Annotated in this window: 36 protein-coding genes (1 of these 36 only partly in view); 11 read left to right on the forward strand and 25 right to left on the reverse strand. The window is 72.6% G+C overall.

Annotated features, from left to right (window positions below):
* Both ACIPWA_RS12875 and ACIPWA_RS12880 read right to left on the reverse strand, forming a co-directional pair.
* Nucleotides 1-149, reverse strand: the beginning of a protein-coding gene (locus tag ACIPWA_RS12875; protein WP_068627365.1) for a sugar ABC transporter substrate-binding protein. Its footprint begins 1,159 nt before the window's first position; only the first 149 of its 1,308 coding nucleotides appear in the window; the start codon lies at nucleotides 147-149; the stop codon falls past the left edge of the window.
* A 350-nt stretch (nucleotides 150-499) separates the two neighbouring features.
* Complete coding sequence (locus tag ACIPWA_RS12880) at nucleotides 500-1,549, reverse strand: lipoate--protein ligase family protein (RefSeq protein WP_068627384.1); 1,050 nt, start codon at nucleotides 1,547-1,549, stop codon at nucleotides 500-502.
* Between the two features lie 211 nt (nucleotides 1,550-1,760).
* Between ACIPWA_RS12880 and ACIPWA_RS12885 the strand changes: the two genes are divergently transcribed.
* The 3 genes from ACIPWA_RS12885 to ACIPWA_RS12895 are packed head-to-tail and all read left to right on the forward strand — an operon-like array spanning nucleotide 1,761 to nucleotide 6,729.
* Nucleotides 1,761-2,939, forward strand: a complete 1,179-nt coding sequence (locus ACIPWA_RS12885; protein ID WP_400290672.1) for an N-acetylglucosamine kinase — start codon at nucleotides 1,761-1,763, stop codon at nucleotides 2,937-2,939.
* Complete coding sequence (locus tag ACIPWA_RS12890) at nucleotides 2,936-3,823, forward strand: MurR/RpiR family transcriptional regulator (RefSeq protein ID WP_068627361.1); 888 nt, start codon at nucleotides 2,936-2,938, stop codon at nucleotides 3,821-3,823. The genes ACIPWA_RS12885 and ACIPWA_RS12890 overlap by 4 nt, the downstream gene beginning before the upstream one ends.
* Nucleotides 3,820-6,729 carry an FAD-binding and (Fe-S)-binding domain-containing protein gene (locus ACIPWA_RS12895; RefSeq protein WP_400290675.1) on the forward strand — a complete coding sequence of 970 codons (2,910 nt, stop codon included), beginning with the start codon at nucleotides 3,820-3,822 and terminating at the stop codon, nucleotides 6,727-6,729. The genes ACIPWA_RS12890 and ACIPWA_RS12895 overlap by 4 nt, the downstream gene beginning before the upstream one ends.
* A 99-nt stretch (nucleotides 6,730-6,828) precedes the next feature.
* On the opposite strand, the gene cimA is transcribed toward ACIPWA_RS12895, so the two are convergent.
* A complete protein-coding gene (gene cimA / locus ACIPWA_RS12900; RefSeq protein ID WP_068627357.1) occupies nucleotides 6,829-8,493 on the reverse strand; it encodes a citramalate synthase in 1,665 nt (554 codons plus the stop codon).
* A 385-nt stretch (nucleotides 8,494-8,878) separates the two neighbouring features.
* On the opposite strand from cimA, the gene ACIPWA_RS12905 reads away from it, so the two are divergent.
* Nucleotides 8,879-9,457, forward strand: coding sequence for a hypothetical protein (locus ACIPWA_RS12905; RefSeq protein ID WP_068707316.1), 579 nt, complete (start codon nucleotides 8,879-8,881; stop codon nucleotides 9,455-9,457).
* Between the two features lie 80 nt (nucleotides 9,458-9,537).
* Here ACIPWA_RS12905 and ACIPWA_RS12910 read toward each other — a convergent pair whose 3' ends face one another.
* A complete protein-coding gene (locus tag ACIPWA_RS12910; RefSeq protein ID WP_056654480.1) occupies nucleotides 9,538-10,668 on the reverse strand; it encodes a branched-chain amino acid aminotransferase in 1,131 nt (376 codons plus the stop codon).
* A 204-nt stretch (nucleotides 10,669-10,872) separates the two neighbouring features.
* On the reverse strand, nucleotides 10,873-11,916 hold the full coding sequence (locus ACIPWA_RS12915) for a 3-isopropylmalate dehydrogenase (RefSeq protein WP_056654478.1): 1,044 nt from the start codon (nucleotides 11,914-11,916) through the stop codon (nucleotides 10,873-10,875).
* A 278-nt stretch (nucleotides 11,917-12,194) separates the two neighbouring features.
* On the opposite strand from ACIPWA_RS12915, the gene ACIPWA_RS12920 reads away from it, so the two are divergent.
* The gene (locus tag ACIPWA_RS12920; RefSeq protein ID WP_400290679.1) at nucleotides 12,195-13,457 is read left to right on the forward strand and encodes an ROK family transcriptional regulator; all 1,263 of its coding nucleotides are present in this window, start codon (nucleotides 12,195-12,197) and stop codon (nucleotides 13,455-13,457) included.
* A 132-nt stretch (nucleotides 13,458-13,589) separates the two neighbouring features.
* Here the strand turns inward: ACIPWA_RS12920 and ACIPWA_RS12925 are convergent, their stop codons facing one another.
* The 6 genes from ACIPWA_RS12925 to ACIPWA_RS12950 form a co-directional block, all read right to left on the reverse strand.
* Nucleotides 13,590-14,435: a PIG-L deacetylase family protein gene (locus tag ACIPWA_RS12925; protein WP_068627090.1), complete on the reverse strand. Its 846-nt coding sequence runs from the start codon at nucleotides 14,433-14,435 to the stop codon at nucleotides 13,590-13,592.
* Nucleotides 14,432-14,980, reverse strand: coding sequence for an ASCH domain-containing protein (locus ACIPWA_RS12930; protein ID WP_068627088.1), 549 nt, complete (start codon nucleotides 14,978-14,980; stop codon nucleotides 14,432-14,434). The genes ACIPWA_RS12925 and ACIPWA_RS12930 overlap by 4 nt, the downstream gene beginning before the upstream one ends.
* 419 nt (nucleotides 14,981-15,399) lie before the next feature.
* Nucleotides 15,400-16,428 carry a ketol-acid reductoisomerase gene (gene ilvC, locus ACIPWA_RS12935; RefSeq protein ID WP_056654464.1) on the reverse strand — a complete coding sequence of 343 codons (1,029 nt, stop codon included), beginning with the start codon at nucleotides 16,426-16,428 and terminating at the stop codon, nucleotides 15,400-15,402.
* 91 nt (nucleotides 16,429-16,519) lie between these two features.
* Nucleotides 16,520-17,044 (reverse strand): acetolactate synthase small subunit, encoded by a 525-nt coding sequence (gene ilvN / locus ACIPWA_RS12940; protein ID WP_056654462.1) that lies wholly within the window; start codon nucleotides 17,042-17,044, stop codon nucleotides 16,520-16,522.
* A gap of 20 nt (nucleotides 17,045-17,064) precedes the next feature.
* Nucleotides 17,065-18,984, reverse strand: a complete 1,920-nt coding sequence (locus tag ACIPWA_RS12945; RefSeq protein ID WP_056654460.1) for an acetolactate synthase large subunit — start codon at nucleotides 18,982-18,984, stop codon at nucleotides 17,065-17,067.
* Nucleotides 18,985-19,424: 440 nt separating this feature from the next.
* Nucleotides 19,425-21,242, reverse strand: coding sequence for an alpha-glucosidase (locus tag ACIPWA_RS12950; protein ID WP_400290683.1), 1,818 nt, complete (start codon nucleotides 21,240-21,242; stop codon nucleotides 19,425-19,427).
* A gap of 131 nt (nucleotides 21,243-21,373) precedes the next feature.
* Here ACIPWA_RS12950 and ACIPWA_RS12955 point away from each other — a divergent pair, with 131 nt between their 5' ends.
* Entirely contained in the window at nucleotides 21,374-21,838 is a 465-nt protein-coding gene (locus tag ACIPWA_RS12955) for a GatB/YqeY domain-containing protein (protein WP_400290685.1), read from the forward strand.
* On the opposite strand, the gene ACIPWA_RS12960 is transcribed toward ACIPWA_RS12955, so the two are convergent.
* Nucleotides 21,817-22,971, reverse strand: coding sequence for an alpha/beta hydrolase family protein (locus tag ACIPWA_RS12960; protein ID WP_400290687.1), 1,155 nt, complete (start codon nucleotides 22,969-22,971; stop codon nucleotides 21,817-21,819). The two genes, ACIPWA_RS12955 and ACIPWA_RS12960, sit on opposite strands and share 22 nt — an antisense overlap.
* Nucleotides 22,972-23,094: 123 nt before the next feature.
* Between ACIPWA_RS12960 and ACIPWA_RS12965 the strand changes: the two genes are divergently transcribed.
* On the forward strand, nucleotides 23,095-23,694 hold the full coding sequence (locus ACIPWA_RS12965; RefSeq protein WP_056654450.1) for a TetR/AcrR family transcriptional regulator: 600 nt from the start codon (nucleotides 23,095-23,097) through the stop codon (nucleotides 23,692-23,694).
* A gap of 114 nt (nucleotides 23,695-23,808) precedes the next feature.
* Here the strand turns inward: ACIPWA_RS12965 and ACIPWA_RS12970 are convergent, their stop codons facing one another.
* From ACIPWA_RS12970 to ACIPWA_RS12990, 5 genes are read right to left on the reverse strand one after another with little or no spacing between them, the layout of a single operon-like run.
* Nucleotides 23,809-24,762, reverse strand: coding sequence for an NAD-dependent epimerase/dehydratase family protein (locus ACIPWA_RS12970; protein ID WP_400290690.1), 954 nt, complete (start codon nucleotides 24,760-24,762; stop codon nucleotides 23,809-23,811).
* Nucleotides 24,759-26,690, reverse strand: a complete 1,932-nt coding sequence (locus ACIPWA_RS12975; RefSeq protein ID WP_400290692.1) for a class I adenylate-forming enzyme family protein — start codon at nucleotides 26,688-26,690, stop codon at nucleotides 24,759-24,761. The genes ACIPWA_RS12970 and ACIPWA_RS12975 overlap by 4 nt, the downstream gene beginning before the upstream one ends.
* Complete coding sequence (locus tag ACIPWA_RS12980; RefSeq protein WP_400290694.1) at nucleotides 26,687-27,931, reverse strand: cytochrome P450; 1,245 nt, start codon at nucleotides 27,929-27,931, stop codon at nucleotides 26,687-26,689. Before ACIPWA_RS12980 ends, ACIPWA_RS12975 begins: the two co-directional genes overlap by 4 nt.
* Before the next feature lie 35 nt (nucleotides 27,932-27,966).
* Nucleotides 27,967-28,776, reverse strand: a complete 810-nt coding sequence (locus tag ACIPWA_RS12985; protein WP_400290696.1) for a glycosyltransferase family 2 protein — start codon at nucleotides 28,774-28,776, stop codon at nucleotides 27,967-27,969.
* A complete protein-coding gene (locus ACIPWA_RS12990) occupies nucleotides 28,773-29,924 on the reverse strand; it encodes a 3-oxoacyl-ACP synthase III family protein (protein WP_400290698.1) in 1,152 nt (383 codons plus the stop codon). The genes ACIPWA_RS12985 and ACIPWA_RS12990 overlap by 4 nt, the downstream gene beginning before the upstream one ends.
* Nucleotides 29,925-30,022: 98 nt before the next feature.
* Here ACIPWA_RS12990 and ACIPWA_RS12995 point away from each other — a divergent pair, with 98 nt between their 5' ends.
* Entirely contained in the window at nucleotides 30,023-31,291 is a 1,269-nt protein-coding gene (locus tag ACIPWA_RS12995) for a cytochrome P450 (protein WP_068627075.1), read from the forward strand.
* A 91-nt stretch (nucleotides 31,292-31,382) separates the two neighbouring features.
* Here ACIPWA_RS12995 and ACIPWA_RS13000 read toward each other — a convergent pair whose 3' ends face one another.
* Both ACIPWA_RS13000 and ilvD (ACIPWA_RS13005) read right to left on the reverse strand, forming a co-directional pair.
* A complete protein-coding gene (locus ACIPWA_RS13000; RefSeq protein ID WP_056765385.1) occupies nucleotides 31,383-32,045 on the reverse strand; it encodes a VOC family protein in 663 nt (220 codons plus the stop codon).
* 181 nt (nucleotides 32,046-32,226) lie between these two features.
* Nucleotides 32,227-33,927 (reverse strand): dihydroxy-acid dehydratase, encoded by a 1,701-nt coding sequence (gene ilvD, locus ACIPWA_RS13005; RefSeq protein WP_400290701.1) that lies wholly within the window; start codon nucleotides 33,925-33,927, stop codon nucleotides 32,227-32,229.
* An 85-nt stretch (nucleotides 33,928-34,012) separates the two neighbouring features.
* On the opposite strand from ilvD (ACIPWA_RS13005), the gene ACIPWA_RS13010 reads away from it, so the two are divergent.
* A complete protein-coding gene (locus tag ACIPWA_RS13010; RefSeq protein ID WP_400290703.1) occupies nucleotides 34,013-34,618 on the forward strand; it encodes a hypothetical protein in 606 nt (201 codons plus the stop codon).
* 72 nt (nucleotides 34,619-34,690) lie between these two features.
* On the opposite strand, the gene ilvD (ACIPWA_RS13015) is transcribed toward ACIPWA_RS13010, so the two are convergent.
* Nucleotides 34,691-36,553, reverse strand: coding sequence for a dihydroxy-acid dehydratase (gene ilvD / locus ACIPWA_RS13015; RefSeq protein WP_068627069.1), 1,863 nt, complete (start codon nucleotides 36,551-36,553; stop codon nucleotides 34,691-34,693).
* Between the two features lie 381 nt (nucleotides 36,554-36,934).
* Between ilvD (ACIPWA_RS13015) and ACIPWA_RS13020 the strand changes: the two genes are divergently transcribed.
* The gene (locus ACIPWA_RS13020) at nucleotides 36,935-37,516 is read left to right on the forward strand and encodes a DoxX family protein (RefSeq protein WP_400290705.1); all 582 of its coding nucleotides are present in this window, start codon (nucleotides 36,935-36,937) and stop codon (nucleotides 37,514-37,516) included.
* A gap of 144 nt (nucleotides 37,517-37,660) precedes the next feature.
* Here the strand turns inward: ACIPWA_RS13020 and ACIPWA_RS13025 are convergent, their stop codons facing one another.
* A complete protein-coding gene (locus tag ACIPWA_RS13025) occupies nucleotides 37,661-39,223 on the reverse strand; it encodes a peptide MFS transporter (RefSeq protein ID WP_082609150.1) in 1,563 nt (520 codons plus the stop codon).
* An 86-nt stretch (nucleotides 39,224-39,309) separates the two neighbouring features.
* Here ACIPWA_RS13025 and ACIPWA_RS13030 point away from each other — a divergent pair, with 86 nt between their 5' ends.
* Nucleotides 39,310-40,698 carry a cryptochrome/photolyase family protein gene (locus tag ACIPWA_RS13030; RefSeq protein WP_400290708.1) on the forward strand — a complete coding sequence of 463 codons (1,389 nt, stop codon included), beginning with the start codon at nucleotides 39,310-39,312 and terminating at the stop codon, nucleotides 40,696-40,698.
* 87 nt (nucleotides 40,699-40,785) lie between these two features.
* Here ACIPWA_RS13030 and ACIPWA_RS13035 read toward each other — a convergent pair whose 3' ends face one another.
* From ACIPWA_RS13035 to gatC, 4 genes are read right to left on the reverse strand one after another with little or no spacing between them, the layout of a single operon-like run.
* Entirely contained in the window at nucleotides 40,786-41,358 is a 573-nt protein-coding gene (locus tag ACIPWA_RS13035) for a GNAT family N-acetyltransferase (RefSeq protein ID WP_400290710.1), read from the reverse strand.
* A gap of 32 nt (nucleotides 41,359-41,390) precedes the next feature.
* A complete protein-coding gene (gatB, locus tag ACIPWA_RS13040; protein ID WP_400290712.1) occupies nucleotides 41,391-42,899 on the reverse strand; it encodes an Asp-tRNA(Asn)/Glu-tRNA(Gln) amidotransferase subunit GatB in 1,509 nt (502 codons plus the stop codon).
* Nucleotides 42,896-44,413, reverse strand: coding sequence for an Asp-tRNA(Asn)/Glu-tRNA(Gln) amidotransferase subunit GatA (gatA, locus tag ACIPWA_RS13045; RefSeq protein ID WP_068627060.1), 1,518 nt, complete (start codon nucleotides 44,411-44,413; stop codon nucleotides 42,896-42,898). The genes gatB and gatA overlap by 4 nt, the downstream gene beginning before the upstream one ends.
* The gene (gatC, locus tag ACIPWA_RS13050; RefSeq protein WP_030152198.1) at nucleotides 44,413-44,709 is read right to left on the reverse strand and encodes an Asp-tRNA(Asn)/Glu-tRNA(Gln) amidotransferase subunit GatC; all 297 of its coding nucleotides are present in this window, start codon (nucleotides 44,707-44,709) and stop codon (nucleotides 44,413-44,415) included. Before gatC ends, gatA begins: the two co-directional genes overlap by 1 nt.
* Nucleotides 44,710-45,217: the final 508 nt, after the last annotated feature.

The raw sequence follows: 45,217 nt of genomic DNA on the forward strand, positions 1-45,217 counted from the left end.
ATCCAGACCGTGAGGGTCTCGCCGGAGTGGTCGGCGGCGGCTGCGTCCCCCGTGCTCTCGCCGCTGCTGCTGTCCCCGCCGCCACACGCGGTGAGGCCGAGCGCCAGGAGGAGTGTGCCCGTGACGGCCACCGTGCTGCGTCGCTGCATGCCGTGACTTCCTTTCTGGTCGGCTGCCGCGTCGCGGCCAGCCGTTCGTCCCTGCGGACCTGATCGTTCGTGGGGCACCGGATCCTCGGGCCCCTTCGACTCTGAAACAAACTTACATCAGGTTGGGTGTTCGTGAAGATTACCGCCACAACGGGGCAGAGGGAAGCCGGTCGCGAAGTTGTGACACGTTCTTAACCTGGGCGTCGCACGGGGGCACGCGGGGGCACACCGCGCCCCGGGTAACCACACGGGCGCGCAGCGCACGGGCTCGCGCCGCAGCGCACACACGGCAGCCAGGCAGGCGGGAGCCGCCGGGCCGCCCGGCAGGCCGCCGCCCAGCCCCTACCGCGTCACGGCACGCGCGCGGTCCACTCCGGGGTCCCGAACTTGGTGCGCACGAGCTCCTCGGCCTGCGCCCGCTCGTCGGGCGTGACGCCACCCTCGACCGTGCGGTACCGCGAGCGGAAGTGGGCCTTGAACGCCTCGATGACGTCCTCGCGCGCCATGCCGGTCTGCGATCGCAGGGGGTCGACGCGCTTGTTGGCGCTCTTGGTGCCCTTGTCGCTCATCTTCTCGCGGCCGATGCGCAGGACCTCGAGCATCTTGTCGGCGTCGATGTCGTAGGCCATGGTCACGTGGTGCAGCACCGCTCCCCCGCGCAGCCGCTTCTGCGCGGCCCCCGCGATCTTCCCGGCCGGCGACGCGATGTCGTTGAGCGGCTTGTAGGTCGCCTCGACACCGACGTCGGCGAGCGCCCCCAGCACCCAGTCGTCGAGGAACGCGTAGGACCGCTCGAAGCTCAGCCCCTCGACGAGCGAGGCGGGGACGGTGAGCGAGTAGGTGATGGTGTTGCCCGGCTCGACGAACATGGCCCCGCCGCCCGAGATGCGCCGGACCACGGTGATGCCGTGCTTGTCGGCCCCTGCGGGGTCGACCTCGTTCCGGAGCGACTGGAACGAGCCGATGATGACGGCCGGCGCGCCCCATTCCCAGATGCGCAGCGTGGGGCGGCGTCGCCCTGCGTCGAGCTCCTCGGTCAGCACCTGGTCGAGCGCGAGGTGCATCGCGGGCTGCTCGGGCCCTTCGTGGATGATCTCGAAGACGTGGTCGTCCCACCCGGTCGCGTGGCCGAGCGCGCGGCGCACCGCGATCGCCACGGCCTCGGGAGAGAACCCGACCATGGTGATGTCGTCCGTCAGGACGGACTCGACGGCCCGGGTCAGGTCGGCGACGGTCGAGGTCTCGGGCAGCCCCGTCAGGGCCGCGTTGATGTCCTCGAGGGCGTCGTCGGGCTCGAGGAAGAAGTCGCCGCTCAGCGCGACGCGTGACAGCCTCCCGTCGTCCGTCTCGACGTCGACCGCCACGAGCTTGCCACCGGGAACCTTGTACTCGCCTCTCATGGTGACCACGGTACGTCGCGCGACGCACGCCCTGCCCCACCGCGGGCCCCCGCGACCACCCAGCACCCGTGACGTGAACCACAAGGAGGAGTAGCCTCCAAGCAGCACCGCACCGCGGGCCCGAGGCGCGCTCGGCACGGAGTTCCCCGACACGTGTGGAAGTTTTCTCCGTAGTCTCGTCCTGTTCTGAAATTTCATGCCAGAATGAGGCGTGACCTGGACGCCGGACGTCGACCCCGCCCGCACCGAGAGCCGCGCGCACCCCCTCGCGGCGCCCTCGGGACCTCCGCGCTGGCTCGTCGCGATCGACGTGGGCGGCAGCGGCAGCAGGCTCGTCGCGACCACCGTGCCGTCCGGCGCCCGGCCGGACGCCGCCCACCCCCCGGTCGCCCCCGGCGACGCGCCGCACCGCACCGAGCTCACGGGGCGCAGCGTCGCGATCGGCCCGGACGGCAGCGACGTCGCCGACGTGGTGCGCGACCTGTGCGCGTCGTTCGTCGCGGCCACGACCGGGTCCCACGACGCACCCCCGGTCGTCGCCGCGGCCGCGGTCGGCGCGACGGGCCTCGCCACGCTCGTCCCGGACCCCGCCACGGTGCACACCGCGCTCCGCACGACCCTCGCGGCGGACCGCACGGCCGTCGCGGCCGACGCCCTGACGGCCCACCTGGGCGCCCTGGGCGGGCGCGCGGGGGCCGTGGTCGCGGTCGGCACGGGTGCGATCGCGCTCGGCACCGACCTCCGCCGCGTCTGGCGACGCACCGACGGCTGGGGGCACCTCCTGGGCGACCTCGGGTCGGCCTCGTGGATCGGCGCCCACGGGCTGCGGGCCGCCCTCGCGGCCCACGACGGCCGCGCGACGGGTGGCTCGCGGCCGCTCCTCGCCGCGGCGCAGGCGCGGTTCGGCCCCGTCCCGACCTGGCCCGTCCAGCTCTACACACGCCCCGACCGAGCGCAGGTGCTCGGTTCCTTCACGCCCGACGTCGCCGCTGCCGCCGCGGCGGGCGACCCCGCGAGCGTCCAGATCCTCACCGAGGCGGGCCGCCACCTGGCCGAGACGCTCGCCGCTGCGCTCGTCCCCGGCCTGCCGCCGCTCGCCGCGGCCACGGGCGGGGTCCTCGCGGCCGGCCCGTCCCTGACGGGCGCCCTCGCGCGCCGGTTCGCGGCCCTGCGCCCCGACGCCGAGCTCGTCCCGTCCGCGGGCACCCCGCTCGACGGCGCGCTCCACCTCGCCAGGCTGCTCACCGAGGGCACCGCGACGGGCGGCGCGGCCGCTTCCACCGCACCCGCCGCTCCCCTCGTCGCCCACGCTCCGTGGCTGAGCCTCGGCGACGAACCCCCTGTTCCCGCACCGTCCACGACCACCCCGATCACAGGAGATCCGACATGACAGGTGACGGACTCGTCCGCATCCGACAGGCGCTGCCGACGCTCCGCCCCGCCGAGGCCCGGATCGCCGAGGCGGTCCTCGCGGACCCGACCGCCGTCGTCGGGTCGACGATCAACGAGCTCGCCGCGCGCGCGGGCGCCTCGCAGGCGACCGTCGTGCGGTTCTGCCGGGCGATCGGCTACGCGGGCTACCCGGAGTTCCGGATCGACCTCGCCCAGGCGACGTCGCGTCGCGAGATGGAGATGGAGCGCTCGAACGTCGCGCACGGCGAGATCAACGAGACGGACACGGCCGAGGACGTCGTCGCGAAGATCGCGTTCCACGAGGCCCGGACCATCGAGGAGACCGCGCGCATGCTCGACCTCGCGGCGCTCGAGCAGGTCGCCGCGGCCGTCGCGGCGGCGCCGCGGATCGACGTGTTCGGCGTCGGGTCGAGCGGGCTGACGGCGCAGGACCTCGCCCAGAAGCTCCAGCGCATCGGGCTCGTGTGCTTCGCGTCCCCCGACCCGCACCTCCAGCTCCAGTCGGCCGCGCTGCTCGGCCCGGGCGCGGTCGCGATCGGGATCTCGCACAGCGGCCAGACGGTCGAGACCAACCACGCGCTCGGCATCGCGCACCGGCGCGGGGCGACGAGCGTGGCGATCACCAACTTCCCCGAGTCGCCCCTCGCGCAGGAGGCAGACGTCGTGCTGGGCACCACGGCACGCGAGACGCAGTTCCGCTCGGGCGCGCTGTCGAGCCGCATCGCGCAGCTCGCGGTCGTCGACTTCCTCTTCGTCCGCGTCGCCCAGCGCCTGTACGACCAGACGAGCGCCAACCTCAAGGCCACCTACGACGCGGTCCAGCCCCACCGGCTGGACGGAGAGCGCAAGGCACGAGCATGACGACCGTCTCCGCCGCCACGACGAGGGCCCTCGAGATCCGCACGGACCTGCTGACGCGCGTCGCCCAGGCCCACGACGCGTCGCACTACCTGCTGCGGCCCGAGGCGGTCGCGCGCGCGCAGGACGTGCCCGACGTCGTCGCCGCCTTCGCCGAGGCCCGTCGCCGCGGGCTCCCGGTCACGTTCCGCTCGGGCGGGACGAGCCTGTCGGGCCAGGCGTCGGGCGCGGGCCTGCTCGTCGACACGCGCACGCGCTTCACGCGCGTCGAGGTGCTCGACGACGACGGCGCACGCGTGCGCTGCCAGCCGGGCGTGACGCTGCGCTCGGTCAACGGGAGGCTCCTGCGCCACGGGCGACGCCTGGGCCCCGACCCCGCGAGCGAGATCGCGTGCACGATCGGTGGCGTCGTCGCGAACAACTCCTCGGGCATGGCGTGCGGCACGGTCGACACCGCGTACCGCACGATCGAGTCGATGACGCTCGTCCTGCCGAGCGGCACCGTGCTCGACACGGGTGCGCCGGACGCCGACGAGCGGCTGCGTGCGCTCGAGCCCGCGCTGCACCGCGGCCTGGCCGGGCTCCGCGACCGGGTCCGGGCGAGCGCGGCCATGCGCGCGACCATCGCGCACCAGTACTCGATGAAGAACACCATGGGCTACGGCGTCAACGCCTTCGTGGACCACGAGTCGCCCGTCAAGATCCTCGAGCACCTGGTGGTGGGGTCCGAGGGGACGCTGGCGTTCGTGGCCGACGTGACGTTCCGGACCGTCCCGCTGCTCCCCGCGGCCTCGACCACGCTCCTGGTCTTCGACGCGCTCGAGCAGGCGACCGAGGCGCTCGCGACCGTCACGGACTCGGGCGCACGGGCGATCGAGCTGCTCGACGCCGCGTCGTTGCGCGTCGCGGCGGCCGACCCGCTCGCCGACGCGTCCATGCGGGCCTTCGCGACCGCGACGACCCAGACGGCGCTGCTCGTCGAGTACCAGGCCACGAGCGCCGCGGGGCTCGAACCGTTCGAGGAGGCCGCTCGGGCCGTCGTCGGCTCGCTCGACCTCGCGACGCCCGCCGGGCTGACGCGCGACCCCGCTGCCCGCGGGCGGCTGTGGCGCGTCCGCAAGGGCCTGTACACCGCGGTCGCGGGAGCCCGCGCCCCGGGCAGCACGGCACTGCTCGAGGACCTGGTCGTCCCGGTCCCCGACCTCACCGCGACGGTCCGCGACCTGGGTGGGCTCTTCGCGCAGCACGGCTACGACGACGCCGTGACGTTCGGGCACGCCAAGGACGGCAACCTGCACTTCATGATCACCCCGCGCCTGTCCGACGACGGTGAGCTCGACCGCTTTGCGGCCTTCACCGAGGACATGGTGGGCCTGGTACTCGGCCGCGGCGGCTCGCTCAAGGCCGAGCACGGCACGGGCCGCATCATGGCACCCTTCGTCCGGCGGCAGTTCGGCGACGACCTGTATGCCGTGATGCGCGAGGTCAAGGCCCTGTGCGACCCCGAGGGCATCCTCAACCCCGGCGTGCTCCTCACCGACGACGACGAGGCGCACCTGCAGCACCTCAAGCTCGTGCCGCCCGTGGGGACGGCCGCGGCGGGAGACCTCGCGGCCGTCGTGGACCGGTGCGTCGAATGCGGGTACTGCGAGCCCGCGTGCCCGTCGCGGACCGTCACGACGACTCCCCGGCAGCGCATCGCTCTCCTGCGCGAGATGGTCACGGCCGCCCCGGGCGAGCTCCGCGAGCTCGAGCGCGCGTACGAGTACTCCGCGGTCGACACGTGCGCGGTCGACTCGCTGTGCGTGACCGCGTGCCCGGTCGGGATCGACACGGGCAAGGTCATGAAGGTCCGGCGCGCGCAGCGCCACGGGGCCGTGGTCCAGCGCGCCGGGCGCGTGGCCGCCGACCACTGGGGTGGCGCGGTCACAGGCCTGCGCGGCGCGCTCGGCGTGGTCGACCTGGTGCCCACGCCCCTGGTCACGGCCGCCTCGAAGGTGGGGCGCGCGGTGCTGGGCGACGACGTCGTGCCGCTCGTGGGCACCGACCTGCCGGGCCCTGGGCAACGCCGGGTCTCCCCCGGCGACCGTCCGGCGCACGGACCGGCGAGCGTCGGCGTCGAGGCAGCTGCCGGTGCGAGCGTCGTCTTCTTCCAGTCGTGCATGGGCTCGCTCTTCTCGCCCGCGGAGGCCTCGCCCAGCCCGGGCGGCGTCGGGCCGGCGTTCCTCGCGCTCTGCGAGCGCGCCGGGATCTCGGTCGCGATCCCCGAGGGAGTCGGGGGCCTGTGCTGCGGCACGCCCTGGGTCTCCAAGGGCCTGACCGACGGGGCCACGGCGATGGCCGAGCGGACCTTCGACGCGCTCTGGGCGGCCACGGACGGCGGCCGCCTGCCCGTGGTCTCGGACGCGTCGAGCTGCACGCACGGCCTCGAGGGGATCGGCGCGCACCTCTCGGGCGACGCCCGCGAGCGGTTCGAGCGGCTGCGCGTCCTGGACGCCGTGACGTTCGTGCGGCACGACGTGCTGCCCGCGCTCGAGGCGACCGGGCTCGACCCTCGGACGACGGGCAGCACGCTGGCCTCGCTCGTGCTGCACCCCACGTGCTCGTCGATCCACCTGGGGGTCGTCGGCGACCTCGAGGCCGTCGCGCGCGCGGTGGCCGACGACGTCGTGCTCCCGCTCGACGCGGGGTGCTGCGGCTTCGCGGGCGACCGCGGGATGCTCCACCCCGAGCTGACGGCCGCGGCGACGCGTGCCGAGGCCACCGAGGTCGCGGCCCACGCTCGCGAGCACGGCCGTGCGGACGCGTACGCGTCGAGCAACCGGACGTGCGAGATGGGTCTGAGCCGGGCGACGGGCGAGGACTACGTGCACGTCGTCGAGCTGCTCGAGGCCGCGACCCGCGCCTGACCGTCGCACCCCGACGTGCGAGAGGGAGCGTGACCCGGAGGTCACGCTCCCTCTGACACATGATCGCGTGCGCCCGGAGTCAGGGCGCGGGCTGCTGGTTCAGCGCGGCTGCACGTCCGCGTGGATCAGCCCGTAGATCGCGGAGTCCGTCAGCGCCTCCCAGGCCGCCTCGATGAGGTTCGGTCCGACGCCCACCGTCGACCAGGAGGTCGCCCCGTCGGTCATCTCGATGAGGACGCGCGTGATGGCGTCCGTGCCCTGCTCGGTGTCGAGGATGCGGACCTTGAAGTCGATCAGCTCGAACGCCTCGATCTCCGGGTACACGCGTCGCAGGGCGAGCCGTAGCGCGTGGTCGAGCGCGTTCACGGGTCCGTTGCCCTCGCCCGTCTTGACGATGCGCTTGCCGCCGGCATGCAGCTTGACGGTCGCCTCCGCCGTCGCCTCGGTGCCGCGCCCCCCGGCCCGCTCGACGATCGTGCGCCAGCTCTCGACCCGGAAGAACTGAGGCCGCTCGCCCGCGATCTCCTCGCGCAGGAGCAGCTCGAACGAGGCGTCGGCCGCGTCGTACGTGTACCCGCGGGCCTCGGCCTCCTTGACCCGGTGCGTCACGCGCGAGAGGACGTCGCCCTGGTCCGACAGGTCGAAGCCCATCTCACGGCCCTTGAGCTCGATCGAGGCGCGGCCCGCCATGTCCGAGATGAGCATGCGCATGTCGTTGCCGACGAGCGTGGGCTCGATGTGCTGGTAGAGGTCCGGGTCGACCTTGATGGCCGAGGCGTGCAGCCCGGCCTTGTGCGCGAACGCGCTCGCCCCGACGTACGGCTGGCGCGCGTACGGGGAGATGTTGGTGATCTCGCTGATCGCGTGCGCGATGCGCGTGGTCTCCTGCAGTCCGCCGTCGACGAGAAGCGTGCGCCCGTGCTTGAGCTCGAGGTTCGCGACGACCGTGATGAGGTCCGCGTTCCCGGTGCGCTCGCCGTAGCCGTTGACCGTCCCCTGGACGTGCGCGGCGCCCGCGGCCACGGCCGCGAGCGAGTTCGCGACCGCGCAGCCCGAGTCGTTGTGCGCGTGCATACCGAGGAGGGGGTCGCCCGCCTGGGCGAAGAGCCCGTCCGGGATCCCGACGGCGTCGCGCAGCTCCGTGACGATCTCGCCGACCCACTCGGGCAGCATGCCGCCGTTGGTGTCGCACAGCGCCACGACCTCCGCACCGGCCGCGAACGCCGCCTCGACCGCAGCGCGCGAGTAGGCCGGGTCGAACCGGTAGCCGTCGAAGAAGTGCTCGGCGTCCAGTACCACGCGGCGCCCCTCGGCCACGAGGAACGCGACCGTGTCGGTGATCATGGCGAGGTTCTCGGCGCCCGTGGTCCGCAGCGCCCGCTCGGCGTGGCGGATGTCGGACTTCGCGACGAGCGTCACGACGGGCGCCTGCGACGCGACGAGGGCGAGGACCTGCTGGTCGTCCGCGGCCCTGATCCCGGCCTTGCGCGTGGCGCCGAACGCGGCCAGGACCGCGTTCTTGAGCGTGAGCTCCTTGGCCGCGCGCGAGAAGAAGTCGGTGTCCTTGGGGATGGCCCCGGGCCAGCCGCCCTCGATGAACCCCACGCCCAGCTCGTCGAGCAGGGGGGCGATCGCCAGCTTGTCGGCGACCGAGAGGTTCATGCCCTCCTGCTGCGCGCCGTCGCGCAGTGTCGTGTCGTAGACGTGGAACGTCGAGGGTGCGCTCGCTGTGGCAGGAGCTACGGGGTTCACCTGGGAAGTCATCGTGCCGCTCTCTGGGGAGAATCTCGGGGTCCAGCGGTGCCGCCTGGGCGAGACCACTCTAGGTGGATCAGGGCGGGACGCTTCCGCGCGCCGCCGGTCCTCGTCGTTCCCACGCGCTGGGCGGTCGCTCTCGTGAAGCTCGTGCCCGGCGCTTCGAAGCCCGACGGGGGTGATGTCAGGCAACAAAAAAACCCCCCGAGGGTGCGGGAGGTTTGCGCGTCCGGTGTGGTGGCCGGGCGCGCTACTCGATAATGAGGTGGGAGACGAGGTGTGTCACAGAACACATGCTGCCACAGCAGCCGCGAGGATGGAACGGTGTCCACGGACTGAGCACCCCGACCAGTGAGCGCCCGGAACGGCAGCCTGCAACGACAGGAGACGCAACATGAGCGACCCGAACTTCCCGCCCCGCCCGAACGTCCCGCAGCCCGGCTCCCCCGGCCATCCCCAGGGCGTGCCGCCGGCGATCCCGCCCGTGGTGCCGCCCGACCCGCGCGCCGACTTCCCCCCGCCGCACGAGCCGGTCAACCCCGCCGACCCGCGTCTCGCGGTCGAGGTGGGCCGCTTCTGGGCCGGTGCAGCCGCCACGGCCCTGGTCGCCGCTCTCATCGGCCTCGTGGCGGTCATCATCCTCGAGCGCATCTTCTCGTTCACGCTCGTGCCGCCACCGGACATCTTCACGACCGGCTCGCACCAGGCGGCGTTCGCGATCGACGGGGCGATCCTGGCACTGCTCGCGGCGGGCCTGCTGCACCTGCTGATCCTCACGACGCCCCGGCCGCGGGCGTTCTTCGGCTGGATCATGGCCCTCGTGATCGTCGTCATCACGGCGCTGCCGTTCGCCTGGACGTCGGACACCACGTCCGCCGCGCTTTCCGGGCTCGTGAACCTGCTGATCGGGGTCGCGGTCTGGTCGCTGCTCGCGGGGGTCGCGGGCAGGACGATCGTGCGCCGGGCGGTCTGAGCCCCCGCCAGACGCAGAGTGCGGGCAGCGTCGCCGATCGGCGACGCTGCCCGCACTCTGCGGTACCGCAGTGGTGAACCTCAGGCCAGGCGCGTCATCCAACCGTGACGGTCGGCCGCACGGCCGTTCTGGATGTCCGTGAGCTCGCCACGGATCGCGAGCGTGAGCTCACCCGCGCCGCCGTCGGCGATCGTGTGGTCGAAGTTCGACCCGCCCAGGCGACCGATCGGGGTGACGACCGCCGCGGTGCCGCACGCGAACACCTCGGTCACGGCCCCCGACCGGATGTCGGCGAGGAGCTCCTCGAGCGGGATGCGACGCTCGTTCACGTCGTGCCCGCGGTCGGTGAGGAGCTGGATGATCGACGAGCGCGTCACGCCCTCGAGGATCGAGCCCGTGAGCTCGGGCGTCTCGACCGAGCCGTCCGCCTTGACGACGAACACGTTCATGCCGCCGAGCTCCTCGAGGAAGGTGTTCGTCGACGAGTCGAGGAAGCAGACCTGCTCGAAGCCCTTCTCCTGTGCGAGCGTCTGCGGCAGGAGGCTCGAGGCGTAGTTGCCGCCGCACTTGGCGTCTCCCGTGCCTCCCGCGCCGGCGCGGCTGTACTCGCGGTCGACCCAGATCGAGACGGGCTTGACGCCCCCCGAGAAGTACGGGCCCACGGGCGAGGCGATCACGAGGTACTCGGCCTCGAGCGAGGCGCGCACGCCCAGGAACGACTCCGAGGCGTACATGAACGGACGCAGGTAGAGGCTCGCCTCCTCGCCGTCCGGCACCCACTCGATGTCGGTGCGCACGAGCGCGGTGATCGAGCCGATGAAGTCGTCGACCGAGAGCGCCGGGAGCGCGAGACGGTGGGCGGAGCGGGCGAAGCGGGCTGCGTTGGCCTCGGGACGGAAGGTCCACACGGACCCGTCCTGGTGCCGGTACGCCTTGAGACCCTCGAAGATCTCCTGGGCGTAGTGCAGGACCGCGGTGGCAGGGTCGAGCTGGAGCGGACCGTACTTCTCGATGCGGCGGTCGATCCAGCCGTCGGTCGCGTTCCAGCTGATCCGGGCCATGTGGTCCGAGAACACGGTGCCGAACTTCGGGGCGGCGATCGCTGCGGCCCTCGCCTCGGGAGAGGTGGGGGTGTCCGAGGGGCGGATGTCGAAGAGCGCGACGAGGTCCTCGGCCGAGGAAGCGGGCTGCGCTGTGAGGGGGGAAGTCATGTCATGGGCCTTTCACCTGGCGACCCGGGTGGGTTCCTCGCCTAGTTTTCCATGACGGAGCGCCTCGTGGCGCCCGCAGGGCGGGCGAGAACTCCCGGGTCTTCGAAGAGGACGTGGGAGCGGTGAGGACGGCAGAGGGTGTGCGCCGCCGCCCGACCCCCACATGGGGGACGAACGGCGGCGCGACGGCGTGTCGGGGACCGATCAGCCGGCGACGCGGGCAGCGAGCTCGCGCCCCACCTCGGCCGTCGACCGTACTCGGCTCCCCCGCTCGGCGAGGTCCGCGGCGACCGCGGCCTCGACGCGCTGCGACTGCTCGGTCAGGCCGAGGTGGTCGAGCAGCATCGCGACGGACAGGACCGTGGCGGTGGGGTCCGCCTTGCCCTGGCCCGCGATGTCGGGGGCCGAGCCGTGCACCGGCTCGAACATGGAGGGGGCCGTGCGGTCCGGGTTGATGTTGGCCGAGGCTGCGAGGCCGATGCCGCCGGTGATCGCGGCGGCCTGGTCCGTCAGGATGTCGCCGAACAGGTTGTCGGTGACGATGACGTCGAATCGCGACGGGTTCGTCGTGAGGAAGATCGTGGCGGCGTCCACGTGCAGGTAGTCCGTGGTGACGTCCGGGAACTCGGCGTTGACGGCCTCGACCGTGCGACGCCACAGGTGACCGGCGTGGACCAGGACGTTGTGCTTGTGCACGAGCGTCAGGTGCTTGCGGGGGCGTGCCTGGGCGCGGGCGAAAGCGTCGCGCACGACGCGCTCGACGCCGAACGCGGTGTTCACGGAGACCTCGGTCGCGATCTCGTGCGGCGTGCCGACGCGCAGTGCGCCGCCGTTGCCGACGTACGGGCCCTCGGTGCCCTCGCGGACGACGACGAAGTCGATCTCGCCCGGGTCCGCCAGCGGGGACTTCACACCGGGGTACAGCTTGCCCGGGCGGAGGTTGACGTAGTGGTCCAGCGCGAAGCGCAGCTTGAGCAGCAGGCCGCGCTCGAGGACGCCCGACGGCACCGTGGGGTCGCCGATCGCGCCCAGGAGGATCGCGTCGTGGGTGCGGATCGCCGCGAGGTCCTCGTCGGTGAGGGTCTCGCCGGTCGCGTGCCAGCGGCGCGCACCCAGGTCGAAGGGGGTCGTGGAGACCTTGACGTCGGAGCCCGTGAGAGCCGCCTCGAGGACCGCGAGGCCCTGCTCGACGACCTCGATGCCGATGCCGTCTCCGGCCACCACTGCCAGTTCGATGTTGCGCGTCATGCGATGAACGCTACGCCCGGGCGCCAGTCCTCGGGACGCCCATCTCACGCCTCGAACGCTCCGAACCGCGCGATCCGCGGACTTCCGCGCCTCGCAGCAAGGCGGCGCGCCTGGACGCGCTCTCCTCGACGAGCGCCGAGGCCCTGCGGCTCGACGATGGTGTACAAGAGGTCCGCACGGGGCCTCGCAGCCGCCCCCACGTCTCAACTTGCACAAATCGCCAGAGTAGGTAACTCTTAGGAAACTTTCCTAAGACGCCGGCAGAGAGGCCGAAAGACGTGTCCCGCACGCACATCCCGGGGACACCGGGACTGCTCCGCACGATCAACGACCGCGCGGCGCTCGAGCTCCTGCTCGACACCGGCCCCATGACGCGGTCCCAGATCGGCGACCTCACCGGCGTCTCCCGCCCTACATCCTCCCAGATCGTCGCCCGCCTCGAGGCCGCTGGGCTGATCGAGGCGACGGGAGCGGTCCAGGGCGCGCGGGGTCCGCAGGCCGTCATGTACGCCGCCCGCACGGACGTCGTCGTCGGCCTGGCTCTCGACGTCCTCCCGACCGGCGTGCGGGCGAGCGTCGTCGATGCCCGCGGGAACGTCCTCGGCTCCGCCGACGTCCCCACGTCCGCGGAGCGCACCGCGGTCCGCGACGTCCGCGCCGCGTGGGACGCGGCCTGTGCGGACGCGGGCGTGCCGGTCGAGCGCGTCGGCACGATCGTCGCCGGGGTCCAGGCCGCGGCCGACCCGGTCAGCGGCGACCTCTGGCTCGTGGGCGACCTGCCGGGGTGGCCCCTGCTCGGCGTCCGCACCCTCCTCGAGGAGGAGTTCGGCGTCCCCGTCCGGATCGAGAACGACGTCAACCTCGCCACGATCGCCGAGCGCGACGCGGGCCGCCGCACCGAGAAGAGCTTCTCGTTGCTGTGGCTCGGTGGGGGCATCGGCCTCGGCACGCTGATCGACGGATCGCTCCACCACGGCGCGACCGGGGCTGCGGGCGAGCTCGGCTACCTGCCGGTCCCCGTGACGGTCCGCGAGTACGACGACCACTCGATGAACCTGCAGGACCTCGTGGGCGGTCGCCGCTTCGAGGAGCTCGCCGCACGGTACGGCGTGCCGGGCACGACGTACGCCGAGGTCCTCGCGGCCATGGCCGCCGAGCCCGACAGCCCCGCGGTCGTGGCGCTCGTCGAGGACTTCGGACGGCGCGTGGCCGCCGTGGTGCAGCCGGTCGTCGCGGTCGTCGAGCCGCACCTGCTGGTGCTCGGCGGCCCCACGTGCATCGCGGGTGGGCAGCGGCTCGCGGACGCGACGCGCAGCCACCTTCTCGACACCGAGCAGGGCGTGGCGCCCATCGCTCCGACGCTGGTGCCGGTCGCCCCCGTGCTGCGCGGGGCCGAGGCCGTCGTCGCGGCCGACGTCCGCTCCCTCCTGCTCGACCGGGTCTCGCTGCACCTCGCGGACCACGGCGCACCGCCCGTCACGTCTTCGGCGGTCCGTCCCAGCACGACGACCGGCGCCCTCGCGCCCTCGCACTCGGGGTAGTTCCTCTCACCTGCCCCGACGGGTGGTGGTCGCGGCCTGGGACGGCGACCACCACCCACCCTCACGCAGCCGTCGCCGTCCTGGCCCGACGGCGGAGCGCACCTCGCGCCGTCCGGTCGCCGCGGTCTCGGCTCACCCCAGCAGTGCGCGCACCTCGGCGGCCGTGGTCGCCCGCCCGTAGTCGGCGAGCTGGAACGACTCGGCGTACTCCCCCACGGGGTCGAGGCCCGCTGCGGCGACCGCCGCGCGCACCTCGGGCTGGGTGCACAGGTACGGCGCCCAGTGCTCGAGCACGAACTCCCGCTGCCCCACGGGGTCGCTCGCGGGCGGCACCTGGTCGAGCAGCCCGCGCTGCCAGGGCGCGAACTCCAGGAACTGCGAGGCGTGAGCCAGGCAGGCCCGCAGCTTGGCCTCGATCGTGCTGCTCACGTCCACCACCACGTCGTGCCGGTGGTGCGCGAGCGCGTCGTGGTCCGGCATGAGCAGGCACACGGGTGGGGTCTCCAGCGCAGGGACGCGCGGCACGACGTTCGCCAGCCCGACGACCGAGACCGCCTCGCGCACGAGGCGTCCGGCCGCGCGGTTGTCGAGGTGGCCGGGGCACTCGTCGTGGAACGTGACGACCAGGTCCGCCTGCCAGCGGCGGATCCTGGCGACGACCTCACGACGGAGCGCGATGCTCGGCACGAGCTCGCCGTCGTGCTCGTCGAGGATCTCGTACTCCTGCACGCCGAGCTCGCGCGCCGCGGCGAACGCCTCGGCCGCTCGCCGTCGCGCGAGGGCCTTGCGCGGAGTCGACCAGTGCCCGGCGTCGCCGTTCGTCAGCGACAGGAACTTCACGCCGTGGCCGGCCAGGGCGAGTCGTGCGGCGATGCCACCTGCGTACTCGTCGGGCTCGTCAGGGTGCGCCGCGACGACCAGGACACGCAGGCGGTCTGCGAACAGGCTCGGGACCGCATGCGGTTCGACCGGGGTCATCGCGGACGCGGGAACCGGAGCTCGAAGCGCTCGCAGACCACGGGCATGTCCTCGCGGAACTCGTGGCCGACCAGGACCCTCGTGAAGTAGTCGCGATGTCCGGCACGCCATGCCTCGAGCGACCGGTCGTCCTCGCCCTCGGCCGCCGCGAAGTCCGCGTCGACCTGGTCGAACGGCACGATCTCGACGGACGTGGTGCGGATCAGCGCACGTGGGTGGCCGTCGCCGTCCAGGATGATGGACAGCTCACCGACGGCCGGGACCGGTGTCTCCTCGTCGTACTCCCAGTGCGAGGACGAGGTCGCGGTCTTCTCGCCCGAGAGCACCGCGTGGAGCAGCCCGTCGGCGAGCTCCGGGTTGTCGCCGAACGACCACGCGGGGGGCGGCACGGTCGCGGAGACCCCGAACCCGGTCACCACGCCCACCTTGCCCTCGCCGGCGCGCACCCGCGCGGTCTCCCAGAACTCCAGGAGCTCTGCTGCTCGCGGGTCCTCGCTCGTGCCGGCGCTCGTGCCGTCTGCCCTGCGGTCGATGTCGTCGCTCATGCGTCCATGGTGGACCACGGAACGCCGGACTGCCCGTCTTGTCGCACTTTCACCGGCGGATGTCGCACAGATTCCACCCGGCCGACCGTCTCGCCCGACCAGTACGTCCCCTTGGCGAACCGGCACGGCACCCCCGGCGCGAGCACCTGTCGTCCTGGCGGACCGACCCGTCACCCTCAACCGAGCCCCGCCGCCCCCCGCACGACCACGGACGGAGCCGCGACCCGAGCTCCCGAGGAGGCACCGCCGTCGGGCACCCGCGCGCGCACGGGCGACCCGACAGCACAGAGGCGGGCGGCGCCTGCCGCGCGATCGTGGTCGGGTCTGGCGGGAGGCCGCCAGGCCGGATGGAAGATCGCGCGGTAGGTGCCGCCCGCCTCGAAGGTGAGCCACTCACCCCGCGTGAAGCGAGGCGAAGGTCAGCGACCGACCGAGCCCTCGGTGTAGTCGTCGTCGCCCGACTTCGCCCACGCGAACATCCCGCGCAGCTCGCGGCCCGTGGCCTCGATCGGGTGCGCCTCGCCCTTGGCGCGGAGCTCCTTGAACTCGGGGGCGCCCGCGTCCTGGTCGTCGATGAAGCGCTTCGCGAACGCGCCGTTCTGGATGTCCCCGAGGACGGCCTTCATGTTCTCCTTGACCCGCGGGTCGATCACGCGGGGACCCGAGACGTAGTCGCCGTACTCGGCCGTGTCGGAGACCGACCAGCGCTGCTTGGCGATGCCGCCCTCCCACATGAGGTCGACGATGAGCTTGAGCTCGTGCAGGACCTCGAAGTAGGCGATCTCCGGCTGGTAACCGGCCTCGGTGAGCGTCTCGAAGCCGTACTGGACGAGCTGCGACACACCACCGCACAGGACGGCCTGCTCGCCGAAGAGGTCGGTCTCGGTCTCCTCGGTGAACGTCGTCTTGATGACGCCGGCACGCGTGCCACCGATCGCCTTCGCGTACGAGAGCGCGATGTCCCACGCCTGGCCCGACGCGTCCTTCTCGACGGCGATGATGTCGGGGATGCCACGGCCCGCGACGAACTCGCGACGCACCGTGTGGCCCGGCGCCTTGGGGGCGACGAGGATGACGTCGACACCCTCGGGGGCCTCGATGTAGCCGAAGCGGATGTTGAAGCCGTGCGCGAACGCGAGGGTCTTGCCCGGAGCCAGGTTCGGCTTGATCTCGTCGTTGTAGATCGAGCGCTGGTGCTGGTCCGGCGCGAGGATCATGATGAGGTCGGCCCACTGGGCGGCCTCTGCGACCGTCTTGACCTCGAAGCCCTCGTCGGTCGCCTTGGCGATCGACTTGGAGCCTTCCTTGAGTGCGATGACGACCTGGACGCCCGAGTCGCGAAGGTTCTGCGCGTGCGCGTGCCCCTGGCTGCCGTAACCGACGACCGCGACCTTCTTCTGCTGGATGATCGAGAGGTCGGCGTCGTCGTCGTAGAAGAGCTCTGCCACGGTGTTACTCCTTGGGTTCTTGAGGTGGTGACGAACACGATAGTTCGACGTCGGTGGGCGACGTGGGGGTGTCCACCGGGGGGGGACTTGGTCAGGCGGACCGGTGGGCGCGGTCGAGCGCTCGGTCGGTGATGGAGCGGGCGCCGCGGCCGACGGCCACGGTGCCGGACTTGACGATCTCTCGGACGCCGTAGGGCTCGAGCGCCCCGAGGAGGGCGCTCAGCTTCTCGGGGGTACCCGTGGCCTCGATCGTCACGGCGTCGGGGACGACGTCGACGACCTTGGCACGGAACAGCTCGACGACCTCGAGGACGCCCGTGCGGTTGGCGCCGTCGGCGCGGACCTTGACGAGCAGCAGCTCGCGCTGGACCGACGAGGCCTGGTCGAGCTCGACGATCTTGATCACGTTGACGAGCTTGTTGAGCTGCTTGGTGACCTGCTCGAGCGGGTTCTGGTCGACGTCGACGACCACGGTGATGCGCGAGATCTCCTCGTGCTCCGTGGGGCCCACGGCGAGCGAGTGGATGTTGAACGCGCGCCGGGCGAACAGGCCCGCGACGCGCGTGAGCACGCCGGGCTTGTTCTCCACGAGCACGGAGAGGGTGTGACGGGACATGGTTGCGGCTCTCCCCGGTCTCAGTCTTCGCGGTCCCACGCGGGCGAGATGCCGCGTGCGTACTGGATGTTGTCGTTGCTGACGCCCGAGGCGACCATGGGCCACACCATCGCGTCGCGCGAGACGTTGAAGTCGACGACGACGGGACGGTCGTCGATCTCCATGGCGCGCTTGATGGCCGCGTCGACCTCGCTCTTGGACTCGACCCGGATGCCCTCGCAGCCGTAGGCGTCGGCGAGCTTCACGAAGTCCGGCACGCGCTGGGTACCGCGGCCCGTGTGGAGGTCGGTGTTGGAGTAGCGGGACTCGTAGAACAGGGTCTGCCACTGGCGGACCATGCCGAGCGAGGAGTTGTTGATCAGCGCGACCTTGATGGGGATCTCGTTGATCGTGCAGGTCGCGAGCTCCTGGTTGGTCATCTGGAAGCAGCCGTCGCCGTCGATCGCCCAGACGGTCTTGTCGGGCTGGCCGACCTTGGCGCCCATCGCGGCCGGGATCGAGTAGCCCATGGTGCCGAGGCCGCCCGAGTTGAGCCACGTCTTGGGGTGCTCGTAGCGGATGAACTGCGCGGCCCACATCTGGTGCTGGCCGACGCCCGCGACGTAGATCGAGTCGGGGCCGGAGATCTCGCCCAGGCGCTGGATGACGTGCTGGGGAGCGAGGTGGCCGTCCTCGGGCTCGGAGTAGCCGAGCGGGTAGGTCTCGCGCCAGTCGTCGATCTGGTGCCACCAGGCACCCAGGTCCGGCTTGCCCTTGACCGCGTGCTCGCGCTCGAGCTCGGGCACGAGGTCCGTGAGCACCTCGCGCAGGTCGCCCACGATCGGGACGTCGACCTCGCGGTTCTTGCCGATCTCCGCCGGGTCGATGTCCGCGTGCACGGTCGTGGCGTTCGGGGCGAAGCTCGACAGCACGCCGGTCACGCGGTCGTCGAAGCGTGCGCCGAGGGCGACGATGAGGTCGGCCTTCTGGAGCGCCGCGACCGCGGGGACGGTGCCGTGCATGCCGGGCATGCCGAGGTTCTGGGGGTGCGAGTCGGGCAGCGCGCCGCGAGCCATGAGCGTGGTCACCACGGGGGCGCCGGACAGGTCCACGAGGCGGCGCAGCTCGGCCGAGGCGCCCGAGCGGATCGCGCCGCCGCCCACGTACAGCACGGGGCGCTTGGCCGTCGCGAGCAGGCGCGCGGCCTCGCGGATCTGCTTGGAGTGCGGCTTGGTCACGGGGTGGTACCCGGGCAGCTGGAGCTCCTGGGGCCACGAGAACGTGGTGCGGGCCTGCATGGCCGACTTCGCGATGTCGACGAGGACCGGCCCGGGGCGCCCGGTCTGGGCGATGTGGAAGGCCTCGGCGATGACGCGCGGGATCTCGTCCGGGTCGGTCACGAGGAAGTTGTGCTTGGTGATCGGCAGGGTGATGCCGACGATGTCCGCTTCCTGGAAGGCGTCGGTCCCGATCAGGGACGCGCCGACCTGGCCCGTGATCGCCACGAGCGGGATCGAGTCCATGTTGGCGTCGGCGATGGGCGTGACGAGGTTCGTCGCGCCGGGGCCGGACGTCGCCATGGTCACGCCGACGCGACCGGTCGCGTGGGCGTAGCCCGATGCCGCGTGGCCGCCGCCCTGCTCGTGGCGCACGAGGATGTGGCGGAGCTTCTTGGAGTCCATGAGCGGGTCGTACGTGGGCAGGATCGCGCCGCCGGGGATGCCGAAGACGACGTCGACACCGGCTTCCTCGAGGGAGCGGACGATCGACTGCGCGCCCGTGACCTCCTCGGGCCCGACGACGGAGCTCACCGCACGCTCGCCGGGCACCGCAGCGCGGGCTCGGCTCTCGGGGCGGGCTGCGACGCTCGCGGGGGACGGGGCTGGCTTCGGCGCCGCGGCCTCGCCGGCGGGCGCGGGCGCGCCCTGCGTCGGCGGTGCCGGGTGGGGACCCTGGACCATCGGTATCTCCTGTTTCTCGGTGGCGGCTGGCTGCCACCGGCTGGATCGAGCTCACCGTGGTGGTGCTGGTACTGCTCTTGCTGCTGGTGCTGCTCTCCGTGCTGTGCGGTCGCGGTGTGGTGCGACGAGGTGGCCGCTTCCGGGGCGGGGTGTGCCCGGAGGGAGGGGCCGTGACAGTCGTGGTCGTGACATGAAAAAACCCCTCGTACCCGGTGAGGGCTCTTCGAGGGGTGAGCGCGCTGACGAGACCTGGTTGCTTGGCCTCAGCCGGCGCGCTCAGGAAGTACTACGAGAAGGATCGTCTGCACGTTGTGCACACTACGCCCTTGCCCGGGGGATGTCATGCGTCGAGCCGGACGTCTCAGGGAATGGGACGTCGGGCCCGACGGCGGTGGCCCGCCCGGGTGCGACGGGGCTCCTCCCGGCGGTCCGGGACGGGCTCACGACCTCCTGAGGACCACGCCTTCCCAGGCGCGCAGCACACCGGCTCGGCGCGCGGCCGCGTCGTCGTGCGTCGCGATCAGCACCTCGGCGCCCTCCCAGCCGGCCAGGACCTCCGGGGGAACCTCCTGCTCGGCGCCGCCCACGTTGACCAGGACGAGCAGCTCGTCGCGCGACGCCGTGCTCGCGGCGGACGCGACGCCGTCGGGCCCCTCTGCGGGCGCGGGCAGGTCGAGCGTGCGCGTGAACGCGTAGACGGCCTCGTGGTCGGGCGCCAGCATGTGGAAGTCACCCAGGGCCACGACCGGGACGTCGTGGCGCAGCGCGACCAGGCGGCGGAAGAAGTGGAAGACCGAGCCGTCGTCGGCGCGCTCGGCCTCCGCGTTGATCGTGACGTGGTTGGGGTTGACCGCGAGCCAGGGTGTGCCCGTCGTGAAGCCCGCGTGCTCCGACGCATCCCACTGCACGGGCGTGCGGGCGTTGTCGCGGCTCATGGCGCGCAGCGCGACGAGCATCTGCTCCTCGGTCGCGACGCCCGCGTCGACCAGCTCGTGGAAGTGCCCCAGGGACTCGATGTCCTGGTACTGGTCGATCGACGTGAAGCCCGCGTTCGTCATCCCGAGCTCCTCGCCCTGGTAGACGTACGGCGTCCCGCGGTGCAGGTGCAGGAGCAGCGCGAGCGCCTTGGCCGAGGCGACGCGGTGCTCGCCGTCGTCCCCGAACCGCGACACGATGCGCGGCTGGTCGTGGTTGTTCCAGTAGAGCGAGTTCCAGCCGCGCTCCGCGAGCCCCACCTGCCAGCGTCCGAACGTCGCCTTGAGGTCGGTCAGACGCAGGGGCTTGACGTCCCACTTGCTCGATCCGTGGTCGATCCCCACGTGCTCGAACTGGAACACCATGTCGACCTCGTGGCGCTCGGGATCCGTGAAGAGCACGCCGTCCTCGATCGTGACGCCCGGGGTCTCCCCCACCGTCAGGAGCTTCTCGGGCCGCCCCGCGAAGACCTCGCGGTGCATCTCCTGCAGGAACTCGTGCACCCGCGGACCGCTCGTGTAGTACGGGCTGCCGTCGCCGTACGCGCCGTAGTGGACCTCGCCGTCGGGCAGGCCCGGGACCTTGCTGATGAGGTTGATGACGTCCATGCGGAACCCGTCGACGCCGCGGTCGAGCCACCAGGTCATCATGTCGTGGACAGCCCGGCGCACGTCCGGGTTCTCCCAGTTCAGGTCCGGCTGCTTGCGCGAGAACAGGTGCAGGTAGTACTCGCCCGTCGCCTCGTCGTACTCCCAGGCGGGGCCTCCGAAGAACGACCGCCAGTTGTTGGGCTCCGCCCCGGGCGCGCCGGGCTCCATGCCCTCGCGGGCCGGGCGCCACCAGTACCAGTCGCGCCGGGCGTCGGTGCGCGAGGCGCGCGACTCCCGGAACCAGGCGTGCTCGTCCGAGGAGTGGTTCACCACCAGGTCCATGACGACCCGCAGACCCCGGTCGTGCGCCGCGGCCAGCAGGCGGTCGAAGTCCTCGAGCGTCCCGAACATCGGGTCGACGTCCTGGTAGTCGCTGATGTCGTACCCGTTGTCGTCCTGCGGCGAGCGGTACACAGGCGAGAGCCACACGACGTCGACGCCCAGGGCCACGAGGTGGTCGAGCCGCTGCTCGATCCCGGGCAGGTCGCCGATCCCGTCGCCGTCCGAGTCCTGGAAGGACCGCGGGTAGACCTGGTAGACCACCGCGCTCGTCCACCAGGGCGGCTCTCCTGCGGACCAGCCGCCGACCGGTCGCGGGGCAGGGGCAGTGGTCGGTTCCGTCGAGGCACTCACGTCGTCGAGCCTCTCACCGCTGCCGGTGGGGTGCGCGCCGGGACGCGCCGGGCGGCCCCGACGTGTCCCCGGCGGCGGCGAGAACCGCAATGGCGTAGGACCGGAGGCCCCGCACCAGGCACCATTGACCCATGACCACCACCATCGAGCGGCTGACCGCCGACCTCACCACCGCCATGAAGGCCCGCGACGACTTCGCCAAGAACACCCTCCGCCAGGTCATCGGCGCCGTCCGCACCGCGGAGAAGTCCGGCTCCGCGGCGCACGAGCTCAGCGACGCCGAGGTCCAGACCGTCCTGGCCGCCGAGGTCAAGAAGCGCCGCGAGAGCGCGCAGATCTACCTCGACGCCGACGCGCCCGAGCGCGCCGAGAACGAGACCGCGGAGGCCGACTTCATCGAGAAGTACCTGCCGGCGAGCCTCACGGCCGAACAGCTCGACGCGCTCGTGGCCGACGCGATCGCCTCGACCGGCGCCTCGTCCATGAAGGACATGGGCAACGTCATGAAGACCGCGACGGCCGCCGCGAGCGGCATCGGCCGGGTCGACGGCAAGGCGCTCTCGCAGGCCGTGCGTCAGGCGCTCGCCGCGCTCTGAATGCCGGCCCGCTCCGGCTCGGTCGACCGGGCGACGACCACCCTCGGGCTGGCAGGAGCAGGCCGCGAAGTGCGTGTACGCACGACCGTCCCGGACGACGACGCGATCCGCGGAGGGACCTGCGGAGTCGGCGGCAAGACCCCTCGAGACCGCCTGATGGCGAACGGCGGGGGTCTTGCCGTCACGCACTTTTTGCTGTCGACGTGAGCGACCGGATCGTTGCTCTCGCTGAATGCAGTGCGGACCGCAGGCCAGCTGGTCTCGTCGACGTTCAGGGCGGTCCGAAGGTACGCAGTGCTCATCCGCTGAATGATGGCGACCCTCTCCGGGTTCTCGTCGGTGGTCTCGGCGACTTCGTGCCCGACGATCCCTCCCAGCGAGTGCTCGGCTCCGTGGAAGGTGAGGAGGTCGGTGGCGCCGGGGCTGCAGGTATAGGCGTCGGTGAACCAGTCGGGTCCGCGGCTGGACATCGTGGACTGGTCGTGGTCGCCGGCGATGACGAGGGTCGGCGTGGTCAGCTCCTGGAACGAGGGGCGCATGAACGGGAAGTTCGCCTGTGCGAACGGGTGCAGGTCATCGCCGCCGACGCCGGTCGCGGCGAAGAGAATGCCCGCGGCGACACGCTCGTCGGACATGTCTTCGCCGACCTGGCCCGTTTCGTCGAAGATCCGTGCACCGAGGAGCGCCTGCGCGGTCTGTCCACCCCAGGAGTGACCGGTAGCGGCAACCTGGCTGCGATCGATACGGCCGGCGAGCCCTGGCACGGCGGCCTCGATGGTGTCGATCTGGTCGAGGATGCGTGCGAGATCCGCGATCCGCTCGGTCCAGATTCTCGGAAAGACGGGGTGGTCGAACCCGAAGCCGTTCCGGCGAGAGTCCAGGTGCGTGGGCTGGATCACGACGAACCCTCGAGAGGCCCAGAACGCGGTGAGCGGCGCGTACCCGTCGAGGTTCCATCCGTTGCCGTGGGAGAACAGCACCACGGGTAGGTCTGTGCCGGTCGCTGGTGCCGAGACACGCACCTCCAGCGGGACCGGTCTGCCCGGCGCAGACAGTGCGATCGGAGCGACCGACACGACCGGCCTCCCGGCACCGATGACGCCGTCCAGCGTGCTGACGATTGATGAAGTCATGAGAAGTACCTCTCCGAGGAGCTGCGCTCTGCGATACTGGTTATCGGAGCAACGTTCCGCAACATTACGGAACGTCGCTCCGTAATGCAAGGGCGTGCGATGGGAAGGTGTGAGGACGAAGCCATGGTTGACGCCGAGAGGGAGCAGTCGCACGGCGCGCGACCCCAGCAAGCGGGCCGTCCGCGTCGAGATCAGCAGGTGCTGCTCGACGCGGCTGCAGCAGTGTTCGTGACCTCCGGCGTCGACGCTCCGGTGCGGGAGATCGCGGCGAAGGCTGGCGTCGGTGTGGGGACGATCTACCGTCACTTTCCGACGCGTCCCGAGCTGGTGGTGGCGGTGTACCGGCACCAGGTCGAGGCATGTGCCGATGCAGGCCCACGACTGCTCGCGGAGAGCGCGACACCCGAGGCGGCACTGCGGGCATGGGTTGCCCTGTTCGTGGAGTTTCTCGTCACCAAGCACGGGCTCGCTGGCGCACTGCAGGGAGACGGCGCTGGGTCCGACGCTCTGCATGCCTACTTCGTCGGACGCCTCGTGCCGGTGTGCGGCGTCCTCCTCGAGGCAGCGCTCGAGTCCGCAGGCAGAGCTCAGCCGGTTGATGCGTACAACGTGCTCAAAGGCATCGGCAACCTCTGCATCGGCGCCGCGAACGACGCCCGCTACGACGCCACCGTCCTCGTGCAGCTTCTCGTATCGGGTGTGCTCAGCCCAGAAGCTCGCTGACCCCGACCTCTCACCTCCTCGCGCGGAGCACGACGGGAAGCGCTGCGAGAACACGCCACTCGCTGCCGCCGTTCGCGGGCAGGCGTGGAAGGGCTGGGCCCCAGGCCCTCGCCCTCACCACACCTCCGCGCCCACGAGCGACGTGGCCCGCGGCTCGACCCCCAGGACCTCGCGCAGCACCGTCAGGTCGTAGGTCCGCTCGACCGCGAGGTGGCTGACCGCGTACCGCGTGAGCCGCGGGGGCTCGGTCCGTCGTGTCCAGCGCGAGAGAGCCTCGGCGCACGCGGCGAGCACCCACCCGGCGCGCGCCGGGATCCCGGCGAGCGTGACGTCGTCGTGCCCTCTGCGGCGCAGGAGCTCGACCAGGACCTCGCCCAGGACCACGGGCTCGGCGTCGGCGACGTTGACGACGAGCGCCCCGCCGCCCGGCAGGTCGGCCGTCGAGGCCGCGAGCGCCGCGTCGACCAGGTTGTCGACGTGCGTGAGCGACTGGGGCGCTGTCCCGTCGCCGACCAGGACGAGCCGTCGCCCTCGGACCGCTGCCTCGATGCGCGGGAGCAGCGTGGTGTCGCCGGGACCGTAGACGGCGTGCGGACGCAGGATCACGACCGGTCCACGACCGGGGGTCCGGGCGTCGGCGACGAGCACACGCTCGGCCGCTGCCTTGGTGCGACCGTAGGCGTTGAGGTACCGGTCGACGGGGGCCTCGTCCTCCTTCCCGCGGAACGTGGGCCTGTACGGGTCGTAGACGCTGCCCGAGGAGACGTGCACGCACCGCGCCGCGGGGAACGTGTCGCGCACGGCACGCGTGCCCTCGACGTTGGTCGTCCAGGCGACGTCGGTCGCGGCCCAGTCGGAGACCGCGGCCCCCGCGTGCACGACCACGTCGAGCGCAGGCGGGTCGGCGAGCGGCCCCGCGGCCAGGTCCCACGTCCGGTGCTCGGCCCCGTCGACGTGCGCGTCGCGTCGCGAGAAGGTCCACACGCGGTGCCCGTCGGCCACCGCGCGGCGGGCGACCGCTCCCCCGACGAATCCCGAGGCCCCCGTGACCCCGATCCGCAGGCTCACGTGGTGCTCGCGCTCGCCCCGGGCGCCGCGCCTGCGAGGTGGTGCGCCGCGGCTCGCGACAGGGCCGCGCGGTCGGGCTTGCGGCTGCGCCCCGCGAGGGGCAGGCGGTCGGCGTGCAGCACGTGGTCCGGCAGCGCGCCGTGGTCGAGCACGCCCGGCAGGGCCGCGCGCACGGTGCGGACGAGCGGGTGGTCGCCCGTCAGGACGGGCCCCTCCCCCTGCCCGACGGCGGCGCTCACCGCGGGCGCGAGGGCTGGCCCCGTCGCGGGGGTCGCCGGTGCCGGGGCTGCCGAGGACGTGCGGGGAACCTGCGCTCCTTCGGCGTCGACGCGACCCGAACCGTCACCGTCCCCGTCAGGTTCGCCGGCTCGGCGAGGGTCCCCCGTGCCGGGCCCGCCCTCGGTGCTCGACGTCACGACGAGCACCACCTTCTCGTCCCCGTCGTCCTGGAGGACCCCCACGAGCGAGGCCTCGCCGACCCCGGGCAGCGCAGCCAGGCGCGGCTCGAAGAGTCCGGGGTAGATGTTCACGGTGCCGCGGATGATCATGTCGCGCGTGCGCCCGACGAGCACGATCCGTCCCCGCTCGTCGAGGTAGGCGAGGTCGCCGGTGCGGTGCTCGGTCACGGGCGGCTGCCCGCCATCGAGGTGCGACAGGTATCCCGTCATGAGCGAGGGACCGCGCAGCACCAGCTCTCCCACGGGAGGGTGCAGAGCCGGGACCGGCGCTCTCCCGGGGGCCGAGCCGTCCTCGTCCGGTTCCACGGCGCTCGTGTCGATGGTCGCCTCGATCCCTGCCAGCGGGAGCCCGACCAGGTCCCCGTCGCCCGCGTGCGCGAGCTTGTCGTCGGCCTCGACGACCGCGACCGGGAGGATCTCGGTCGTGCCGTAGACCCCGATCCACCGCGTGCCCGGGAGGAGGCGGCGCGCGCGGTCGAGCAGGGGGCGCGTCACCGGGGCGCCCCCGACGAGCGCGACCTGCGGGCCACGCGCGGGGGCCCGTCCCGACTCGACCGCGTCGAGCAGGAGCGTGAGGTCGGCGGGCACGAGGTACGTCCCGGCCTCCCCGGCTGCGTGCCGGGCGAACGTCACGACGTCCTGCCCCGGGGTGCCCGGCGGGACGGACCACGTGCCACCCGCGAGGAGAGCCGGGATCCCGAGCAGCATCTGGTCGGTGTGCACGACCCCGCCCGGCTCGAGGGAGAACGCCCCGGCCAGCAGCGCGCACCCGGAACCCAGCGAGCCCACCGAGTGGACCACGGCCTTGGGGTCGGAGGTCGTGCCGGACGTGAAGACCACGAGCGCCTCGGCGTCGAGCGGCAGGTCCGTGACGGGGGGCGCGCCGGCGACGAACCGGCGACGCCCGCCACGGTGGCGCCCCGTCGCGAGCGAGCGCGCGGACAGCGAGTGGCCCGGGACCCCCGGCAGACGCCTGCCCGAGTGGACGTGGCGCAGCGGCAGGCTCGCGTAGTCCGGCAGCAGGAGTCCCCGCGACCGGGCCACGTGCCGCAGCGGACCGCGCGAGATCGCGTAGAGCAGCGCCTCGGTCATGGCCCAGCGAGGGTCGGCCGCGGTCACGCGCGCCCCGAACAGCTCGGGGGTCGAGCCCGGGTCGACGAACACGATGACGCCCCCGAGCCGCACGACCGCGAGCGCCAGGACGATCCCCTCGGGCCGGGGCCGGACCGAGAACAGCACGCGGTCCCCCGAGCGCAGCCCCTCACGGTGCAGGGCGTCGGCCGTGGCCTCGACCCGGCGCAGCAGCTCCCTGTACGTCAGCTCCTCGCGCACGTGGTCGTGCGGGACGCGGTCCGCGCGCACCCGGTGGATGGGACGCGACCACCAGCGCAGCGCCACCGCGTCGCCGAGCCCTCCCCGCGCGTGCGCGCCGATGGTCTCGATCAGGTGCTCCGTCGTCGGGCCGTTCATGCCGTCTCCTCCCCTGTTCCGCGTGCTGCTGGCTGCTCGCCGCCCACCGGGCGCGCCTCGATCTCGAGGCGCCGGTAGGACGGGATGAGGACTCCCCGCGCGACCTCGCGGTCGGTGACCGCGAGCGTGCGACCCGCCGCCGCGAGCGGGCGCAGCGCGTCCAGGACCGCGCCCACCTGGGCCATGGCGAGCGGCATGCCCAGGCAGAAGTGCGGGCCCGCGCCGAACCACAGGTTGCGCAGGACGGGGTCCGCGTCCTGGTCGGGCGCGAACGGCCCACCCGCCCGGCAGCAGGTCACGGTCGCGATCACCACCCGCTCCCCGGCCCGCACGGGCACGGCGCCCACGCGGTGCGCCGAGCGGACCGACCGCAGCATCGCGGGCGTCGGGACCGTGACGCGCAGCGCCTCCTCGACGACCCGTCCGCGCAGCGGGTCGCTCGGCTCGGCCTGCAGCAGGCGGTCCGTCCAGCCCGTGTCGGTCGCGAGCGCGACCAGGCGCGGCGTGAACGACTGGATGGTCTCGGTACCCGTCATGACGAACGCCCCGACGGCTCCGAGCGCCTCGCGCTCGCTCAGGCCCAGGCCGCGCATGCGCCCGGGGACCGTCGAGGGGTCGCCGTCGCGGTACGCCGCGCGGGCGGGCTCGCTCAGCCGGTCGAGGACCTCGCGCGCGTAGCGGACCTGGGTCGGGGTGAGGCGGCGCCGGTGCAGGCGCACGAGACCGACGACGGACTGGGCCGCGACCATCGCGTCGCGCACCGCGGCGTCCGTGGGCGGCAGCCCGGTCATGCGGCAGATCACGGTGCCCGCGAGCGCCCCGACCTCGCTCACCAGGTCCACGGTCTCGCCCGCGAGCAGGCGCGGCGCCAGCGTCCCCAGCGAGGCCCCGGCCTCGGTGGCCGTGAGCTGCGCGACCGAGCGCGGGGTGAAGAGCCCCGAGAGCGCCCGCCGCAGCGTCGCGTGGTCCTCGCCCTCCATGTTGAGCAGGACCGACGGACCCAGCACGGGGGTCCACAGGTCCGAGGGCGCTCCCGGGCCGACCTTGGAGAAGTGCTCGGTGTCGAGCAGCACCTCGCGGGCCGTCGCGGCGTCGTTCACCACGACCCCGAGCCCCGGGACGCGCACGACCGGTCCGCGCCGGGCGAGCGCGCGGAACGCCGGGTAGACGAGCGGGTGCGCGCCGCGCTGGACGCGCTCCTCCCAGCGGTGGGCGGCGCGCGCCGCGGTGTCCTCGGCCACGGCCGGGCGGCCCCTCCGCACCGTCGACGACGCCGTCATCGGATGTCCACGACCTCGGGCTTGTAGCGGTGGTCGGCGTACCAGCCCAGGGTCCGCACGAGCCCCCAGGCGTGCGCACGACGCGTCGAGGCCCGCACCACGACCTCGGGGTGCGGCCCGTAGGCCGACGTGAGGCGCCGCACCTCGTTGACCAGGGCACGGTCCTCGTGGAGGTCCTCGATCGCGGTCCGCGGGAAGCCGCCCGCACGCTCGTAGAGGTCGGCGGTGATCGCCATGTTGCACCCGGGCGCCATGACGTAGGGGCCGAGGTAGGACGGGTCCTGGTTGCCCGGGCGGAACTTCCCGAACGTGCTCGCGAGGCTCACGGCCCCCGAGAGGACGGCCTGGCGGACGCGCGAGACGGGCAGGTCGTCGGTACGCGCCACGATGCGCCCGGCCACGAGGTCGTGCCCGACGGCGAACGCCGCCTTCACGCGGACCGTCCAGTCCGGCGGGGGGACGCAGTCCGCGTCGGTGCGCGCGAGGTGGGTCGCCCCCGCGGCGATCGCCGCGCGCATGCCCGTGTCCGCCGCGGCGCCCGTGCCCTTCTGGTCCTCGGTCACGAGGCGCCAGCGCGGCTCGTCCCAGTCGGCGATGGTCGCCAGGACGAGCTCCGGGGTGCCGTCGGTCGAGCCGTTGTCGACCACGACCAGGTCGAAGTCACGGTCCTCCTGGGCGCGCAGGGCACGCAGGGTCGTGACGATCCCGTGCTCGTGCGCCTCGTCGAGGGCGGGGACGACGACCGCGAGCCGGACCGGGTGCGCCTCGTGGGGCGCACCGCCCGCCCCGGGCGCGTGCGCGCTCACAGCCGGACCGCCATGGCGCCGATGCTGATCCCGCCCGCGAGACCGACCAGGAGCACCACGTCCCCGGGCCCCACGCGGCCGCTCTCGAGCGCGGTCACGAGCTGGAGCGGAAGCGTCGCGGAGGCGACGTTGCCGTGCTCGGCGACCGTGACGATCGTGCGGTCCTCAGGCAGGCCGAGGGCTTCGTGGACGTCGGCCAGGTAGGCGACCGCGACCTGGTGCACGGCCACCAGGGCCACGTCGTCCCACGTGAGGCCCGCGCGCACCAGCGCGTCGAGGATCACGCCGGGGCCCAGCGCGAGGAAGGCGTCGCGCAGACGGGACCCGTCGATCTCGAAGTAGGTGCGGTCGAGGTCACGCGGGAACGCCGTGCCCCCACCGGGGAGCATGCCGACGTCCCAGTGGCTCGACTCGGCGCCGAACGCGCTCGCCAGGATGCCGCGCGGCCTGTCGCCGCACGCACCGCTCCCGTGCGCGGACCCGAGCCGGTCCGCGGCCCCGGCCGCAGGCCCCGACCCCTCGCCGTGCCCCGGGGCGCGCTGGACCAGGACCGCCGCTCCGGCGTCGGACATCGTGTAGCCCGGGGCCGACAGCAGGTAGGTCGCCCGGTCCGGGACGTCCCACCGGACAGCACGCGAGGGCGCCTCGCCGCACGCGACCAGGACCGTCGCGTACCGGCCCGTCGCGACGAGGGCCTCCGCGACCTCGATCGCGTTGAGAACCGAGTTGCACGCGTTCTTGACGTCCATGACCGGGGCCCGGACGCCCAGCTTGGCCGCGACGATGTGGCTCGTGGCGGGCTCGACCATGTCCTGGCTCGCCGAGGCGAAGATCAGCAGGTCGACGTCCGCCACGTCCAGGCCCTGGGCCGCGAGCAGCGTGGCCGACGCGGCGACCGCGAGGTCCGAGGCGTTCCAGTCGTCCGGCAGGACGTGGACCTGCTGCACCCCGGTCAGGCGCGAGACCATCGGCAGGCGCGGCACCGCACCCGGTCGGCTCGACCGGGCGAGCGCACGCTCGGCGTCGGCCACCTGGACCGTGCGCTCGGGCAGGTGGACGCTCACCCCGGCCAGGACGGCAGCCGGAGCCGAGGTGGTGGTCGGTCGGGCACTGAAGGAGCGTACGGAGGGGTCGGCGAGGATCGGCACCCGCGACAGCGTAGCCACGGAACGGTCGTCGTCGGGAGTTTTCCACGGGTGAGAACTCCCCATCCCGCGGGCGGCCCGGATGCGTCAGACTGTCGGGCATGCTTCCCACGACCCGCCACGAGGTGGACCTCCTGCGCCGTGCCCGACCAGGCATGGCCGCCGTGCTGCTCGGCGGTCACCTCGCGCGCCGGCTGCCCGGCCCGCCCCTGCGCAAGGTGCCCGGGCTCGGCTGGGTCACGGCGGACCCGGTCGTCGCCCGCACGGTCCTGGGCGACCACCGCTCGTTCACGATCGTGGGCGAGGGCGGGGTCGGGCACCTGTGGGCGCAGATCCTCGGCGACTGGGTGCTCGACCTCTTCGACGGCCCGGGCCACCACGACCTGCGCTCGCGCTCGCGCGAGCTGTTCACCGAGGGCAGCTCGGCCGAGCTCGTCGACGGGGCGTGGTCGGGGCCGCTCGCCGACGCCCGGACCGCGCTGCGGGAGGGAGCGACGGTCGACGTCGCACGGCTGGCCCGCGTGCTCGTGGGCCGCATGATGATCTCGCTCCTCGGCGTGCCGGCCCCCGTGGACCGCGCGCCGGGCACGGAGGCCTGGCCCACCGACGACGACGCGCTCGCGGTCTTCGAGACGGGCGAACGCCTCGCGACGATCGCCCTGGGCAGCGCGGGCTCGACCCACCTGTCCCCCGGCCAGGTCGTCGCGGCCCGCGAGATCGTGGCCGAGCTCACGCGAGGGGTGCCCGCAGGGTGGCGCGACGCCCCGGGCGACACGCTCCTCGGCCGGTGTCGCGAGCTGGGGCTCGGCCTCGAGGAGACCACGGGGCTCGCGTGCCTGCTCATGGTCGCGGGCACCGAGACCTCGGCCTCCGCGATGGCCCGGACCACCGCTCTGCTCGTCGACACGGGCGAGCAGCACCGGCTCCTGGACCTGATGCGCGCCGACGCCGAGCACGAGGCCGCGGGACAGGTCCGAGGCCCCGGGGAGCCCGACGCGGTCGAGAACGCCGTGCGCGAAGGGCTGCGGGTCACGAGCCCCGCGTCGGTCATCGGTCGGGGCGTCGCGGCCGACGTCGAGGTGGCAGGCCGCCGGCTCGCCGAGGGCGAGCGCATCATGATGCTCGTGTGGAGCGCGAACATCGGTGCCGGCCCGTTCCGCGCCGACCGCCCCTACGTGCGCGAGAGCCGCCAGCTGTGGTTCGGGGCGGGCCGCCACCTGTGCCTGGGCGCGGCCCTGGCCCGCGCGGAGATCGGTGCGCTGCTGCGCACGCTGTGGGGAGACGGCGAGAGCCTGCGGATCGTCTCGCGCAGCGCGCAGCGCGAGGTCCTCATCCCCTCCTACCGGACCTTGGTCGTGGCCCGGGCGTGAGGTCACCGCACCGCGGCGCGCCCGAGCGGGAGGCGGCCTGAGGTCATGCTCCCCCGTTGCGCGTCGGACGACTCTCGCGCCGGACGATCGCTCAGTCGCGCCCGCGCCAGGTGCACAGGCACGCCTCGTTGCCCTCGACGTCCGCGAGGACCCAGAACGCCGGCGCCCGCCGGTCGGAGACGAGGTGCCCGCCCGCGGCGATGGCCGCGGTCACGCGTGCCTCGACCTGGTCGTGCGGGACCGTGACGTCGAGGTGGATGCGGTTGCGCTGGGGGCGCGGCGCATCCATCTGCTGGAACCAGACCGGTGGCCCGTACCCGGCCGCGTCCCCCAGACCCAGCCCCTCGTCCTCCTCGGGCCCGTCGACGTAGCCCAGGACGGCCTTCCAGAACGGGCGCACCGCAGGCCTGTCCAGCGCGTCGATCGCGACCTCGACCTCGATCAGGCCGTCGGTCTCGGCGGGGAGGTCGAGCTCCTTGGCGGCCAACGAGATGCGTCGGGCCAGCGTGAGGTCGCGCTTGCTCAGGCCACCCACGTCGTGCGACGACGTCCGGACGGTCACGGTCGCGTAGCGCAGGTCGACGTCCGGATGGTGGTTCATGCCCTCGGCCAGCTCGCCGATCGCGTCGACCAGCTCGACGCCCGCGGTGAACGAGCCCGTCCGGAACCGGGTCTGCGCCGTGCCGAGCAGCACGCGCCAGTCCTCCACCCCGTCGCTGTCGTGGAACTGTCTGGCGGTGATCTCGTCGCTCATGGCTGCTGCTCCGGTGCGGTGTCGCGCGGACGGGGACCCTGCGGAACGTCGGGGCGAGCCGGGCGTCGCGGGCCCCCGCTGGTCGGACCAGCGACGTCCCGAGGCGAGCGTTCCTCGTCCAACTATCCCGCAGCCCGGGGCGCGTCGCCAGCACGCGCGACCAGCGCACCGAGCGCGTCGCCTACTCGAGGATCGCGCCGCGCGAGGCCGACTGGACGAGCTTGGCGTACTTGGCCAGGACCCCGCGCGTGAACTTCGGGGCGAGCGGCGCCCAGCCTTCCTTGCGGGCCTCGATCTCGGCCTCCTCGACGAGCAGGTCGAGCGTCTTGCGCGCGACGTCGAGCCGGATCCGGTCGCCGTCGCGCACGAACGCGATCGGTCCGCCGTCGACCGCCTCGGGCGCGACGTGGCCCACGCACAGCCCGGTCGTCCCGCCCGAGAACCGTCCGTCCGTCAGGAGCAGCACGGTCTTGCCGAGGCCCGCTCCCTTGATGGCTCCCGTGATCGCGAGCATCTCGCGCATGCCCGGCCCTCCCTTGGGCCCTTCGTAACGGATCACGACGACGTCGCCGTCCGTGATGGTCCCGTCCTCGAGGGCGTCGAGCGCCGCGCGCTCGCGCTCGAACACACGGGCCGTGCCCTCGAACACGTCCGAGTCGAAGCCCGCTGACTTGACCACGGCCCCCTCGGGCGCGAGCGAGCCGCCCAGGATGGTGATGCCGCCCGTGTGGTGGATCGGGTTGTCGAGCGCGCGCAGGATCTTGCCGTCGGGGTCCGGGGGCGCAAGGTCCGCTAGATTCTCACTGACCGTCCGGCCCGTGACCGTGAGCGCGTCGCCGTGGATGAGCCCGGCGTCGAGCAGCGCCTTCATGACGACGGGCACGCCGCCGATGCGGTCGACGTCGTTCATGACGTACCGGCCGAACGGCTTGAGGTCGCCCAGGTGCGGGACCTTGGCGGCGACGCGGTCGAAGTCCTCGAGCGTCAGCTCGACCTCGGCCTCGTGCGCGATCGCCAGCAGGTGCAGGACCGCGTTGGTCGAGCCGCCGAACGCCATGACCACGGCGATCGCGTTCTCGAACGCCTCCTTGGTCATGATGTCGCGCGCCGTGATCCCGCGGCGCAGCAGCTCCACGACGGCCTCGCCCGAGCGGTGCGCGAAGTTGTCGCGGCGGCGGTCCGCCGAGGGCGGCGCGGCCGAGCCGGGCAGCGACATGCCCATGGCCTCGGCGACCGAGGCCATGGTGTTCGCGGTGTACATGCCGCCGCACGCGCCCTCGCCCGGGCAGATGGCCCGCTCGATGCGGTCCAGGTCCCCCTTGCTCATGAGTCCGCGCGAGCACGCGCCCACGGCCTCGAACGCGTCGATGAGCGTGACGTCCTTCTCCGTGCCGTCCTCGAGCTTGACCCAGCCGGGCATGATCGAGCCCGCGTAGAGGAACACGCTCGCGAGGTCGAGGCGCGCGGCGGCCATGAGCATGCCGGGCAGCGACTTGTCGCAGCCCGCGAGCAGCACGGACCCGTCGAGCCGCTCGGCCTGCATGACGGTCTCGACCGAGTCCGCGATGACGTCGCGGGACACGAGCGAGAAGTGCATGCCCTCGTGACCCATCGAGATGCCGTCGGACACCGAGATGGTGCCGAACTGCAACGGGTAGCCCCCTCCCGCGTGCACGCCCTCCTTGGCCCCCTGCGCGAGCCGGTCGAGCGACAGGTTGCACGGGGTGATCTCGTTCCAGGAGCTCGCGATGCCGATCTGGGGCTTGACCCAGTCGTCGTCGCCCATCCCGACGGCGCGGAGCATGCCGCGCGAGGCCGTGGCCTCGATGCCGTCGGTCACGGTCCGGGAGCGGGGCTTGATGTCGATGTCGTCGCTGGCCATACCCGAGTATCTCCTCGCGGGTGAGGTGCGGCCACAGCGCGCGTGGCGCCTCGCGTCGGTGGGCTCCGTGCGGCAGGATGCCGCGATGATCACGACGCATCCCGCCCCACGCCGCCCCGGTCCGTCCCGGAGCGGATCGCTCCTGGCCTCCTGGCGCGGCGCCGCGCTGGCCCCGGCCGTCGCGCTCGTCCTGGTCTCCACGGCCGCGTGCTCGGGCTCGACCGAGCCGCCGACCGCACCGGCGACACCGACCGTGCCGGAGGTGACCGCCGACGTCTCACCGGAGGCGACAGCCGGTACCGCCCCGGCGGCCCCCGAGGCCGCGCCGGAGCCCGACGACGCCGGCGAGTCCCCCGAGGCGAGCTTCCGCGCCTGGCTCGCCGCGAGCCGTGCACCCGCGGTCGAGACCGCCTGCGGGTACATGTCCCCCGCGCTCGTCGACCGGATGGTCGCGGAGATGACGGCGCAGGGGTGGCCCGGCATCACGGACTGCGCGTCGATGATCACGACCACGGCCGAGCTCTTCGCCGCGGTCGGCGACGTCGCGGAGGTCGAGATCGCGGTCCGCGAGGAGCGCCCCGACGCGACCGTGCTGTCCGTCGCCTACACGAGCGGCGACTGCGGGTCGGCCGTCATGGTCCCCGAGGGCGCGAGGTGGATCATCACCGAGCAGTCCGAGGAGCAGTGCTGACGGGTTGCCCCTGACGCGACGACGGGCCTGCCCCCTCCTGGGGGCGGGCCCGTCGTCGTGCGGGCGGGCGGCTCAGCGCCGCTTGAGCAGCGACACGTCGCGCACCGCGCCGCGGTCGGCCGACGTCGCCATCGCGGCGTAGGCCTGCAGCGCGGGCGAGACGTAGCGGTCGCGGTCGACGGGCTGCCAGGGGTTCTCGCGCGCCTCCATCTTGGCGCGACGCTCGGCCAGGACCTCGTCGGGCACGTTGACGCGGATGAGGCGCGTGTCGACGTCGATCTCGATCTCGTCGCCGTCCTCGACCAGGCCGATCACGCCACCGGCCGCGGCCTCGGGCGAGACGTGGCCCACCGAGATGCCGCTCGACCCGCCCGAGAAGCGGCCGTCGGTGATGAGCGCGCAGACCTTGCCCAGGCCACGGCCCTTGATGAAGGACGTGGGGTAGAGCATCTCCTGCATGCCGGGACCGCCCGCGGGGCCCTCGTAGCGCACGACGACCACGTGGCCGGGCTCGACCTGCTTGGTGAGGATCTTCTCGACGGCCTCGTCCTGCGACTCGCAGACGAGCGCCTTGCCGACGAAGTGGAACACGTCCGGGTCGACGCCCGCGGTCTTGAACACCGCGCCGTCCTCGGCGAGGTTGCCGCGGAGCACGGCCAGGCCGCCCTCGACCGTGTACGCGTGCTCGAGGTCGCGGATGCAGCCGTCGGCCGCGTCGGTGTCCAGGCGGTCCCACCGGTTCGACGTCGAGAACGCCTGCGTGGTGCGGACCCCGCCGGGGGCCGCGTGGAACAGCTCGACGGCCTGCTCGGTCGCCTTGCCTCCTCGGACGTCCCAGTCGTCGAGCCACTCGCGCAGCGTCGGGGTGTGCACCGACGTCACGTCGTGGTCCAGGAGCCCGGCGCGGTCGAGCTCGCCCAGGAGCGCAGGGATGCCGCCCGCGCGGTGCACGTCCTCCATGTGGAAGTTCGGGTGGTTCGGCGCGACCTTGGACAGGCACGGGACCTGGCGGCTGATGCGCTCGATGTCGGTCAGGTCGAAGTCGATCTCGCCCTCCTGCGCAGCGGCGAGGATGTGCAGGACCGTGTTGGTCGAGCCGCCCATCGCGACGTCTAGCGTCATGGCGTTGGCGAACGCGGCCTTGGTCGCGATGTTGCGGGGAGCGGCCGAGTCGTCCTCCTCGTCGTAGTACCGGCGCGCGAGGTCGACGATCGTGCGGCCGGCCTCGAGGAACAGCTCACGGCGGGCCGAGTGCGTCGCGAGGGTCGAGCCGTTGCCGGGCAGGGACAGGCCCAGGGCCTCGGTGAGGCAGTTCATCGAGTTCGCGGTGAACATGCCCGAGCACGAGCCGCACGTGGGGCACGCGGCCTCCTCGACCTGTGCGAGGGCCTCGTCGCTGACGTTGTCGTCCGCGGCGTAGTTGATCGCGTTGACGAGGTTCAGGCGCGTCGAGGCCACACCGTCGGCGACGACGACCTTGCCCGCCTCCATGGGGCCGCCCGACACGAAGATGACCGGGATGTTGAGGCGCAGCGCGGCGTTGAGCATGCCGGGCGTGATCTTGTCGCAGTTGGAGATGCACACGATGGCGTCGGCGCAGTGCGCGTTGACCATGTACTCGACCGAGTCCGCGATGAGGTCGCGGCTGGGCAGCGAGTAGAGCATGCCCGCGTGCCCCATCGCGATGCCGTCGTCGACCGCGATGGTGTTGAACTCCTTGGAGACGCCGCCGGCCTCGCGGATCGCGGACGCGACCAGGTCGCCCATGTCCTTGAGGTGGACGTGGCCCGGTACGAACTGCGTGTACGAGTTCGCGATCGCGATGATCGGCTTGCCGAAGTCCTCGGAGCCCATGCCGGTGGCGCGCCAGAGCGCGCGGGCTCCGGACATGTTGCGGCCGTGGGTGGACGTCCGGGAGCGCAGGGGGCGACTCATGGCGGTTCAGCTCCTTCACGTGGTGCTGCGGCCTGGGAGGTGACCGCTCGGACACACTACGCCCGCCCTGGACCCCGCAGGTCGGGGCGTCCGGCTCGTGGTCCACGCCGGGGGCAGCGCTCCCACCGGCGGCCCGGATGTGCGATCCCCCTACGTAGCACCACCGATACGGGAAAACCCGTCAATCTGCCCAAAAGGTTGCAGGGAACTTCACCCGGGTGGTTAGTTGACAGGGCTGCTCGGGCCCCACCGCCACTGGCCTGCAGAGGCCGATCCCCTCGACCACGAGGGGACCGCGGTCCCCGCCGGCAGCACCTCGTCCCGCACCCCGGCGCCCCGCGCCTTCCGACGGACGACCCATCGACCAGGGAGACCAGCCCCATGAGCCAGGCCACCGCTGCACCGACCCGGAACCCCCGCTCCACACCCGCCCCGACCGACTCGTCGGCCGACCCGGGCACGACCCCGAGCCCCGTCGTCACGCTCGCAGCGGCCCGCCGCGCGCTGGCCGTCCTGCGCGTCGCGATCTCGCTCGTGTTCCTGTGGCCCGTGCTCGACAAGACCTTCGGCCTGGGCTACGCGACCCCCACCGAGCGAGCGTGGCTCAACGGCGGCTCCCCGACCCAGGGCTACCTGTCCTCGCTCTCGGGACCGTTCGCCGACACGTTCAGCGCCCTGGCGGGCCCCGCGACCGACTGGCTCTTCATGCTCGGCATGGGCGCGACGGGCCTCGCGCTCCTGCTGGGCGTCGGGACGCGCGTCGCCGCGGTCTCGGGCACGCTCCTCATGGCGCTGCTGTGGGCCACGACGTGGCCCGTGGCCGCGGGCTCCACCAACCCGGTCGTCGAGGACCACGTCGTGACCGCGCTCGTCGTGATCGTCGTGGCGCTGACCCGGGCGGGCAGCACGTGGGGGCTGGGCGGGGTCGCCGAACGCGTGGGCGTGCCGGCCTGGATGCGCTGAGGCGACCTGTCGCCCGTCAGGCCCGACGGCGTCACGCGCCCGGGTGCAGCGACGCACCCGGGCGCGTGGCGCCGTCGGGCGTGCGGCTCGGTCCGTACCGCCGGGGCGTCCCCGCAGCGTGGCACCGCCGGCTACCGTCCACCGCTAGTGCGCGGGCGACGCCGCCTCCTGCGCGTCCGCGTGGCGGATGTGGCGCGTGACCCACGGGGCGAGCGCGAACAGGACCAGCGCGAACGCCATGGTGATCGCGCCGACGATCCCGAAGTAGGCGGTGTCCGACGCACCCTGCGTGACCTGGACGATCTGGGCCGTGATGGCCTGCCCAGCCGCGGGGGCCAGGAACCAGAGCGCCATGGCCTGGCTGCGGAACGCCTTGGGCGCGAGCAGCGTCGTCGCCGCCAGCCCCACCGGGGACAGGCACAGCTCGCCGAGCGTCTGGATGACGTACACCGAGACCAGGACCCAGGCAGGGGCCTTCTCGTCCGCGAAGATCGCCGACGCGGCCGAGAGCCACACGAACGAGAGGGCCGCGAGCGTCAGTCCCATCGCGAACTTCACGGCCGTCGGCGGGCGGTCCTTGGTCTTGACCCAGATCCACGCGAACACCGGCGCCAGGACCACGATCGAGAACGGGTTCACGGACTGGAAGAATGCGGGCTCGATCGCGATGCCGAAGAACGAGAGCTCGGTGCGGTTCTTCGCGAAGCTCGACAGCGTCGTGGCCGCCTGCTCGAAGATCATGAAGAACAGCATGGCCGCGACGAAGAGCGGGATGTACGCCGTGAGCCGCGAGCGCTCGGGGGCCGTGACCTTGGGCGAGCGGAACATCACCAGGAAGTAGGCGATGGGCGCCGCGAACGCGACGTAGGACAGCGTGTCGATGAACGTCGAGATGCCGAACGCCCCCGACACCGCCCAGGCGATGAGCGTCGCGACGACGAGCCCCGCGAGGATGAAGAGGCCGATCCGGACGAGCTTCGGGTACTCCTCGCGCGTGAGCGGGTTGGGCACCGAGTCCCCCGCACCGCCCAGGTACTTGCGCCCCGCGACGAAGAACACGAGTGCGATCGCCATGCCGACCGCCGCGACCGCGAAGCCCGCGTGGTACCCCCACTGCCGGTTGACGAACCCGACGATGATCGGCGAGAGGAGCGAGCCCAGGTTGATGCCCATGTAGAAGATCGAGAACGCCGAGTCGCGACGCGGGTCGTCGCGCGAGTACAGCTCGCCCACCATCGAGGACACGTTGGGCTTGAGCAGGCCCGTGCCGAGCGCCACGAGCGCGATCCCGAACATCGAGAACCCTGCGCCCGGGATCGTCAGCGAGACGTGCCCCGCCGCGATGACGATGCCCCCGTACAGGACCGAGCGCCGCGAGCCGATCACCCGGTCCGCGAGCCAGCCTCCGACGACCGACAGCAGGTACACACCCGTGCCGTAGATCGAGACCAGCGCGAGCCCCGTGACCTCGTCGAGGGCCAGCCCGCCGTCGGCGATCGAGTCCGTCAGGTAGAAGAGCAGGATCGCGCGCATCCCGTAGTAGCTGAACCGTTCCCACAGCTCGGTGGTGAACAGCGTCATGAGCCCGATCGGGTGACCGAAGAACGCGTGGTCGCGCGGGACCCGTCCGGCGGCAGGGGCCGCCTCGGCCTCGAGCCGGGGGTCCGGGAGGTCGGGCTGGACGGGCCGCTCGTCGTTGCCGCTCATGGATCGATGCTGCCACCGGCCCGTGGCCGTGGCGACTGGTGGCGGCCCGTGTGCACGCAGCGAGCGACCCCGGCTAGCGTGGGCGGATGCCGTCCCCCGCACCGACCGTCCTGTGGTTCCGTCGCGACCTGCGGCTGGCCGACAACCCGGCCCTGGGCCAGGCCGTGGGCGAGGCGCGCGCGGCGGGGAGCGACGTCGTCGGGCTCTACGTCCTGGACCCCGCGCTCTGGGCGTCGGCCGGACCCGTGCGCCAGGCCCACCTCGCCCGCAGCCTGCGCGAGCTCGACGCCTCGACCGGAGGACGGCTCGTGGTGCGCCACGGCGACCCGCGGGAGGTCGTGCCCGCGCTCTGCGCCGAGGTCGGCGCGCGCTCGGTCCACGTCGCCGCGAGCTACGAGCCCTACGGGCGTCGCCGGGACGACGCGGTCGAGGCGCTCCTCGCGGAGCGCGACGTGAGCCTGCGCCGCACGGGCTCGCCCTATGCGGTCGCGCCGGGGCGCGTCCGGACGCGCGGCGGGACGCCCTTCCAGGTCTTCACGCCGTTCCGGTCGGCGTGGCTCGAGCACGGCTGGCGGGCCCCCGCTCCCCTGCCCGACGACGTCGCGTGGGCAACGCTCGCCTCGGACGGTCTCCCGGACGCGCCCGAGGCGGGGGCGCGGCTGCCCGCTGCGGGCGAGGCCGCGGCCCTCGACCGCTGGCACGCGTTCCTGGCCGACGGCCTCGCCGACTACCCGACCGATCGTGACCGGCCCGACCTCACCGGGACCTCGTACCTCTCGCCCGCGCTCAAGTGGGGCGAGATCCACCCCCGGACGCTGCTCGCGGACCTCGCGTCGGCGGTGCGCTCGGGGTCGGTGCCCGAGGACTCCGCCGCGACCTACCGCTCGGAGCTCGCGTGGCGCGAGTTCCACGCGGACGTGCTGTTCCACCACCCCGGGGCGGTGCAGCGGTCGCTGCGCACCGTGGTCCCCGAGGACGCGTGGGCCACGGGCGCCACGGAGGACGCGCTGCTCGCCGCGTGGTGCGAGGGCCGCACGGGCTACCCGATGGTCGACGCCGGGATGCGCCAGCTCCTCGGCACGGGGTGGATGCACAACCGCGTCCGGATGCTCGTCGCGTCGTTCCTCGTCAAGGACCTGCACGTGCGCTGGCAGCGCGGGGCCGAGCACTTCATGGCGCACCTCGTCGACGGCGACGTGTCGCAGAACCAGCTCAACTGGCAGTGGGTCGCGGGGACCGGGCGCGATGCCGCGCCCTACTTCCGGATCTTCAACCCGGTCACGCAGGGCCTGACGTTCGACCCCGACGGCGCCTACGTGCGCGAGTGGGTGCCCGAGCTGCGCGGCATCACCGGCAAGGCCGTGCACGAGCCGTGGAAGGTGGCCGGCGCCGCTCCCGGGTATCCCGAGCGGGTCGTGGACCACGCGGTCGAGCGCAAGGTGTCGCTCGCGGACTTCGAGCGGGGCCGGCAGTGATGCCCGGAGACGTCAGGACGAGCACGACCCGGAGGTCGCGCTCGTCCTGACGGCCCGTGCCCGGGCGGGTGCTGGTGCTGCTGGTGCTCAGAGCCCGGCGCGGAACTCGTCCTCGAGGATGCTCATGACGATCGCGTCGGCCCAGCCGTCGCCGTCCCGGAACGCGTCCCGGAGCCGGCCCTCCTCGCGGAAGCCCAGCGACTCGTAGAGCATGCGAGCCCGAGGGTTGATGCTGAGCACGTCGAGGCTCACGCGGTGCAGGTGCGGCCCCTCGGGGTGGTCGAACGCGAAGCGCAGGACCTCGAAGATCGCCTCGCGCCCGTACCCGCGTCCCCGGTAGTTGAGGAGCAGGGCAAGGCGGAGGTTGGCCGAGAGCGCGTGCTCGTCGATGTCGTTGAGCACGATCTCGCCGAACATCTCGTCGCTCACGAGCTGGCCGTCCCGCTTGGCCGGCGAGGTGACGGCCCAGTCGTAGCGACCGTCCCGGTCGCTGACCGTGGCCGCCCACTGCTCGATCTGCTCGCGCGTGAACTCGGCCGTGGTCCCCGTGAGCCGGTTCGACTCCGGGTCCTGCACGGACTCCCACATGCGCTCGGCGTCGCGCGCCTCGATGGGTCGCAGGCGCATCATCTCGCCGTAGAGCTCCGGTCCGCGTGTCACGCGACCACCTCCGTGGTGCCTCGGGGCACGGATCAACCGATCCGCTCGATGACCAGCTCGCGGACGCGCCCGGCGTCGGCCTGGCCCTTGGTGGCCTTCATGACCGCTCCGATGATCGCACCGATGGGACCCATGTTGCCCGAGCGAACCTTCTCGACGATGTCGGGCTGGGCCGCGAGGGCTGCGTCGATCGCCTCGAGGAGCGCGCCGTCGTCGGAGACGACCTCGAGCCCGCGGGCGACGACCACGGCCTCCGGGTCGCCCTCTCCCGCGAGGACACCCTCGAGGACCTGGCGGGCCAGCTTGTCGTTGATGCGGCCCGAGTCGACGAGCGCCTGGAGCTGGGCGATCTGCGCGGGCGTGACCGCGATCTCGGCGAGCTCGGTCTCGCTCGTCTTGGCGTAGCGGGCGAGCTCGCCCATCCACCACTTGCGTGCGGCCGCGGGGCTCGTACCGGCCGCGACGGTCGCCTCGATGAGGTCGAGCGCACCGGCGTTGACCACGTCGCGCATCTCGGCGTCGGCGTAGCCCCACTCGCCCTGCAGGCGGTTGCGGCGAGCGACCGGGAGCTCGGGCAGCGTGGCGCGGATCTGTTCGACCCAGTCACGGCTCGGCGCGACGGGCACCAGGTCCGGCTCCGGGAAGTAGCGGTAGTCCTCGGCGTCGGACTTCACGCGACCGGCCGTCGTGATCGAGGTGTCCTCGTGCCAGTGGCGCGTCTCCTGGATGACCGTGCCGCCCTCGTCGAGGACGGCGGCCTGGCGCGAGACCTCGTAGCGGACCGCGCGCTCGATCGAGCGGAACGAGTTCACGTTCTTGGTCTCGGTGCGCGTGCCGAGAGGCGACTCGGGGGTCGCGCGCAGGGACAGGTTCACGTCGGCACGGACGTTGCCGCGCTCCATGCGCGCCTCCGAGACGTCGAGCGCACGGAAGATGTCGCGCAGCGTCTGGACGTACGCGCGGGCGACCTCCGGGGCGCGCACGCCCGCGCCCGTGATGGGGCGCGTGACGATCTCCACGAGCGGGATGCCCGCACGGTTGTAGTCGACGAGCGAGTACTCGGCACCGTGGATACGACCCGTCGCACCACCCACGTGGGTGTTCTTGCCGGCGTCCTCCTCCATGTGCGCGCGCTCGATGTCGACGCGGAAGATCGTGCCGTCCTCGAGCTCGACGTCGAGGTAGCCGTCGAACGCGATGGGCTCGTCGTACTGCGACGTCTGGAAGTTCTTGGGCACGTCCGGGTAGAAGTAGTTCTTCCGGGCGAAGCGGCAGGACTCGGCGATCTGGCAGTTGAGCGCGAGCCCGATCTTGATCGCGTACTCGACGGCCTTGCCGTTGACCACGGGCAGCGCACCGGGCAGGCCGAGGCTCACCGGGGTCACCTGCGTGTTGGGCTCGCCACCGAACTCGACCTCGGCCGCGCAGAACATCTTGGTCCTGGTGCCGAGCTCGACGTGCACCTCGATGCCGATGACCGGGTCGTAGCGGCGGACGGCCTCGTCGTAGTCGACCAGGTCCACGGTTGCGTGTGCGCTCATCGCGCGACCTCCAGCTCCGGGGCCTTGGCCAGCAGCGGCCCGCCCCACGTGTTCTCCAGGGCGGCCTCGAGAGCGGCGCCCACGCGGTACAGACGGTCGTCGGCCTTGGCCGGCGCGAGGATCTGGAAGCCGACGGGCAGCCCGTCGTCCGAGAGACCGTTCGGCAGCGACATGCCCGGGACGCCCGCAAGGTTGGCGGGGATCGTCGCGACGTCGTTGAGGTACATCGCGAGCGGGTCGTCGAGCTTCTCGCCGAACTTGAACGCCGTGGTGGGGGCCGTCGGGGAGACCAGGACGTCCGCCTGGGCGAACGCCGCGTCGAAGTCGCGCTGGATGAGCGTGCGGACCTTCTGCGCGCTGCCGTAGTAGGCGTCGTAGTAGCCCGCCGACAGTGCGTACGTGCCGAGGATGATGCGGCGCTTGACCTCGTCGCCGAAGCCCTGGCCGCGGGTCGCGGACATGACGCGCTCGGCCGTGATGGGGCCGTCCTCGGGCTCGACGCGCAGGCCGAAGCGCATGCCGTCGAACTTGGCGAGGTTGCTGGACGCCTCGCTCGGCATGATCAGGTAGTAGGCGCCGAGCGCGTACTTGAAGTGCGGGCACGAGACCTCGATGATCTCTGCGCCGAGCGACCGCAGCAGGTCGAGCGACTCGGCGAAGCGAGCGCTCACGCCCTCCTGGTAGCCCTCGCCGGAGAGCTCGGAGACGACGCCGACCCGCAGGCCGCGCAGGTCACCGATCGCGCCCTGGCGGGCCGCGTCGACGAGCAGCGGGAGGTCCTCGTTGATCGAGGTCGAGTCGCGGGGGTCGTGTCCGCCGATGAGCTCGTGCAGGAGCGCCGAGTCGAGGACGGTTCGTGTGACGGGGCCCGCCTGGTCGAGCGAGGACGCCATGGCGATGAGGCCGTAGCGGGACACGCCACCGTAGGTGGGCTTGACGCCGACCGTGCCGGTCACGGCGCCCGGCTGACGGATCGAGCCGCCGGTGTCCGTGCCGATCGCGAGCGGGGCCTCGTAGGCGGCGACGGCCGCCGCCGAGCCACCGCCCGAGCCGCCGGGGATGCGGTCGAGGTCCCACGGGTTGTGGGTGTTGCCGTACGCCGAGTGCTCCGTGGAGGAGCCCATCGCGAACTCGTCCATGTTGGTCTTGCCGAGGATCGGCAGGCCCGCGGCGCGGATGCGCTCGACGAGCGTCGCGTCGTACGGAGGGATCCAGTCCTTGAGGATCTTGGAGCCGGCCGTCGTCGGGAGACCCTTGGTCACCACGACGTCCTTGACCGCGATCGGCACGCCCGCGAGGGGGTGCAGGTCCTCACCCGCGGCGCGGCGCGAGTCGATGTCGCGAGCCGTCGCGAGGGCGTCCTCGGTGCTCACGTGCAGGAACGCGTGGACCGCCGTGTCGACGTCACCGATGCGGTCGAGGTGCGCCTGCGTCGCCTCGACGCTGCTCACCTCGCCAGAGACCAGGTGCGCGGCGAGGTCCGCGGCACTCAGCCGCGTCAGGTCGTTCGTCATCATTCCTCCCCGAGGATCTGCGGGACGCTGAAGCGTCCGTCTTCGCTGGCCGGTGCTGCGGCGAGGACGTCCTCGACGGGCAGGGGCGGCACGGGGACGTCGTCTCGAAACACGTTGGTCAGCGGGAGCGGGTGGCTCGTGGCGGGGACGTCAGGAGTGGCGACCTCGCTCACCTGGGCGATCGCATCGACGATGACGTCGAGCTCGCCGGCGAGGCGGTCTAGCTCCTCGGGCCGGAGGTCGATGCGGGCCAGCACGGCGACGCGCGCGACCTCATCACGGGAGATGGTGGACATGGTCGCCAGTCTAGTGCCCGGCGACCGCGCCTACGGGGGCGTCCGGACCGGCGTGGGTGAGATGACGCACCGCGCCCCACCGCCGCGCCTCACCGCGCGCACCCACTCTCTCGGGGAGTTGTCAGAAGGTGAGCGGGGTATGGCCCGGTGTGGTTCTGACACCTGGATCGGGGAGGCGGTGTTGTCAGAAGGTGAGCGGGGCATGGCCCGGTGTGGTTCTGACACGTGGTCGGGGTGGTGGTGTTGTCAGAAGGTGAGCGGGGCATGGCCCGGTGTGGTTCTGACACGTGGTCGGGGTGGTGGTGTTGTCAGAAGGTGGGCGGGGTATGGCCCGGTGTAGTTCTGACGACGGGGTTCTGGGTACAGAAGTGCCCCGGGCACAGGTGTGCTCGGGGCTGGGTGTTTGGGGGTATGCCAAAGGCCCACCCCGTGTGGGGTGGGCCTTTGGTGAATGGTTGTCCGGCGGCGACCTACTCTCCCACCCCGTCTCCAGGGCAGTACCATCGGC

The sequence above is a fragment of the Oerskovia enterophila genome, from assembly GCF_044748475.1.
Taxonomy (GTDB): domain Bacteria; phylum Actinomycetota; class Actinomycetes; order Actinomycetales; family Cellulomonadaceae; genus Oerskovia; species Oerskovia enterophila.

Excerpts from the sequence above, each read along its gene's own strand:
- ACIPWA_RS12880 (WP_068627384.1), bottom strand. The coding sequence starts at position 1,549 with ATGAGAGGCGAGTACAAGGTTCCCGGTGGCAAGCTCGTGGCGGTCGAC.
- ACIPWA_RS12890 (WP_068627361.1), top strand. The coding sequence starts at position 2,936 with ATGACAGGTGACGGACTCGTCCGCATCCGACAGGCGCTGCCGACGCTC.
- ACIPWA_RS12895 (WP_400290675.1), top strand. The coding sequence starts at position 3,820 with ATGACGACCGTCTCCGCCGCCACGACGAGGGCCCTCGAGATCCGCACG.
- cimA (WP_068627357.1), bottom strand. The coding sequence starts at position 8,493 with ATGACTTCCCAGGTGAACCCCGTAGCTCCTGCCACAGCGAGCGCACCC.
- ACIPWA_RS12905 (WP_068707316.1), top strand. The coding sequence starts at position 8,879 with ATGAGCGACCCGAACTTCCCGCCCCGCCCGAACGTCCCGCAGCCCGGC.
- ACIPWA_RS12910 (WP_056654480.1), bottom strand. The coding sequence starts at position 10,668 with ATGACTTCCCCCCTCACAGCGCAGCCCGCTTCCTCGGCCGAGGACCTC.
- ACIPWA_RS12915 (WP_056654478.1), bottom strand. The coding sequence starts at position 11,916 with ATGACGCGCAACATCGAACTGGCAGTGGTGGCCGGAGACGGCATCGGC.
- ACIPWA_RS12925 (WP_068627090.1), bottom strand. The coding sequence starts at position 14,435 with ATGACCCCGGTCGAACCGCATGCGGTCCCGAGCCTGTTCGCAGACCGC.
- ACIPWA_RS12930 (WP_068627088.1), bottom strand. The coding sequence starts at position 14,980 with ATGAGCGACGACATCGACCGCAGGGCAGACGGCACGAGCGCCGGCACG.
- ilvN (WP_056654462.1), bottom strand. The coding sequence starts at position 17,044 with ATGTCCCGTCACACCCTCTCCGTGCTCGTGGAGAACAAGCCCGGCGTG.
- ACIPWA_RS12945 (WP_056654460.1), bottom strand. The coding sequence starts at position 18,984 with ATGGTCCAGGGTCCCCACCCGGCACCGCCGACGCAGGGCGCGCCCGCG.
- ACIPWA_RS12955 (WP_400290685.1), top strand. The coding sequence starts at position 21,374 with ATGACCACCACCATCGAGCGGCTGACCGCCGACCTCACCACCGCCATG.
- ACIPWA_RS12960 (WP_400290687.1), bottom strand. The coding sequence starts at position 22,971 with ATGACTTCATCAATCGTCAGCACGCTGGACGGCGTCATCGGTGCCGGG.
- ACIPWA_RS12965 (WP_056654450.1), top strand. The coding sequence starts at position 23,095 with ATGGTTGACGCCGAGAGGGAGCAGTCGCACGGCGCGCGACCCCAGCAA.
- ACIPWA_RS12975 (WP_400290692.1), bottom strand. The coding sequence starts at position 26,690 with ATGAACGGCCCGACGACGGAGCACCTGATCGAGACCATCGGCGCGCAC.
- ACIPWA_RS12995 (WP_068627075.1), top strand. The coding sequence starts at position 30,023 with ATGCTTCCCACGACCCGCCACGAGGTGGACCTCCTGCGCCGTGCCCGA.
- ACIPWA_RS13000 (WP_056765385.1), bottom strand. The coding sequence starts at position 32,045 with ATGAGCGACGAGATCACCGCCAGACAGTTCCACGACAGCGACGGGGTG.
- ilvD (WP_400290701.1), bottom strand. The coding sequence starts at position 33,927 with ATGGCCAGCGACGACATCGACATCAAGCCCCGCTCCCGGACCGTGACC.
- ACIPWA_RS13010 (WP_400290703.1), top strand. The coding sequence starts at position 34,013 with ATGATCACGACGCATCCCGCCCCACGCCGCCCCGGTCCGTCCCGGAGC.
- ilvD (WP_068627069.1), bottom strand. The coding sequence starts at position 36,553 with ATGAGTCGCCCCCTGCGCTCCCGGACGTCCACCCACGGCCGCAACATG.
- ACIPWA_RS13020 (WP_400290705.1), top strand. The coding sequence starts at position 36,935 with ATGAGCCAGGCCACCGCTGCACCGACCCGGAACCCCCGCTCCACACCC.
- ACIPWA_RS13025 (WP_082609150.1), bottom strand. The coding sequence starts at position 39,223 with ATGAGCGGCAACGACGAGCGGCCCGTCCAGCCCGACCTCCCGGACCCC.
- ACIPWA_RS13030 (WP_400290708.1), top strand. The coding sequence starts at position 39,310 with ATGCCGTCCCCCGCACCGACCGTCCTGTGGTTCCGTCGCGACCTGCGG.
- gatB (WP_400290712.1), bottom strand. The coding sequence starts at position 42,899 with ATGAGCGCACACGCAACCGTGGACCTGGTCGACTACGACGAGGCCGTC.
- gatA (WP_068627060.1), bottom strand. The coding sequence starts at position 44,413 with ATGACGAACGACCTGACGCGGCTGAGTGCCGCGGACCTCGCCGCGCAC.
- gatC (WP_030152198.1), bottom strand. The coding sequence starts at position 44,709 with ATGTCCACCATCTCCCGTGATGAGGTCGCGCGCGTCGCCGTGCTGGCC.